This window comes from Dyadobacter sp. LHD-138 (assembly GCF_030929615.1).
In the GTDB taxonomy this organism is placed as follows: Bacteria; Bacteroidota; Bacteroidia; order Cytophagales; family Spirosomataceae; genus Dyadobacter.
Genome location: NZ_JAVFVU010000005.1, coordinates 57,672 through 115,342, shown reverse-complemented (window position 1 = coordinate 115,342; position 57,671 = coordinate 57,672). Strand labels below are relative to the sequence as shown.

Here is a 57,671-nt window from a genome sequence, read left to right as displayed (position 1 = left end):
TATTAAAACAGGATATCACCAATAAAAAGGGCAATATCGGCGTACCTCTTGGAACCATGGCGGCTGGGATGTACGTGGTTCGTTTGCAGGGAGAAAGTAAGGTGGTGAATCAAAAGGTGCTGATTTCGCAATAGGTATTACAAACATTGGAAAGGCTTCTCCCTAATTTTACCCATCGTTTAAAATTCTTTTCATTTCTAATTAATTAGATCTATACCACGAAACGTTCCTACGGAACGAAAATCAGATCGATCTACCCCTGCTACCAACGAAATGTCCCGATGGGACAAGGGCATAAGGAGGTTTCGGTGTTTTGTTCCGATAGGAACATTTCGTTGGCGGTCCGCCGCGCGGTAGCAATGATACGGAATTGAAAAATATCGTTCCTTCGGAACGGCTGGTGATTTTGGCTGCGGTTAGTCCTCGTATTCTCGCCTCCCGACCCGGTACTGCTTTGACAACTGGGTGAGTATAGCTTCTCTTTAAAATTGAAATATGCGTGTTGGTCAACGTTGCTTTTAAATAGCCGCAGCGTGGGAGCGCCAGTATACGATCGCCGCAAAATCAATGAATTGTCCTTCTCAGTCTATGAGTCAACGATTTTGGTCGATTAATCGTGATTTTTAGTAAATAACTACCTTGTTTTTAGTTGTTTACGTATTTTTATTGCTCTCTGACGTGATTCTTTGCCTCTCCGTCGATTTCGTTTTTACACCGGTCCGAAACGTCGTACTCTTGTATCAGAAGTCAGGAGCAAACTGCTGCTGCGAAACAAAAACAATCACATTAAAACAGCCAAAACCATGAAAACGCTTATCGCATCCGTAGTAGCCGCATTTTCGCTTGCCGTTTCTTCCGCAAGTTTTGCACAATCGACAACCACGCCCACCAGCACAGTTAACCAAACTGAAAACCCCGGATTTATAGTAGCAGAAACAAGTGCCGGAAAACTTGATATTGTTGTTATCAAGTCGGTGCCCCAAACGGCGCTACTCTCCCTGATTGATGAAAACGGACATACCCTGGTAACCAAGTCAATCCCGAAAAAGGATAGCGCGACCCGTACCCGTTTTGACCTGAACGCACTTCCCGATGGATCCTATAAACTGATTTTAACCGAAGGAGGCAGCAAGCAGATCAAAGACATAGAATTGAATACGCATGATGAAAAAACGTTCAGAACAATCTCTTTGGGGTAAATATTTAAATGGGATCGAATCGTTTTAACCTGATCATTGTCAGGGAAATTCTACCAGCAGAAAACCATCAAAACAAGCCTGCGTGCTTGATTTGGTGGTTTTTTTTTCAAAAAAGTAATTTAACTTACCATCTTATTAACGGCTTACCGAAAATTATTTCCTTAAAATACATTATAACTAATAATTTAGTTGTTAATTTGAGAGGCGTATTGAACCTCTGATTTGCCAAAAAGAAACCATATGATTGTTAAGCATATTTCATTTTTAGTGTTTTTACACTCCTGTTTTTTAACTTTTTTAGCGTTGAAAAATCGTGGGCAGATAAGTCCGTATGGCTCGATAAGTATCATGAACATCAGGCTTATAAAGATATTTATGTGGTTAAAAGCATAGAGAAATCCGGTGAAAAATATAGCAGTTATCTGGTGGACAAAAACGGGAAGAAACTCACACCGGCGTACAGGGATATTGGCAAATTTTCAAACGGACTTGCAGAATTTGTCCCTTTTGAAAATCACAGGGGCGCAATTGGGATGCATGGCTACCTCAATAAAGCGGGCAAGATTGTGATTCCGCCCGTTTACTATGGTGCAGGGGATTTTCGGGATGGAATTACGTACGTGATTTATCCGGTCGGCAAGCAATACGGATTATCCTACCTGGATACACTTGGAAAAGAAATTTACAAAGTGCCCGTGACGTTATTTACGAGGGATTTCCTGATTGCGAATGCAACGGAAGCTTATGTGGCCAATCATGATTGTCAGGAGGATTTTATCTGGTATGTCAACGGGAATCTGACGACACTCTGCTGGAATTTCGGGAAATATACCGAAGCGGATATTAAAAAAGCAAAGGAACCTTTTCGTTTTTATTACAAGGGGAAATTCGGTATTATCGATAAAAACCTGATCCTGCGCGTGCCCGTCGCACTGGATGACATTGACCTGATTTATAAACATTCGGGACGGGGCTTGGCGCGGGTAAAATACGGCGATAAGTTTGGTTATGTCAGTTCAAAAACCGGAGAGATTGTCATTCCTTTTCTTTATGATGACACACAAAAACCTTCCCTTGGGCGTTATTGGGTGAAAAAGGATGGGAAATGGGGCTGTATCAATAAAAAAGGCGAAACGGTTATTCCGTTTTTGTACGATTATGCCGGACGTTTTATGGATGAAAACCGGGCTTCTGTTTCCCTGAATGGCAAGTTTGGGCATATCGATACGACGGGTAAAATTACCACGCCGATTATCTACCAGTCCGCATCCTATTTCAAGCACGGTGTGGCGATGATACAGCTGGATAATAAGTATGGCTACATCGATACCAGCGGGAAAGTGATTACGAAAGAATGGTTCAGCGAAGCAGCACCTTTCCGGGAAGATATGGTTGAAACGGAAAGATTCGGACTTTTTTATGAAGTTTTACCAAACGGCAGTGTGAAGTTTAAACGAATTTCGGGGTATTGGAAAGGCGGATTGATATTGTTAGGGCTGGTTGTTTTGGCGATTGCGCCCTGGCGGTTTGTAAAAAGAGCAAGACAGAAAAATAAGGACTGACGGACGTTGTGAGGCTTATTTAAACGGGCCAAAATGTCTTGATATCTGCCTGTGACGATGCACGTTTGCGGTTAAATAAATGATCCTGATAATCGGCTGATTTTTAATGAATAAACCGATAATTATCCTATTTTTTCTCCTTTAAAATACATATATTAGAGAGTGGTATCCATTTAAACTTTATATGTTATGGGAACTAACCTCTATTCTTTCCTTGCTTCCCGATCCGCCTCCATTTTTCACAGGATATTTCTCCTGAGCCTCTTATTGATTACGTTGACAAGCAAAGCTGAAACGATTATTGCTTACCAGTCCGATTGGAAGTATCTGGATAATGGCACCGTTTTTAATACCAATAATTGGCGTTTAGCTGGATTTGATGACAGTGGCTGGCTTTACAGACCAGCTCCGTTTGCCTTTGGGAATTATTTCTATCGGACACTCCTGCAACGGGGACCGAATAACCGCACGCCTAATCATAAGGTTTTTTATTTTCGTAAAACAGTAAACATCACCAATGCGGCTGCGAAGAATAGTTACAGGTTAAGGGCTTATTTTGACGATGGTATCGTCATTTATGTAAACGGTGTGGAAGTGACCCGTAAAAACATGAATGCCAATCCCGATAGTCTTTACACGCGTTCAGCCGGAGATTCGCTTACCATTGATATGCAGCTGAGCCCTTCATTTTTTCAGGAAGGCAGCAATATTATTTCGGCTCAAGTACATCAGGTCGGAGAAACGAGCAGTGATATTCTTTTTGATCTTCAGTTGGAAGGAGACGTAACACCGGTTTCTCTTTTCAGGCATCCTTACCTTCAGCTCGCCTCTTACAATCAGATGACGGTGCGTTGGTACACGAATGTAACTTCCACGGCGACCGTTCGATATGGTACCAGTCCGGATTTGGCTTCCTACACCGAAGTTGCCGTTGCAACCCGAGATACGATGCATAGTGTTTTACTTAAAAATCTTTTTCCGGATACGAAATACTATTATAGCGTGGGTTATAACAGCGGCAACAGCTTTCAGTTATTGCAATACAATTCTGCGGTGAACTATTTTCGTACCCTGCCTGCTCCCACGGATACCAGCCACCCGCTGCGTTTCTGGTTGCTGGGAGATTCCGGAGCGGGCACTCATCTGAATACAAGACCCTTTAAAGTACGGAATGCTTATCTGGCTTACCTGAATTCCCGAAATAATCCAAATGTAGACGGCATTGTGTTTTTGGGTGACAATTCAAATACGCAGGGCTATGAGGGCTTTCAACTGGCACTGGACACCACCCTGTTCAGATTTTATAACCGACCGAATGACCAGCAGCTTCTTTCGCATATACCATCCTGGACTGTCATCGGAAATCATGATTACGACCCTGACCCTAGCTATTTGCATAGCGATGGCAACAGGTATTACGTCAGGAAAGCGTATCACAAACAATCAGCAGCCAGTTTTTCAACATTTTCCTATCCTGACAGTGCCCAAATCGGTGGAGAATCTACGTTGAATAAAAAAGGGTATTACTCTTTCAATCAGGGGGATGTACATTTTGTGGTTTTGAACCCGCCACTGATTGAAAAGGATAACATTGCGGATAACTGGCTTGAGCCATTTCTGACCATAAAAGAAATCCTCAGCAAAAACTCAATTGCACTGGATTACAATTTTAACACGCCTATCGATGACCTGCCACAGGTGAAGTGGCTAATCAAAGATTTAACTGCAAATACAAAAAAATGGACAATCGTTACTTTCCATTTGCCGCCCTTCTCTACGATCGGACATTTTCCTGACGAAAAAGATTTGAAAAGAGTTCGGGAAAAGTTGCTGCCTATTTTGGAAAGGCCTGAATATCATGTCGATGCTTTGCTGGTATCGCATACACACGCCTATTTACGGGCGGGGATGATCAGGAAAAAGGGGAATGCCGCCCGTACCACCGATTCTTATCAGCCGGGAAATAATCTGGGCCGATATCCCGCCTCTCCTCCCTATGTGAAGTCAAACAGTGAAACAGCCTATTCTTATATTCTGTCCGGATCGGCAGGCAGGGGATTTTTTGGTAATGTGAACAACAACGGCACCATTGTCTATGTCAATGACTCCGGTTACGATGACCCGGCCAAAGTCAAACACCCCAGTATTTCCACACCTCCTTTTGACACTTCGCCTCCTTTGGATAATCTGACAGGGGATAACACAACCGATTTTTATCATGATAAAGGCGGATCCATCGAACTTCTCTTTCAGGAAAACCGGCTCGACGTGAAGTTTATTAAGGAATCCGACGTGTCGCCAAACTATGTCATCGCGGATTCCTTTGTGGTGATGAAGGATGTGAATAAAAAAACAACCACTACTTTGCAGAACGGTGGCGATATTGTCAAGTTGAAGGCTTCCTGGATCGGCGATTATCGGTGGTATTCGTCGGCGCAGCCCAATCAGCTGATTGCCTCCGGGGTACGTGAGCTCAGTCTGGGGCCTAACAATAACAGTACTTTCTATGTCCGGGACCAGAACGGATTCCTGGCCGATACGTTTATCGTCAACGTCACCAACCCGAGGGGCACCGTGGTTGGTGATACCCTTATCCCTTTTCGGGCGGAATGGCTGTTTCCTTTGTCCGCCGGTTTTTCAACCAAAGGCGTCAAGCTGAATGAACAATGCGTGGTTTCCTGGACTTTTTCTCCCCCTGCATTTGAAATGCCGGGAAAGGGAATTATAGGCCTTGGGCATACGGACGAGGGATTCAAGCTCTCCAACGCATTGATCGAGCGGGTGTTTGTGCCGGCTGAAAGACTGTGGTTCAGGCGGAGTTTTATATTAAATGGCTCTACGGCCACCTATGCCGGTTTTAAACTGACCCTGCAACGGGACAAAAACCTGGCAACCAGAAGGTCCTACACCACCAGTTTGCAGACGATCCTGATCAACGGACAGGAAGCTGTTATACAACAAAGCACGTCTCCGAGGGATATTGCGGAGGGAAGGGAGGAAATAACCTATACGCTGAGTAATGCGGGATTTAATTATGGTGTAAATTACATACTGGTGAGTTATTATTTAACGCCAAAGATCGGAGGAGGATTTCCGGTTAATCCGACCCTGGATCCCTTTACTTTTGACGCACAATTAATCAGTATGCCGGCCACGCTGGCACCTCCGCCAGCCTCGAAGCAATTCAAACTGGCCAAAACCTCCGTAGAAGCGCCGCAGTTTTGCGCCGGTGATTCCGTGCGTGTACAGTTTACCGCGCTTGGCAACGAATCAGGTTTTCCTCTCGTTTATGAAGCCCGCCTGGTGACTGCCTCCGGGGACGTACCGCTGGCCGAAGGCGTCCGTTCGCCTATTTCGGCAAAACTTCCCGGTAATATGGCAGCTGGAAAATACAGAATCAAGATCGTGACAAAAAGCGCGTTCATGGATCAGCTTGAAAGCTCGGAAATTCAGATCAAGGCACTTCCGAAGGCGACGGTTGTTCCGGCTGAAATTGCTACCATCTGGAGAGGGCAGCCTTTTTTGATCGGTGTGAAGTTCGAAGGAGAGGGCCCGTGGAATTATGTGCTTTCGGATAACAGCAGTGGGAATTCTACCGTTGCGGAAAAGTCCGTTGAAGTCCGACCGGTTAATTCACAGACCTATTCAGTGAAAACAGTTTCCAACAGCTGCGGGACAGGGCAGGCAACGGGGAGTGTTCAGGTCATTGTTCAGGAACCTGTTTTGACAGTAACGCAGGTGTCGAGAATAACCGTTGCTTCGAGAACAGCGCTTTGCACAGGAGATTCCCTTGCTGTGGCTTACACGGTAGTAGGGCCTGATGATAAAAGGACTTACGCTGTTGAGCTTTCTGATCGGAATGGTAATTTTAATGCGCCCGTTGTTTTGGGAAATGGAAGTTCTAATCCTATTCTTACTGTGCTGCCCGGCGCTATTCCGGAAGGGGATCGTTACCGTGTTCGGGTGAAAGCGCTGGATTCACCATTGGTTTTTACGCAGAATAGCTCTGATGTAATTCCCATTCATAAAACCGCGACCGGAAGTTTTGTTCTGGATAAGGAAACCATTGTAAATACCGAAGAAGTAAAGGTACAGTTTAGCTTCACAGGAAGTCTGCCGGTGTATTATTACCTGAGCTATGGCGCCGATACACTCAGCGGAAATGTCAGTCAGACGAGTTTGGTTAGAATGCTGCTGATCGGGCAGGAACGGGTCTTCTCGCTGGATTCCGTCCGCAATGTATGTGGCTATGGAACAATTTTGGGAAAACGCACCGTGACGGTATCGTTGGTTGTAGGCAGTGAGCCGCCGTCTTTCGGAATAACTGTTTACCCGAATCCTGCTTCCGGACTGCTGCTGTTAAAAAATAAACGATCCTGGAAAGAGCCTTTTCAATGGAGTATTTATGGTGTGAATGGAAAGTTATTTCAAAGCGGAACCCAAAAAGCGTCGAAAACCATGTTCTCTGAAATTGATATTCAGCTATTATCGCCGGGACTGTACATTTTGCGGTTAAACGAGAAAGGGCGGAAGAGCTCGTGGAAGATTGTGAAGGAGTAGGGGAGAGTATTTTTTCTGACAGGATTTACCTATGGCATAAGCTGTCACAGGTGCTGTTTTCCTTTGTGGTGTAATAACAATCACCCAAAAAACGAAAACAGATATATTCAATGTATTTAGCAGACATTGCCTGGTAGCTAAAGGTACTAATCAAACGGTCTTCAAAATCTGGTTTATTTCTTGATTGAAATGATATTCATTGCTTCATTGGCATAATATTTCATTCTCCCAATCAACCGGGAAATCCATAGCTCCTGTATCGACGTTAGGATACTTTTTCAAAAGCGTTTTTAACTTTTCTGTAAATCGTGTATTTGGGTTGACAGTTTGCAATAAAAACCTCACCATGGACAGCATGAAATAAGTCCTGCTATTTCGGATATTTTTATTTGCAAGCCAGGTTTTCTTTGGAGATCGGGGCATTTCCGGGCGAATGCTCATGGATCTGTTCCATAGTCTGGTGTGGTGCGCGCATATATTTCTTAGGTAGACAATACTATGTAGCCAGGTCTCGAATACTGAATCCGGAAGTCCAAAATGATGGGCTATTTCACGCTTTTCTTTACTTGGATTCAAATTCTTGTATAGTATGGATAATGTCCCAAACGAGGTGATTTCCATGATCATCCATGCCGGAGGAAGTGGATCAGAATATTTGTTACGAAATGCTTTTATGAATTCTTCATCGCTGCGCTTATATTCCTCTCCGATTTTGGTAAGTGTTTTTCCATGTTGCACGGGGTCACGAAATAAAGCATTCTGCTGAAACCAGAAACAGTCATGCTTATGAGATAAAATATAGATCATTTTAGCTCGTATGCCTACTTCAATTTTTTCCAATTCTGAAATAATTAAAGAGCGTAGATCACGGTCGAAGCAGTATAATTGAAACGCAGTGGTGAAGCTGCTATTAGGTTTAAATGTATGTTTTTGCTTATCAGTTAGTAAGGGATACCAATATCCGCTCAGGCGATAATAACTTACAGTTTCTAATAGATGAAGAGCTTTTGGTTCATCCTCAAAAACCATCCCTCTGTCTTTTAGTTGTTGAAGTTGCTCTTGAAATGTTAGAGGAGGTTTTGAATATTGAACCTTATTCATACAGGCTGTAAAAATAAAAAGTTCACCCTAAGCGCCCTGTTCTTACGGGAAGGGGGGTGAACATGTTGATACAAATATAGTATATTTTGTGCGCTTTGTACAAGAGAGGACTATATTAGTCGGAATTTGATTAAAATAATGGAATCTGAGTATTCTCTATCCTTAGTTAAAGACCTATTGTATTGACTCAGCTGCTTTGTAGTTTGGTCAGAGACTGGAGACGCTCGGGCGTAGTCTGGAGACTACGCCTAACGGGGCGCGTATTTGGTGCAAATAACGCCTTCAACTAATCATTGTAGTTTTAAAAATTATACCCAAAATGAAGGCCCGGCTGCCAGAAGAAGACTCTTGGCCATCTATCGTCAACCTGTTTAAACGAATCAGGCATTTTTGATTGATAGGGACGATGAGTCATTGCTATGGAAGGTTGTACAAAAAACCTGTCCTTGAAAAGTTTAATGTGATAACCAATGGAATATGTGTTGAAGATTTGAAAGCCCTTGTCAATCTTGTTACCATCATTGACAAAAGTTTGAAAAGCAGGCATCACGTCCACCTGAGCAAAAAGACCTTTCCATAAAAACCTTTGATAATTAAGTGAAACTCCGTGTTCCCGAATATAACCTGGAAATCCTTCTCCTTCTGCTTCAAATGATTTTCCATAAGGAATGCCAATTGGCCAGGCATATTTCCAAGTTTTAAATTCAAGTGAAATTACATCCTTTCCTGTAATGCGATAACCTAAATTCACATAAACCATTGCAGGTGAATTATTATCAGGTATTAAATTCGCTAGCATAAATAAGGTGCTGCCTATAAAATACTTTTTATAAGTACTGTCTTGTTTGGCATATTGAGCTTTAACGTGTAGCGTGTTTGCCATCATTAAAATCAAGGCGCAGCATAAAATTTTCTTTTGCATATCTTTTCTTGTTAAATGATACTGCAAAATTAGATTGGCGGGTAGCTTAAATACGTTCACTTAAGTTAAGAAATGACGCTTAACCTTAACCTTTATCTTTCTCCAAAATCCTTGCCCTTAACCTGCTTAATGATTGTGGTTTTATACCCAGATAACTTGCTAACTGGTGTTGCGGAACACGTTGAATCAGGTCTGGTCTCTTTTGTAATAGATTCAGATACCGTTGTTCGGGTGAAGAAGTCTTAAACTCATCAAAATTAATTTGTTGTTTAGCCAAAAATTCTTCTGCCAATATTCTGCAAAGGCTTTCAAACTTCGGAAACTTACTAAACATTTCAGCTTCCATATCAGGGTTTGAAACGATCAGAATTGTATCTTCCACACAGGATATGTAATATTCGGAAGGGGCTTTGTTGATAACACAATGCGGTGTCAAGGCTTCCATTTCTGTGTAGAAAGCGGTTGTTTTTTCATCTCCGCCTATGATGTAATAGGTTCGGATACAACCTTTAAGAACAAAGTAGCCGTCATTAGACTTTTGTCCTTCTTTGAGTAAAGCTGCTCCTTTTTTAAAAGAACGGAATACGTCTAAAGAAACGATAGCGTTCTTTTCATCATCTGTCAGAGAAATGTATTTTGATATAAAGTCAAATAGTAAATCGTGCATTGTTCTATGTTGTTACTGTCGTCTGTTACACTCAACAAGTTACAATACTTTCAGATGAAATTGTACCAACAATGTGGCTCTTATCGGAAATAACCCATCAGCATCTTTACCATCCTTTGCTAAGTTTAGCCTACCAAGACAAAGTGGCGTTCAAAGGAAAAGGTCGTTAGTTGCTTTCAGCCCTCTGCGGTGCTGCCCGCGCTGGATTAGCGTGCTTATGCGTTTTTTGTGGTTCGGTCGGAGACCGGTGACGCTCGGACGTAGTCTGGAGACTACGTCCAACGGAGATAATTTTGATCTAATATAAATCTCTGTAAAATTCAGTCCCAAGATTCTCTTGTACATCTCCTTCTTCTACTTGACTTAGTGCGGCTATAATTTTCAATTTAAGATCCTCACTGTAATCCTCTTCATTAATAATAGAAGTGATAATTTCCTGAAGTAGATCTTTGTCAATAATATTGTCAGCTACTGTTACTGCAATATTTTCCATTTCGATGATAAACTTATTCACAAAAACATCCAGGCCATTTACTTCTAAAAAGAAGGCTCCTAAGGCAATTGATGTACGTTTGTTACAATCTGTAAAACCATGAAACTTATTAAAAGAAAAAACCAGATGGTTTAGCTTTTCTTCGAATGTGGGATAATAGTCATCGTTTAGGATATGTTGCAATGGACTGCTAATATTTCCAAGATCTTTAACACCTTCCAATCCTCCGGATATTTCAAGAATTTTATCATGGATTTTGATAGCATATGCTTCTGTGAAATAGATTAGCTCCATAATTATCGATCTTTAAGACGTTTGAATACGTCTTTATTATCTTCAAGCCGCTTTTCTAAATCCATACTTCGTTCGCCCAAAAACTTTTCAAAGTCTTCTGAGCTGACTTCGTTGACATATTCTTTGAGCTTTTCATGTAAAGCATCTCTGAATGCCAAATCTCTGCTAGCCATCAAACTCCTTGCTTTTTCTCTAAGCGGATTTACGAAAGCTTCCATCGTTTTTTCAAATTCAGCAAACAGTAAGTGAGCTTCCGATAATGAAAGTTTCCTTTCTAAACTTTCAGATTTGTTTTTGAGATAATTGGCATAGCCATTTTCATATCCCGCAATTAAATCAAGGACTTCCGAATACATCGTACTGCGTACACTTTCCTTTGCGTTGAGATTCAGAATTTGACGGTATTCTTTCGCATTCTCTTTAAAAATACATTTATAAATTTTGTCGGTAAGTTGACTGTATTTAAATCTGTTATCAGTAATGTAGTAATCCAATGCATTAGTAAATTCCTGGCGATAATTGTATTCGCGTACAAGACTTGGTAGAAATTCCTCTTCCCTTTGATTAATAAATTTAGTTTTACCGCCAAGTTTTTTATTCAAGACATCTATTACAATGTCAAGTATAGCTGTTCTTAGTCTTTGGGCGTTTTCTGAACCTGTCAGAAGCATTCCAATGTTCAGAAATGCTTTATAGGTGAAAATACCTAATTGAGGAGTTTTTGATAAACTATCAAGTTCATTATCAGTTAATTGAAGGATGTTCACGACATGAATGTCGTGAACATCCCCAGATTCTTTTGCAACTCGCACAAAATCAAATACTTGATCCTTGAATCGCCTAAGTGTAGACCCATTATACAACTCATATCCACTTTGTTCAAATTCTTCCTTATGGTTTTCTAGCAGACGATCAATCGTACGTGCATCAACTTCATAATAGTGAGCTACCTGTTGCTTGGTAAAACGGTACCTCCCATCAAATTTAATTCCATAAAACCCTACATGTTCGTAGACTTCCTGTACGGCGAAATTATTATTTAATATGTTCTTCCTGTCAAGGCTCGATTCTGTCAGGTTTTTGCTCATATATTTTATGTTGAATTATTTGTTATGCTTGCTAAGGGTAAGGAAAGAACATTTTGCAGCAATAATTACCATAGTAACAAAAGGGTTCTTACTATGAAAGATACAGATCATTTTTATTGAAAATTAATTTTATGACTACGAGTGAGCAAATAGAAAAATATCCAAAACTATTAGCTCTGATTTAATGACAGAATTGTTGCAATTTTTTCAGAATAGATAGACAGTTTTCGCAAGTCCATCTTATTTTTTGCTTCTGTATGTTCGACCAACCAATGATCTGCCGCATGCAAGTTTGACTCAAAAACTCTGGTGATGAAGAATGCAGAGACTTGAGTAAATCTTAAGCCAGTCGCATTTTTTAATATTCCATCCATTTCCGTCGAGATTGGCGCAGGGTCGAATATGTTAGAGTTCGAGAGTAGGCGGCGTTGACCGAATAGGGTGTTGTATATTTCATCTGTACGTGGATACCTAAGTCCCGGAAGATTAATGCAAACGATGTATGGTTTATCTAAATGCCCATACCTAGCTCCCTTTTCTTTGATTGCTCCAATTAAGGCTTCTTCACATCCGCCAGAATAGCTACCACCTAGGTATGATGCGATAGGATGGTCTTTTTCGATTGTGCTGGGAAACAGGCTCAGTGATATTGTTACACTATCATCATTGTAGGAGAAGCATTCACGACCGAAATCGTTGTAGTCATTATACATAGGTTGCTGTTTAGAATGACATTCGGCTAGCCAAGTTTGAATCTGAGTTTTCATTCTACTCAACTTCACCTGCTTGTTACTTTTAAAAGTTATTTCTTGAATGTCAATCCAATAATCTGGACTGGACAGGTTTTGGAGGTTATCGTAAATTGCACCGAGCTTGTTTTCGAGGGTACGTTCGTCATTAGTTTTGTCGGTAGCTACTTTGGCTTCTAAATAGATTTCTATGTTACCTTTTTTTGCTAGGAAATCTGGATTTTTAGACGAGTTAAGAACGGTCGGGTGAGGAGTTAATGTAAACCCTTGTCGAAAAAAGAGTTCATGGATGAAGAGCTCGAAAAATGCTGACTCAAATTGTGTGCGAAAATCACCTTTTAGTTGTCGTTTGTCAGTTTCTGGATATCTAGAAAACCAGTCATTTAACATTTCACGGACGGCCACAAACTCTGGCTTTGCAGTTGAGTCATAGAAATTATAAGATTTTTCAAGATGTCTTGCGTAGCGGTTCTCTGTCCGCTCTTTGTCATCAAACAGTTTCTCCATTGTTTTGTCCTGATTAAATTAGGCGTAGTCTCCTGACTACGCCATATTGTAAGGCGATCTTCGACCGAAGCACATACGGTGTAAGGTATTCTTATTTTCGAGAAAACGTATTGTTTTAATTAAACTGCTTTTGCGTTTTGGCCAAAGACCTACGTCGCTCGCACGTAGTTTAAAGACTACGTTTAACTGTTAAATTACCAAGAAGTTATAAAAAAACGACACTTACAAAATCATATGTAAGTGTCGTTTTTTTGTCGGGATGACAGGATTTGAACCTGCGACCTCTTGCACCCCATGCAAGCACGCTACCGAGCTGCGCCACATCCCGTGATGGTTTTTGTTCCAAGTAGGGAAAGAAAGAAGATATCTTTCCGCTGTATTTGGGGCTGCAAATCTAATAATCTTTTTATAAAAATTGTCAATGCTCCATGTAACTTTTTCATGGAACATTGACAATTTTTTACATTATATGGATTCGTTCTGCCAGTTTGGGTTAATTGGTTCCGGTTTGCTCTTCCTAAACCATTTGTCACGTATACGCTCGTTCGTATAATACATACAGGGCACGATTACCAGCGTAAGGATGGTTGAGAACGTAAGTCCGTAAATGATGGTCCAGGCGAGGATATTCCAGAATACCGCACTCGGTCCGCCGATGATCAGGTGGGGTTCAAGGTCCTGGAACAGTCCGACAAAGTCAACAGTAATACCCAGCGCCAGGGGCACAAGTCCCAGTACCGCGGCGGAGGCTGTCAGCAATACAGGCGTCAGACGGATGGCTCCGCCTTCGATGATGGCTTCCCGCATCGGATAACCGCGTCCGCGTAACTCTTCGATAAATTCGATGAGCAGAATCCCGTTTTTCACCACAATCCCGGCAAGGGCGATGATACCCACACCTGACATGATAATCGAGAAATCGCGGTCGAAAATGATGAAACCAAGTAATACCCCGATCAGCGACAATACGATCGTGAAGAAAATAATAAACGGTTTTACCACGGAGTTAAACTGTGTGGCCAGGATCAGATAAATAAGCAGGATGGCCGCTCCGAAAGCTGTCCCAAGGAAAGCCATGGATTCATTCTGCTCTTCCTGTTCTCCACCCATTTTAACGATATAACCGTTCGGTACTTCCATCTCCTGGATCTGTGTCTCAATCTGGGCTACAATTTCATTGGCATTATAGCCCGGTAAAACGTCCGATCCCAGGGTTACGATCCTGCGCTGATCCTGTCGGTTAATCTGACTGAAAGTCGTTGAATAATGGATGTTGGCAACCGACGTAATCGGTACCTGGCGCAGGGCGCCGCCCATGTTCATGTCACGATAGACAACATTCAGGCTTAACAACTTTTCAATCTGCTCGCGATCGTCCTTTTTTAAACGAACCATGATCGGATACTCGTCCTTGTCGTCACGGAACTTGGAAACTTCCAATCCGAAAAGGGCAGTTCTCACGGCCAGAGCGATCTGTTGTGAGCTGATGCCTTCGCGTTGCGCTTTTTCGCGGTCAATGTCAATGACGATCTCCGGTTTGTTGGTCACAAGGTCGGAACGAAGCTGGTCAATACCTTCAATTCCTGAATCCTGCACTTTTTTCAGTACCGTTTTTTCAAGTTTTTGAAGTTCGGTAAAGTCGTCTCCCGAAATCTCAATTGAGATCGGTTTTCCGGTTGGCGGTCCAACGGCTTCACGTTCTACGGAGATTTCTGCCCCCGGAATTCCTGAAACAGCATCCCTTATTTTCTGTAAAATAACCTGAGTCGAACGGCCACCACGCTCTGTTCCATACACAAAGGCAACGGTAACCTTGGACTTATGCGGTGTGGCGGAGCGGTCAGGGTTATAAGGGTCACCGGCATTTTTACCGACGTTGGCAATCACCGAGTTGACCATATCCATGGCTTTTTCTTTTTCGAGCACGGCAAAAACCTTTTGCTCAATCACCTTGGTGACCGAGTCCGTCACTTTAGCATCGGTACCAATCGGCAATTTGTTATAGACATACACGTAATCAGGGTCTCCGCTTGGGAAGAAAAGCACCTGCGGTTTCACAATACCCGTCAGGACAAAGGTAAACACCAGCAACACCAACATGGAAATAATGGCCACAACCGGACGCCAGCCACGAAGCAGCCAGTCGATCAGCTTACGGTAATTGTTTTTCAAAGCCGGTAGTAGCCCGTCCTGGAACGGTACCAGAATACGCGGTGTAAGAATATAATGATTGAAAATGTAAAGGATCAGGATGAAAACAAAGAAGTTTCCGACACCACGGTCGATCAGATAACCTACACCGGCCGCCACGGCCAGAATAATCAAGGGTCTGCGAATGGCTTTCAAGCTGGTGTCGTGCGCTTCTTTCTCATCTTCGTGGCGTCCCATAAATGACACGGCAAAAACCGGGTTCATGACATAAGCCACAAAAAGGGAGGCGCCGAGCGTGATGATGAGCGTGAGGGGCATAAACTTCATAAACTCCCCGACAATCCCGGTCCAGAAAAGAAGCGGGAAGAATGGTGCAATGGTCGTAAGCGTTCCTGAAAGCACGGGAATAAATACTTCGCCTGCCGCCGCTTTCACCGCCTGCTGAATCGTCCAGTCCCTGTGCATGTTGAAAAGCCTGTGGGTGTTTTCGATTACCACAATGGCATCATCCACCACGAGCCCGATTCCCAGAAGGAAAGCGAAAAGTACGATGGTATTCAATGTAAATTCAGTACCAACCATCGGACCGATGATCGGCATCATCACAAAGGCCACCAGGGCAGATAAGGGCACGGAAAGTCCAACAAAAATCGCATCACGGACACCCATGAAGAACATCAGTACCATCACCACGAAAATAAAACCAAGTACAACGGTATTGATCAAATCGTGCAGATCTGCGCGGGTTTGAATCGACTGATCCGCTGTGATTTTAATATCCAGTCCCTGCGGGAAACGGTTGGCCTTGTAGTCAGCAATCACATTTTCAATTTTATCGGAAGCCTCCACCAGGTTCTCACCGGAACGTTTGATCACGTTCAGTGTGATCACCGATTTGCTTGCCAAACGTGCGAAATCCTGCTGTTCTTCAAAGTTATCGAGTACATCAGCCACGTCGCCCAAACGCACCGTAGCACCGGTTCCGGTACGGATGCGGATGTTGGCCATTTCCGTAGCATCGGTATATTCTCCTTTGACACGTAGCGTCCGGCGAACACCCTGTACATTCAGTTCACCACCAGAAATATTGATGTTTTCGCCCTGGATGGCGGTTTGGATATCATAAAAAGTCAGACCCGTTGACTGCATACGCGGCAGGTCTACGTTGATCTGGATTTCCCGGTTGAGTGCGCCCAGAATATCCACACGTGTTATTTCGGGTAATGCTTCAATACCGTCCTGTAAATCTTCGGCATATTCTTTTAATTGTTTTAACGAATAATTACCGGCAATGTTTACGTTCATAATCGGGAACTCCGAAAAGTTCACATCCTGTGCCGTCGGGCCGGTATCAAGGTTTTGCGGTAGATCCGTTTTTGCCTTATCGATCGCATCACGAACGCGCTGCAATGCCACTTCAACCGCTACGTCCGGTGTAAATTCCACGAGAATTACCGATACATCCTGCAACGCATTGGATTTTATCTTTTTGACACCGCTCAACGATTTGAGCTGTTTTTCAATCGGTTTGTTAATTGTATTTTCAATATCAGCCGGGGCTGTACCAAAGTAAACGGTATTGATATAGATCTGGGGGATCTTGATATCGGGGAACTGTTCCTTGGGCAGGTTATTGTACACCATGAACCCCGCCAGCGTGATGATGAACGTGAAGATGTAAATCGTCGTCCGATTCTCCACGCACCAGTTGGTAAAGCCAAGGGTTTTATATTCTTCAAATTTCATGTCTAAGAAAGTTAAAAGTGAAAGGCGGCGAGGTAAAGGCGTGCGGCAGAGGGCGACCTTCACCCCATACGCTTACCTCAATGCCCACTGCTAATACGTGATAGGTTGTCCGTCCGATACTTCCTGATAGCCGAGTGTAATCAGCTGGTCGCCGGCGGTCAGGCCTTCCAGTATTTCTATTTTGCCGTTATAGCTCAGCCCGGTTTTCACTTCTTTGGCCTTGGCTATTTTTTTATTTCCCTCTGTAACAGCTACATAAACGATGTTTCCTTTTTCAGTGCTTTGCACAAAGTTCTGGTCGATGGCCAGGGCGTTTTTACTCGTGGCGTCATTGATCTGAACCTGGGCCATCATATTGGGTTTAATTTCCTTCGACGACGGCAGGTTGGCTTCAATGGTAAAAGTTCTGGAAAGCGGGTCAACCGTGGTGCTTACAAACGAAATCTTCGCTTTGTATTCCTTTTTCAGATCAGGAAATTTAACAATCACTTCGTCGCCCTTTTTCACGCTGGCTGCATACGTATCGGATACCTTTGCCATCACTTTCAGATTGCTCAGGTTGACAATGCGCACGACACCAGCACCAGGAGAAGCAAGTTCGCCTACCTTTACATGCACCTGGTCTACCACGCCCGACATCGGGGAAACGATCCGGGACTGCGCCAGCTGGGAATTTAAAGTAGCCAGCTTTCTTTCCAGGCCTTCCTTATTGTTTTTTGCCTGAAGAAATTGAATTTCAGTACCGATTTTCTGGTTCCAAAGATTTTTTTGCTTCTCAAACAAGGTGTTGGTCAGTGTCATCTGCGTTTTTATCTCTTCCAGTGATTCACGCAGAATACTGTCGTCGATCTTGCCGATCACCGTGCCGGTATTCACATAATCACCTTCCTTGACGTACATGGCGATAATCGCGCCGCCCGATTTTGGCGTAACCATCACATTGTTTTTAGCATCGACGGAACCCTGAAGTTCAACATAGTGGCGGAAAGTTTCGGCATTTAAAGGTGCCACACTTACCGCTTTTACTTTTGCTTCACCGGCTTTTTTCGGATCCAGTTTCGCAATTTCAATTTCAAGTGCTTTTATCTTTTTGTCGGTTTCGCCCTGTTGCGTTTTTAGTTGGGTCAGCTCTTCTTTTTTTGCCGCCAGTCCATCTTTTTTCTCTCCTGTGCATGAAGCCAGTAAAGCAGCAGCGATTGCTATGGTTAGGATATTTTTTTTCATGAGATATTTTAATTGTCAATGATTAATCGTGATAAAGTTCGCCTTTGGCCTTGCTGAGATCAACTTTGGAAATCAGGAAATCATATAAGGCAGAGTAGTAGTTCGTTTGTGCTTCCTTGAAAGAGGATTCGGCATTGATCACTTCAATGTTAGAGCCAACACCTTCCTTGTATTTAATTTTGGAAACACGTACAATCTCCTTCGCCAGGTCAACATTTCTGCGTTGGGTTTCCAGCGTTGCATACGCATTTTTGATGTTGGTGGCAGCCTGTCTGGATTCCAGATCGATGGATTGTTCCAGTAAAGTCTGGCTTAATTTCACCTTATCAAGCGCCACTTTTTTCTGCTGTACCTGGTATTTTTTCGTGAAACCGTCAAAAATCGGAATGTTCACGTTGAGCGCAAGAACCGAGTTGTTAAACCATTTTGTCCCAAACAGATCCGGAAGGCTGTTTCTACCATTATTATGTCCGTAACCAAAAGAGGCCGATACCGTCGGGAGATAACCACTGCGGATATTTTTCAAATCAAGTCCGGCGAGTTTGAACTGTGTATCGAGCAAAGAATATTCAATACGGCTATTGTAATTGACGGCCGTAACAGAAAATTCAGATTTTAACGCTTCAATGCTCAGGTCGTCGAATCTGTCTTCCAGTTTGATGGACTCTGTCATCGGCATGCCCATCTGATATTTCAAAAGCGTATAACTCAGCTCGATCAGATTTTGTACTTTCTGACGTTCCGTGATCAGATTGTTAATCTGTACTTCCAAACGGTTCACATCGAGAAGCTCCACAAAACCACCTTTGTTCATGATTTCGGTTTCACGTTTCAGAGAATCCACACGTGCGATATTCAAATCAAGCACTTTTGCCCGTTCTTCGGCTACCTGTGCAGAGTAGTAAGCTTTTGTAACAGCCTCCGCCACGGTAACTTTCGACTGTGTTACACTCTTACTGGCCAGTTCACGATAGGTAGCCGCCGCTCTCAGTCCGATAAAATAGGAGCCGCTGAAAATCAACTGGTTCAACGTAGCCGAAGCACTTCCGGAGTATTTTACCCCAAACTGAACCGCCACAGGTGGTGCGTCGGGGGAGGCATTGGGGTCGGCAAAGTTTGCCGGTAGGAATACGCGCTGTATGATCACGTTGTCGCTTAAATTCAGGTTGGCAGTTACCTGCGGAAGTCCCGAGCCACGGATCTCGCCAATGCGGGCTTCTGCTGAAACGGCATCCAGTTGCGCGCTTTTAATGTTGACGTTATGTTTAATGGCGTAGTCAACAGCTTCCTGTAAGGTATAACTGGCGTCCTGCGCGCTGACAGAAATAATGCTGAAAAACATCGCCAGCGATAAAATGCCACTGCGAATAAATTGTTCATTTTTCATGGGTGTTTGCTTGTGTTGCTGATTCGTCTGTATATTTAGTATAGTATTCAAACCCTGATTCCGTCAATATGCCACGTAAAAAATGGTGTACGAATTCCATCTGAACATGCATCATATTGAAACGGTCCGCGGGAAAAATGGTCGGGTCGAAGGCCATTTCCACCTGTTCAATCCGTAAAAGCGACAGTATTTCTACGTTAATATCTTTTCTGTATAGAAACAGCTGCTGTCCTTTGATCAGATTGTCCCGGATACCCTTGATAATGTACTGGTGCTTATACTTGTAAAACAGATCCCAGGCCTGAGGATGATATTTTTTTAAGTCGTTGAAAAGCACCGGATTCATGTGAGCAAGAGAAATGCGCATATAATCCGAGGCCCGGATCATCTCCGCAATCGGGTTCAGGTTCTCGGCATCCATCTTATCCATCTGACATTGCTGCACGTCCAGTTCCTGTTGTACGGCAAGCACCACAATAGCCTCCTTGTCGGGATAATGCTGGTAGATCGTCCGCTTGGATATACCAAGTTCCTTTGCGATGTCGTCCATCGTAACACTCTTGATGCCGTAGCGCCAAAAGAGATTAAATGCTTCTTTTATAATTCTTTCTTTCACAGAGTAAAGTTGAAATTTTCCAATGATAAAAACTATGAAAACTTTTATAATGTTTAAAGTTTTCAAGAATTACAAAAGTGACTTGGTTTAGCAGGGAGGCTACATTAAATTAAAGATTTGTTAATTTCTTGATTATTAAATTATTCAGTGTGTTTTTTACCTTTGATGTTTCGTTCTTTTAGGCAGGTTTTTAAGTGAATCCTGGCGTTAAAATCTGTTTGCGAAAATGCTTTAAGTTGTAATTTATTGAGATTTAATAAACAAAAAGAAATATGATTCCGTACAGAATAATTTAAAAGTGCTGGTGATCGCGGGTCTTGATCCGGAGTTTAAAGTAAGTTCAGGAAGAGAAAATAACCTATTGAAAAAGTACCAAGCATGGGATTTGCGGTATGAACATTAAAATATCCATGATAAAGTAATGTGGCGGAATGTTTTAAACGCAAATGATGTTTGGAAATAATACATATTCTGACCAAATTTCGGGTCTTTTCTTTTAACCGTTGTTAGCCGTTAAATAATTAAATGAGAGGAGACGGAAAGAGGCTGGGAGAATCAAAAGTAAAAAAGATAAAATTCAATTATTTATTCAAATCCACTAATAGCTACCGCGAAAAATAATAAATGAAAAGCTACATTGACCTGATTCAGCAAACGTTCGAGTTCCCTACGATGGAGTTTAACGTTGACAAAGATGAATTGCTGTTCAACAATGTACCACTGATGGACATCATCAAGGAACATGGTACGCCTTTGAAACTTAATTACCTGCCAAAAATCGGTGAACATATTAGTAATGCTAATATGTTTTTCAAAAATGCATTTAAACGGCATAATTATAAGGGAACTTATACTTATTGTTATTGTACCAAATCTTCGCATTTCAGTTTTGTGTTGGAAGAGGCGCTTAAGCATAATATACACCTTGAAACATCTTCGTCTTTCGATATTCCTATTATCAGGGAGTTGTATCGTCGTGGAAAAATAAGCAAATCGACCTTTATTCTTGCCAACGGATACAAGCGTCCGTTATACACACAGTATCTGAGCGAGCTGATCAATGAAGGTTTTAATGTGGTCCCAATTCTGGATAACCTCAAAGAAATTGAATTTTACGAGCAGCAGGTAACAGCCGATACGGTTAATTTCGGCATGCGTATCGCGACGGATGAAGAACCGAATTTTGCATTTTATACCTCGCGTTTGGGGATTCGTTATAATGATGTGCAGCAATTGTATAAGGATAAAATCGAGTCAAACCCTCGTTTTAAACTTAAAATGCTTCATTTCTTTATCAATACCGGTATCAAGGACAGCGCGTATTACTGGAGTGAATTGACCCGTTTCATGTTCAAATACTGTGAAATGCAGAAAATTTGTCCTGAACTGGATTCAATTGATATCGGTGGCGGGCTTCCGATCCAGACTTCATTGCAGTCGGGTTACGATTATCAGCAGATGATTGATGAAATCATTGAAAATATTCAGTGGATCTGTAATAAAAACAATGTTCCGGTTCCTCATATTTTTACGGAATTTGGAAGTTATACGGTAGGAGAGAGCGGTGCGGTGATTTACGAGATCATCGACAAGAAATTGCAGAATGATAAGGAGCTTTGGTACATGATCAACGGCTCGTTTATCACGCAGCTTCCCGATTCCTGGGGTATGAACCAGAAGTATATCATGCTTCCGATCAATAACTGGGATAATCCGTACCAAAAAGTGAACCTTGGCGGACTGACTTGCGACTCACAGGATTTCTACAATAGTGAAATGCACAGTGCCGATTTGTATATGCCGATTTTTGAGGAAGAAACAGAAAAGCAATACATCGGATTTTTCCATACAGGCGCTTATCAGGAGTCGCTGGGCGGTTATGGCGGTATTCAGCACTGTCTGATTCCGGCACCAAAACACGTTTTGGTCGACCGGGACGAAGAAGGGCGGATCACGACCCGTGTTTTCGCTGAGGAGCAGGATAGCGATTCGATGCTGCGTATTTTGGGATTCAAGGATGAGTCGTATGTGGCGCAGATCAATAAGGAAGAAACTGCCGTGGAACCGGAAGAAGAACTGGCTGAAACAAAAAATTGATAAAATATATAACGTTCTTGGAATGAATTCGTTAATCTTGCGAATTCATTCCAAAACTTTTAAGTTTAAAACTAACGTTCTTATACTACTCTGAAGAATTTATGAAAAAGGTATTCTTTCTCCTTGCGCTGTGCGGGACAATCGGCTTTGCATCTTCTTGCACAAAGCATCAGTGTCCGGCGTATGGATCCACGTTGAAAGTTGAGAAGCAAGCCGTGAAAGTACGCGCTTAGTTTTGCAGATCTAAAATTATTTTTGCCGCGTCAAATAAGCTTACAGCGGTAAAATCTCCTGCTGAAACTTCGCTTTCAGGAATAATATGTATTGTTTTAAGGCCGACTTTATGTCCGGCCTGCATATCGCGTGCGCGGTCGCCAATCATCCAGGATTGTGTCGCGTCGATGTTATATTTTGCTATCGCCTTTTCCAGTAACAAAGAATCCGGCTTGCGTGACAGCGATTTTCCTGTGAAATCAGGATGCGACGGCGCGAAATACAGATCGTCCAGAATACCTCCCGAAACTTCCTGCATTTGCTCATGAATGGCATAAACCGCATCGGGTCCATACAATCCTTTCGCAATGCCTGCCTGATTGGTAATGACGATCAATAAATAACCTGCCTCTTTCAGCGACTTAAGTGCTTCCGGAACGCCTGCGGGAATAACCAGTTCTTCCAGTTTGTGTAAATAATCACTAAGATCCTCATTTAACACGCCGTCACGGTCGAGAAAAATACATTTGGCTAAGGGCATAGGGTAGTAGGTCAGATGTTTTGGTCGGAAGAAAATTCTTTTACGGCTTCAATAAAACATCTTACTTTATCTGGCTGCATATCCGGATAAACGCCGTGCCCCAGGTTGGCAATGTAACGCTGCGTACCAAACTGGTTCACCATGTTTTTCACCTCTGCGCGGATCTGATCGTATGAAGAATAAAGCACACAAGGATCAAGATTACCCTGTAAAGTTTTATTCGGGATCAGTTTACGCGATTCGGCGATATCCATATTCCAGTCAAGTCCTACAACCGAGCAGTTCAATGCGCCGATTTCTTCTCTTGCAAAAAATGCGCCTTTGGCAAAAACCGTTACCGGAACCTCCGTGATGGCATCACAGATTTGTTTGATGTAAGGCAGCGAGAACGTTTTATATTGTTCAGGAGAAAGAATTCCTGCCCAGGAATCAAAAATCTGAAGGAGGTCAGCGCCCGCCGCAACCTGTGCTTTCAGGTATGCGATGGTACTGTCGGTGATCTTTTGTAACAATAAATGAGAAAATTCAGGATCGGCGTAGAGATGTTTCTTAGCCACTGAAAATGTTTTTGAACCTTTGCCTTCTGTCATGTAACAGAAAATCGTAAAAGGCGCGCCCGCAAAACCGATTAACGGAACACGGTTGGCAAGGCCTTGTTTGGTAAGACGAATGGCTTCCAGCACATATCCCAGATCATTTTCAGGATCGGCGATTCGGAGTTTGTCCAGGTCCGCAATCGTGTTGACGGTCGCAGGGAAAATCGGTCCTTTTAGTTCAGCCATTTCATAGGGTAATCCCATGCCTTCCGGGACGACAAGAATGTCTGAAAATATAATGGCGGCATCAACGCCTAATAAATCAACAGGTTGAATGGTAACTTCAGCGGCTAATTCCGGTGTCGTGGCAAGCTGGATAAAACTTCCGGCTTTTTCACGAACGGCACGGTATTCCGCCAGAATTCTACCGGCCTGACGCATCATCCAAACGGGTGTGCGTTCCACTTTTTCACCACGCGCTGCCCGAAGCAAAAGATCATTTTTCAATTTCATGCCGCAAAGGTAGGAATTATGTGCTTAAAGTGGACGCGCTTACGGGTGAAGAAAGGCAAGAAGTTCCAGGATTTTTGAAATTCAAGATTATAAATGAAAAATGGGGGAAATCAGTCTGGCTGGAACGGTTTTTAAAGCGGATAGTTTTAGATAAGAAACCCGACTATGAAATACTTTCCGATAATATTGTTGCTGGCCGCTGCGTTCACCTTGCCATCCTGCGGAGAAAAGGAAATGACAGCGGATGAGATCAAGGAGATTGGCATGTCGCCCTGCCGCAGTTCTGCTCCGTTTATCAAAGCGTTCGGTTTTGATCCCACCCGTTCGAGCCTTTCAACGGATGAGCCGGGCATGATGGGTGTCGTTTTGGTGGAACATCCCAGAAAAATTGCCGACTCGGCAAGTCAAAGGACTTATCAGGATGTGTCATGGAATAGAAACGGCTGGATGGGAAATACGACAACCGATATGGACGGGAATATTTACACGGCCCCACTACCCAAAGCGCATGAAGCAGGCATCCCGCTGACGCAGATGAACAAGGTTTTTAAGATTGATTCAGAAACGGGAAACATGGAAATTTTGGCGGAACTTCCTGAGCCTGACAGCGCTGCCGGTGTCGTGCCTTTTGCTGTTTTGGGTATTTATTACGACTGTCATGGTAAAAAGTTATACGTGAGCAGCGTAGCTGGAAGTACGAAGAATCATGAAAACGGTGTTATTTATGTGATAGATCCGGTAGACGGCGACATTGAGGACCGGCTGAAAGGGCACGATGCCGCGAGCGTTTTTGTTGGCGGCATTACCGGAGAGAAAAGGTTATACTTCGGAGGTCTTCGTTCCCCTGATATTTACTCGGTTGAATTAACAAGAAAAGGGAATTTTAAAGGCGATGTGCGCACTGAAGGATCATTGAAACACGCCGGAACTTCCAGCACCATAAGAGCCCGAAGCATTCGTTTTGATGAAAATGGCAATATGCTGGTTGCTGGTTCACCATTTAATTTTAGCATGACGGATGCACGGGTTAAATCAGAGACTTCGTTCCAGTTTTCCTATGATAAAGATAAGAAGAAATGGACTCTGGTTGACGGAGATTAAGTTTTCAGTCTGAATCAGATAACCCAAATTTGGGTTTAAAGGCTGTTCCGGTATGGGTTAGCCTTCTTTTTTAGGGGCAAACAGAAGAAAAAGATCAAAAAAATTTCGAAATCAGTGCCATTTTTTTCTGAGATACAATGATATTTGTAGTTACCTATTATTAAAGGATGTTTTATAATGCTGGAAGAATTAAGGAGAATTGCGTTTAGATTTCAGATTGACCCTCAACAAACTGCCGGGCATACGGCAAGATTATCTTCGGTTATCACGGTATTAAATAATCTCAATACTTCATTTTTGAATTTTATTGAAATTGAATTTTTGAAGAACGACAAGTTCCGGGCGGCTTATGAAAAATCACCCAGAGTCTTGGACGGTCTTAAAAAAGAGCTGGAACTGCTCGTTGTGGATCTTAAATTCAGCAGTTTTGAAGCGGCCGTTGCTTCCAATATTGTGGAGCCGCCAAGTCTTTTTACGACCGATATCGATGATTGGAAAAGGAACGCTTTTGCTGACTTCAAGAAAAACATTCTTTTTGGGAATTTTGAAGAGCCGCAGTACATGACCCGGATTATTGAGAAATATACGCCCGATGAAAGGAGCCGTATCTACAAACCGCTTTTCACCGCTTCGGCTTCGGACAGGCCGTTTAAACTTTTCCTGATTGATGCTAAAGGTAAAAAGCTCAATCTGCGACAGCCAGATAAAAGTTTTACGGACCGTTACTTCCCAAAAAAGGAAAAAACAAAAAAGGAGAAAACGGTTTATCGTTTTGCCAAAATATATGCAAAAATAGGCGGGAAGGATGCTTCGACCGATTTGAGCAAAAAGGATATTAAAAAAGTGCTTTTGATTGAGGAAATGGAGCACGGGACATATCCGTTCGGCCCGGATATCATCAAATACGATGAGAAATTATATGTCTTGCACGAAAAGCTGAATTGTGAAGTGAACTTCGAAAATCAGGCTTATGTAATCTCTTTCCAGCCGCTGGATCTGTGTGTTTGGGGAACGACGCGTGAGGAAGCTGAGGCCGCATTTAATTTCAGTTTTCATGCGCTGTATCAAAACTTCGCTCTGGAATCTGACAGCGCGCTTTCGGATGAGGCTATTGTGCTGAAAAATAAATTGTTGACCATTGTTAAGGCGATCAAATGAAAGCGAGAAAAAGTAAGGATATACAAAGAGCATTACAAAAGCAGGGATTCGAATCTTTTTCAGAAAAGGATCATCATCAGTTGCATTACCTTGTCGTGGATGGTAAAAAGCAGGCCGTTTTTACCTATGTGGGGAAAGCACCGTTAAGCCCTGAATTGATGGATACGATTTCAGGCCAGCTGAAACTGACCGAGGAAAAAATGGCGGAAAGCTTTTTTTCGGGCAGATTGAATCCTGAGAAATATGTCGGGATGTTGAAAGAGAAGGAGATTATTGGTTAAGGTATTATTTTATCATACATAATAGATTTCATAAAAAACGAGAGCGCCATCCGACGCTCTCGTTTTTTATGAAGGAAGTTTTTGAGGCTAAAAGTGGAAATTTAAACCTACCAGAAAATTACGTCCTGCTTGCGGGAAGTAAAAATTTTCCTGTGTCAGCGTCTTTCCTGCAATATAACCGTAGGTATAGCCATTGGATTCGTAACGCTCATTGAGTACGTTGTTCAGCAGGAAATTAAGCGTAATTTCTTTTGCCCAGCTCGGCTTGATTGTATAGGTCAGACGGATATCGTTGGTCACATAGGCATCCAGTCTGCGACTTTCGTTCGACGTATTATCAAGATATTGTTTTCCTACGTATTTGGTAAGCAACGCAAATTCCAGGTTTTTCTGCGGACTGTATGTAAACTGGCTTCCGGCAATCACATTCGGTGAAAATGAAATATCAGACTTTCCGTGGTTAACCAGATCGTAGTCGCCTGTATCATAGTTAACGATGTACTCCGTGAAATTGGCAATCTTATTCTGACTGAAAGTCGCGTTTGCATTCCATTTCAGGTGTGCATTGAAGGCAATGGCACCTTCCAGTTCAATACCGGTCCGGTAACTTTTTGGAACGTTCACCCGTATCGAATTCCCTACGTCATTGATCTGTCCGGTTAGCACCAGCTGATTTTTGTAATGCATCAGGTAATAATTCGCAGCAATTCCCCAGATCCCTTTTTGCATACGGAAACCTGCTTCCACGTTATTCAGCCTTTCACTCTTCGGGAAAAGCCGGGTTGTCGATGCCGTGAAATCATCACGGTTTGGCTCCTTGTTTCCTACACTATAAGAAGCGTAAACAGAGCTTTGCGGTGCGAGCTGATAGGTAATACCGGCCTTCGGATTGACAAAAGAAAAGGACTGATCAAAGTCAAACGAGACCAGATCATTATCCATTCCATCAATTTTATGACTTACCCGGCGGTATTGCAGATCACCAAAAGCATTCAGTTTTTCTGTGAATTGGTAGTAAAGTTTTCCATAGATGTTAAAATCTTTTTTAACGCCTTTGTTAAAATAATAACGTTGTCCGTTCTCTGTTGCGCCTGCATTTCTGGCCCAGATAATCTCTCCATAGTGATCTCCGTGATATTCGTTATATCCGCCACCGACGCTGGCCGTCAACTTTTTGAAGCTGTTATAGTCCAGAGAAAAAGTGGAGCCGTAGAAATAATTATCCAGCCATCTGCGACGGATCAGATCGGTACGTTTCAGCGTATCGCTTTCTGAAATGATATTGGGTAAATTGTAGTTGCTAAATTTATCGTTTTTGCGATACTGCTCGTAATAACCCAGACCGCGCACCAGAAATCCGTTGACGTTTAAAGTCAGATTATTCGTTAAAGTGTGGGAAGTAACAATCTGGTAGTGATCCTGACGATAATTATCAACCTCGTTTTTATACGTGTAGGCATTGTAAGTCCGGTTATCAGCATCAAGAAGATTTTTTGCGTCCTTTTCATCCAGACTGTTTCTGTCGATATACGAGAGAATTCCTTCACGATCACCGCGTAATTTTGCCTCGGGTACACCGTTCCACGATTGATACGTTTTCTCTTTTCCTGAAAATACATTCACCCGAACAAAACTTTTTCCGCCAAAATAGGCTCCGGATAAATAATAGGAATGCAACTCGGAAGAGGCCCGGTCAACATACCCATCTGAAGAAACGCGTGATAAACGGGCATCAAAAGTGAATTTGTCCTTCACCAGTCCGCTGCCTATTTTGATCGTGTTTTTAAACGTATTAAAAGATCCGTACGAATTATTGAGCTCGGCATATGCTTCTTTGCGGAAAGCATTGGTACTGATATTAATCGTAGCCCCGAAAGCACCGGCACCGTTTGTTGAGGTTCCAACCCCGCGCTGAATCTGAATGCTGTTAACGGAAGAAGCGAGATCAGGCATATTAACCCAGAACACACCCTGGCTTTCGGCATCGTTGTAAGGTATCCCGTTTACGGTGACATTGATCCGTGTTGCATCTGTTCCGCGGATCCGGATACCCGTATAACCAACCCCGCCGCCCGCATCACTGGTGCTGACAAGCGAAGGTGTGAAATTGAGCAATACCGGTAAATCCTGTCCCAGATTCTGCTTGTTAAGTGCTTCCGCGTTGACATTGGTATAAGCCATTCCTGTTTTGTCCGTCACACGGGTGGCGTTTACGATCACCTCATCCGCCTGGAAAGTGCTTTTTTGCAGTTTAATGTCAAGGGGTTTTTCCGTTTTGAAATCATCTGCACCGAGTTTGATGGTTTGATACCCGATGTAGGATACTTCCAGCGTGCTGGTGTTGTCTGAAATGTTACGGAGAACAAATTTTCCGTTGGCATCCGTGGTTGTACCACGAATTTCTCCGGCCCTGATGGTGGCGCCGGGCAATGGTTTTCCATCCTCCCGGTCGGTAATCTGGCCGGTTAATGTTTTCTGAGCAAAAACAGATATGCTCATCAATGTGCTGATAACGAGTGTTAAAAGACAGGTCGTAACTTTTCGCATTGCGATCATTAATTGTTACGAACAGGCAAGGGGCCGCCTATCCTTTGGTTCAATAAAAATGGTTATTCGATTCAGCTTTTCCGGTAAGCCTGAAAATCAGTTTATTGTTGCTATGATTTTCGCTAGTCCTGCTTGCAGCTTTCTCTTCCTACGCCGGCATTATCCGGATCAGGTAATATGGGTATGATCTCAGCCCGTCAGGTAGGGCACCCCTTTGAGATTATGGGACAAAGGTAAGGGGTTTGGGGTGGGGAAGCAAGGGGAAGGTTGTTTATTGGGTGTGGGGAATAGACTGACCTAAATAACCCAAGGCTTTAGCCTTGGGTAGGAAAGACGATTCATCTGAGGCTTTAGCCATGAGAGCAGTTCGTGTGGCTAAAGCCTGGTACTCTGTCTTAGGCCTGTGCTCCCAAGGCTGAAGCCTTGGGTTAATAGTCGTTCGCGGGTCGGAAACTGTCAGTTCATGTTATTTCTCCACCAATGTCAGCCACTTTTTTACGACATCTTCCAGTTGTCCTTTTCTGGTCTTCACATCATCCAAATCCTTAAAAATAACCGTTCTCCTGCCGTCTTGGTAGTCGCCTTCCAGAAAACCGGAGTTATCCAGGATCTTGGCACCACTCGGGAAAACCAGCATGATCCGTCCTTTGTGCAGGTTCATCACGACAATCTCTCTTTTGTATTCCTTCGGATCAAAGAGTTTTATTGCTCCGGTATAATAGAAAGTCGGATTATTCCATTTAATATGTTCTCCGATTTCTTTGTCGATACCGAGCATAATCTGCCTGATGGTTTCAACGATTTTGCCCAGTTCCGGTTCCAGTTTTTGAATATGCTCGGTAACCTGTTCCTCGTCAGAAAGCTTTTTGGGTTTGGGAGAGGCCGGTTTCTTTTTTGTCCTGGTTTCGGCTTTGGTCAGGTTTTCTTCCATTCTGAATTTCGTAATGCGTGTGATCAAATCCAGCGGTAATGGTTGATCGAGGGGAAACTGAACGGAGCCTTTTGCACCTTTATAACCCGAGAGTTCCTCTTTAAAAGCTTCGAGTCCGCGTGGAGCGGGGTAAAAGCCGATGTGGTTTTTATAACCGGCGAAATGCACCAGATTTCCGTTTAATGTCAGCGTAGGAATTCCATAGCCGATTTTTTCTTCCGCATCTGGCGCTGCTTGAGGAAGCGTCTCGCGCATTTCTTCCAGCAATTTCTGCGTGGCTTCGGGAAAACCTGCGATATAGTTGTCAACGTCTGGATTTTTCTTTGTCATAGCTTTTGTGAAAAAATATGCTTGAAAATGACCGAGGTTTGATCTTATTTAACCTTGTTTAAAGCTTTAAGGTGTTGTGATTCCGAAGCTTCCGTTTTTGCCAGTTTTTTATTCCTTTCCTTTAAAAAAGTATAGGTTTTATGTCCGGCCATGCTGCTGTTCAACTGTTCAAATACCCCTTTGCCCTGAAATGCATACCAGTTGATTTTTAACAAATAGAGGCTGACGTACGAGTCGAGATGGGTAGTAATAAATTCACCGCTTTTCTTCACGAGATCCTCTTTTTCCAATGCCTGCTTATCAACCCAATAGTTAAGGCTATCGGCATTTTTTTCTTTGCGTGCCCGTTTTTCTCCGGCCGTATATTGTTCAATTTTTTTGTCCGACGGCTGCTGGATGTCTTGCTCAAATTGCTTCCATTCCTGTGTACTTTTCGAATTGACTATTTTTGAGCGCGATAAATCCGTTGTATCCAGCGTAATTTTAATGCCTGGTTCAAGGAAAAACAGCAAGGATCCTTTGATTTGGGAAACGTGCAGCTGATAAAGATCCGGCACCAGATCACGGTTTATTTCCAGGTTGAATATATCCGAGTTAAGCTTGATGGAATGAACAAGCGCGGCAAAGCCTTTTTCACGGGTTAAAAGAATGGCTTTACGACCTTTGAGCTCGCGGGGACTAGCGATCTGGATCTGTACTTTTTGAGAAAAAGCGGATGTCAGCGGAAATAGGAAAATTAAAAGCAGAATTGAATATTTACTGGCTGACCTCATATAGCAAATCGTTATTTTTCTCTAATCCGAAAACGCAGAATGAACCGGAAATATATCACAATTCCAGCAGATAAAGCCAATACCTTTTGCCAAGCATTGCTTCCAGTTGTCTGGCTTGCTTAAAACCCATGTTTTCGTAAATATGCCGGGCGGCATCCATGAACTCGGATGTGTGTAGTGCGATGATTTTTTCACCCGTTTCTCTGGCTCGCTCAATGCATTTTTCCATCAGTCTCTTCCCGATTCCGTTCCCACCGAACGCCGTGTGAACACCAACCATTCTGACATAGGCCCAATCCGCCTGGAAAATATCTGTCGGATTACCATTTGAAATAAAAAACGCCATACCGATAATATCCTCACCCGTCTCGCAAACATAACAGACTGATTTTGCAAGCAGGTTGGGATACATGTTCTCATTTGTGAGAGAGGCGTGTAGTTTGATCCAGTTTTCATCCGTTAAAACTTCTTTGAACTGACCATAAGCATTTAAACCAAGTTTTTGAAGACCGTCCATATCTTCATGGGTGGCGATTCTGTATTTATATTCCATAGCATTGAACAGAGATATCCCGACAGTGTCAGATCTTTAATTTTTCCACCTTTTCATGACTTGGGAGGTACATTGGCAAGGCGGCAGAACCATACCAGATAAAGGTTTCGGCTTCGAGTAACTTTTCTTTGATAGCCGGATCAGTATCGAGCAGACCGTTGGCTTCCTCAATGGTTTTAACATTCAGGATGAAAATGCCGCGATAAGCCTTGTCGTTTTTCTTCATCGGCCCGGCAACGACGAGTTTTCCTGCCGTAGCAAGCCGGTTGATATTGGCCATATGGCCTCTGAAAAGACTATCAACTTTTTGTTTATCCGCAATTTTGTTGCTGCCCGTTTTTAAGATGACGAGCACATATTGTTTCATACCATACTCATCAGCGCCCAGTGAATCTGCCAGTGTTTTATTGTATGCAGGATTGGCGGTTTGGGCTTTGGCCTGGATGGCGAGGAGCAGCATGAAAGCAATCGTCCTCAGGAATCTGGTGTAAATTCTGTTCATGGATACGTCATTTTGGATGTAAACAAAGACAATTTACGGATTAAGATTCGTATACATAAGCTCCGCCCAGCTTAAATTATCAGCTAGCTGACTTCTGCTCAATTCGATATGGATGACACGTCTTTTCTGATTGTTCGTGGTTCGGCTCGATGCGTGTAAAAGCAATGGTTTCATAAACATGGTCCCGCCTTTTTGTACGTTACAAATCGTTTCAGTCTCAACGTTCCAATCAATTGTTTCTGCTTTGTAAATTCCTTTCAAATGTGATTGCGGAATAACTTTTAGGGCACCGTTATCCATGTTGGTGTCGTCCAGATGGATTCGGATCGTAAAAATATCCTGCAAAATGTCTATCGGGGGTTGAACCGAGAATTGATTTTGCTTTACCGTCCATGGCCCATAACCATTGGTGTCCAGTTTTTGATCAACGGAAATGGTCAGATCCTGGTGATATGGTACAAACCAGTTCGAGCTACCAGGTTTGTCAAAATAAATTGACTTTACAATAAAGAAATCGCCTCCGAAAAAATTTGTGATGATATGCTTTAAGTTATTGTTGAAAATCTTGTCAGTTAATGTCGGAATTTCTTTTAGGAATTGTCTGATAGCAAACAAATCACTGGATTTTCTGAAAGTCGATTTCGTTTGATCGGCCTTTGAAATCTCTTCAATCAAATCTTCAATTTCTTCATTTTCGAAAACATTGTTAACAACAGCAAAACCATCGGTGGTCATTTTGTCTGCGAGGTCAAAATTTATTGTCATAAAATCGGCTGAGATTTAGTATTGGGGACGGTTCATTTTAATGATTACAAGTATGAGGGATTGGTATGATAGGTCGGAACATACAAATATTCGTTTGTTTTTCTAATATTTTCTCATGTGAAATTTCCTGACGGATCGTATGGATTTTTGTTGAAAGTTACAGCTGCCTGCATTCCAGGGTAACAAATCGGGTTGTAAAGGTTTCCGTATAACATATTAGCTGATTAAGCGGGACTGTTTTCTTTTGTTACATTATTATCTGCGTTAAAAACACTCAATTTCTGTATTTTTACACTATTAAAATCGAATGGATTCGCTTAAACGTACATAATAATGACAAACTATACAGACACGATGGCTGCTCTTGAAGCTACACAGCATGCAATGGAATTGGAGGGAAAATACGGTGCGCACAACTATAAACCGATGCCCGTAGTGCTTTCCAAAGGTTCCGGCGTGTATGTATGGGATGTGGAAGGCAAACAATACCTTGATTTTTTATCTGCTTACAGTGCGGTAAGTCAGGGACATTGTCACCCGAAAATTATCGGTGCGATGATCGAACAGGCTCAAAAACTGACGTTAACTTCCCGTGCTTTTTACAGCGACAAACTCGGCGAATGCGAAAAGTTTTTGTGTGAATATTTTGGATATGATAAAGTGCTGATGATGAATTCGGGTGTTGAAGGCGGTGAAACAGCCTTGAAATTAACCCGGAAGTGGGCATATAAGGTGAAAGGTATAGCGCCGGGTAAGGCAAAAACCGTTTATGCGTCGGGGAATTTCTGGGGGCGTACGTTGGCTGCCATCTCATCGTCAACTGATCCGTCGAGTACGGACGATTATGGCCCGTTTTTGCCTGGTTATATCATTATTCCTTACGATGATCTCGAAGCGCTTGAAAATACGTTTAAAAATGACCCGGATATCGCTGGTTTTATGGTCGAGCCGATTCAGGGTGAGGCTGGTGTAGTGGTTCCTAAGGAAGGCTATCTGAAGGGCGTACGTGATTTATGTACGCAATACAACGTGTTATTTATTGCCGATGAAGTTCAGACGGGGATAGGCCGCACGGGAAAAAGATTGGCTTGCGACTGGGAAAATGTAAAACCGGATATTCTCGTGCTAGGCAAAGCCTTATCCGGTGGAACGATGCCGGTTTCCGCGGCTTTTGCGAATGACGAGGTTATGCTGACGATCGCACCCGGCGAACATGGGTCAACGTATGGTGGAAATCCGTTGGCGTGTGCCGTTACAATCGCCGCTTTGCAAGTTGTTAAGGACGAAAACCTCGCTGAAAATGCGGAAATCATGGGACAGCTGTTTCGAAAAAGAATTTCGGATTTGCAGCAGAAATGCAGCCTGATATCGTTAGTAAGAGGCAAAGGACTGTTGAATGCCATTGTGATCAACGATATGGAAGAAAGCCCGACGGCTATGAATTTGTGTTACAAAATGATGGATAAAGGGTTGTTATGTAAACCTACGCACGGAAACAAGATCCGCTTTGCGCCGCCGCTGGTCATTACAGAAGAACAAATGAATGCCGCCTGTGATATCATTGAAGAAGTGTTTTTGACAACAAATTAAATCGACGAATGAAAAAGGGGCTATGCTTGCTGTTTGTGATTACGGGATTTCTGACGGCATGTCGGGATAAAAATGTGGATCCGGCTACCGACCTGGAAACGAGTAAATGGATTGTTGATCAGATGAAAACCTGGTATTACTGGAACGATAAACTACCGGCCAATCCCGATCTGAACTTACAGCCTGAGGCACTTTTTAATTCGCTGCTTTATAAATACGATGCAGCCGCACGGCCGGATGGGGACCGATTTTCCTGGATCGAACGTGACGCAGATGCATTGAAAGCCGAGCTGAGCGGTGTTTCAAAAACCACAGGTATGGAATTCCGGCTGCTTTATTATCCAACCGGCGGCTCTAATATCATCGGACTGGTAACGTATGCGCTGCCAGGGTCTCCGGCTCAAAAAGCAGGTTTCAAAAGAGGCGATATTATTACCCGAATTGATGAAAAGCAGCTAACAGCGTCCAATTATTATGAGCTGATTTTTTCCGGCAATGCCAAAAAATATACTTTGGGCGCGTTTAATGACAAGGATTCCATCGTTGAAACAACGACGAAACGGGATGTAACGCCGATCGAATTTCAGGAAGACCCCGTTTTTTATGATACTACCTTTCAATATGGCAGTCATATGATTGGATACGTAGTGTACCACCAGTTTTTTTCCAGCAAAAACAACAGCGATGGCAAGGAATATGATCAGAAACTGGATAAGGTTTTTGCCTCATTTAAGGCTAAAAATGTAAATGCGCTCGTACTGGATTTGCGCTATAATCCGGGCGGGTATGTAAGCTCAGCCACCAATCTGGCGAGTTTGATAGGAAAAGGCATCACGACGAACGATATTTTTTATTCGAAAGAATATAACAAGACCGTGACACCTGTCCTGGAAAAAGAATACGGAAAGGACTATTTCTACGAAATGTTTACGTCAAAAAGTCAAAATATTGGTGCTAACCTTAATAACCTCGTTATTCTCACATCTGCACGAACCGCTTCTGCCAGTGAACTACTTGTGAACGGCCTGAAACCCTACATGACGGTCACGCTGATCGGGGATAAGACTGTTGGTAAAAATGTCGGTTCTATCACGTTGAGTGATAAATCGGGCAAGGTGAAGTGGGGTTTACAACCCATTGTAACCCGGTCTTACAACAGTCTCAAACAGTCGGAATATTACAAGGGTTTTGCGCCGGATATGGAAGTTCGGGAGGGGTTACGGCTTTATCCTTACGGCAATACAAAAGATCCCTTACTTGCGTCGGCACTGGAAACCATTACCGGAACGAAACTCCTGCGACAAAAGGCGGAGCAATTGCGGACGGCCGGATTTGTTGACGACGTCATGTCTACAATCGAGCGAAAGGCAGGGGGAAGTAATATGTTTTTTGATAAATAATTTACAGTTGTTTTGTTTAAGAAGTAGCTTGGTTTCCGCTTTTGGAGTTCGGCGCGTGACTGGCAGAGACATCTTTTTACAATTATTCTGGTAAAATTTCCGGATGCGGTATACTTTTTATAATATTAGAGAAGTATCTCATTTTCTAACACTATAAACAGAGTACACTATGGGGATTTTGACTTGGATTATTGTCGGATTAATAGCCGGTGCCATTGCTAAAGCGCTACATCCGGGGAAAGATCCCGGAGGCTTTATTATAACTGTATTGATCGGGATAGCCGGGGCCGTTGTCGGAGGCTGGATATCTTCTTTTTTAGGTTTTGGAACCGTTGACGGCTTTAATATGGGGAGCCTTTTTATAGCCATTGTAGGCGCCGTGTTACTGCTGTTTTTATATAGAAAGTTTGGTACGAAGGCCTAGTCTGTTTTACTGAAATGGAGAGGGAATAAGGTTGCAATCTTATTCCCTCTCCATTTATTTTGTTATTTTTGACAAATTCCTGAAACGAATTTTTATCAACAACCCGATTAATATGAAGCTGGTAAATAATATGACTGTCTGGTTTTTGAGGCGACGCTTTGAAAGAATCGAGCAGTTTATGAACAACCCGATTGAAACCCAGCAACGTATATTTTCCGAATTGATCGAAACGGCCCGATATACCGAGTGGGGAACGAAATATAACTATGGCCAGATAAAGTCCATTAAAGAATTTCAGGATCAGGTCCCGGTCTCTTCTTATGAGGAATTATATCCCTACATCGAGCGCGTATTGAAAGGGGAACCCAACGTGTTATGGCCGTCGCAGATTGAATGGTTTTCAAAATCGTCGGGAACCACCAATGCACGCAGCAAATTTTTACCCGTTTCGCCTGAGGCTTTGGAAGAATGCCATTATGAAGGGGGCAAGGATATGATGACGCTTTTGATCCAGAACAGGCCGGAAACAATGGTTTTTGATGGTAAAGGCTTATCAATCGGTGGCACTTTACATGCCAATCCTTTTGACGATTATACACAGGTGGGCGATGTGTCGGCTGTGATCATGCAAAATCTTCCCGCCTGGGGTGAATTTATGCGAACACCGCCGCTGGAAGTTGCGCTGATGGACCACTGGGAAACCAAGCTTGAAAAAATGGCTTCTATCTGTTCGCAGGAAAATGTGACCAGTATCCTGGGCGTGCCAACCTGGACCATTGTTTTACTGGATCAGATTCTCGAACTGACCGGTAAAACCAATATGCTGGAAGTATGGCCTGATTTTGAAGTGTTTATACATGGCGCCGTTTCTTTTGAACCGTACCGAGAGTTATTTAAGAAGAAATATTTTCCATCCGATCAGGTAACTTATCTGGAAACTTACAGCGCATCCGAAGGCTTTTTTGCGATTCAGGATGATCTTTCCAAAGTCGGAGAAATGCTGCTGATGCTGGATTATGGGATATTCTATGAGTTTTTGCCCATAGAAGAAGTGGGTAAACCACATCCGAAAGCACTTTTGCTGGACGAAATAGAAGTAGGTAAAAATTATGCCCTTGTGATTTCTACCAATGCCGGCTTGTGGCGGTACCTTATTGGTGACACGGTGAAATTTACCTCGAAATACCCTTTTCGACTGAAAGTGAGTGGAAGAACAAAGCATTTTATCAATGCCTTTGGCGAGGAAGTTATTGTTGAAAATGCCGACCATGCCATAAAAGTTGCCGCAGAAAGCACCGGCGCGCGGGTAGCCAATTATACAGCAGGCCCTGTTTACATGGGCGACGGTTCACGCGGTTGCCATGAATGGGTGATCGAATTTACAATTGAACCGGAAAATCGTGACGAATTTTGTCGTATGCTGGATGCCGCATTACGGGAGGCGAATTCAGATTATGACGCCAAACGATACAAAGATATGGCCCTGCTTCCTCCCGTCGTGCATTTTGCTCCTGCCAATACCTTCTACAACTGGATGGGGAAACGGAATAAACTAGGCGGGCAAAACAAAGTACCAAGACTGAGTAATGACAGAGTGTATCTCGATGATTTGTTAGCGCTGTTGGCTCTTAGCGATTAGCCAAATCTGCACGAACTAAATCTATATTATATTCTCCTTTTACATTATTTATACCGGGTGTCAGCAGCTAAAAGCTAACGCCTAAAAGCCAATAGCTCTCCAAATGATTCCCAGGTACCTCAAAATAAAAGGTTTATATTCTTATCAGTCGGAGCAGGAAATACATTTCAATGCGTTGACGGATGCCTCGCTGTTCGGTATCTTCGGGTCGGTAGGAAGCGGCAAATCGTCAATTCTTGAAGCGATCACTTTTGCACTCTATGGAGATACCGAGAGGTTGAACCGTTCGGGGGACGATCGTACCTACAATATGATGAATCTGAGGTCGGATGAGCTATTGATTGATTTTGAGTGTGTTGCCGGGAAAAGTGCGGCGTTGTACCGTTTCACAGTGAAGGGCAAAAGAAACAGCAAAAATTTCAAGGAAGTTAAAACTTTTGAGCGGAAAGCGTACAAATGGGCAGACGAAGCCTGGGTGCCGCTTCCTGATGAAGAGAATGCCGAGCAAATTATAGGATTAAGTTATGATAACTTCCGCCGGACCATCATCATTCCGCAGGGACGTTTTCAGGAATTTATCGAATTAAAGGACGCCGAACGGACGCGGATGATGAAAGAACTTTTCCAGTTGGAAAAGTATGACCTAAGCCGGAAAGTAGGCACTTTAAGTAAGCAAAACGACCTGGAATTATCCAATCTCGATGGGCAGCTGATGAGCCTGGGTGAAGTAACGCCCGAAATGGTGACCGCTGAGGAACTCAAAAGAGAAGAAATAAGTCAGCAGATCAAGGCAGTGAGCGTGGAGCTGAACGAACAGACTGAACTTGAAAATCAATTTCAGAAACTGAAACAGGTTACAGAAAAGTTACAGCTTTTCCGTGCCCAGATCGCTTCCCTGGAATCACATAAACCGGAAATGGAATTGCGGGAAGAAACGCTGCGGGTTTTTGAGCTATGTTCGCTGCATTTTAAATCATTACTGGACAGGAAAAAAAGCCATAAGGCTGCGATTGAAAGAGATGAGGTGACGTATGCGAAAAATGCCGGGCGAAGTGATGAACTTAAAACTTTGCTGCTGCAACAAAAAGAAATTTTAACCAGGATTCTGCCACAATACGAAAAACGGGAAGAACTTTTGGGCACAGCCGAAGAGCTGGAAAAAGTGATTCAGATTGTGGAGAACCGGACTGTGCTGGAAAAAAATCGTGGTGCGCTTACGAGAGGGGAATTGAAGCTGGAAGAAAAAGAATCCGTTATTACGTTATTAAAAAAACAGAAGGAGGATAAGGAGGAGGAAAACGAGAAAAAGAAGGCCGTTCAGTCGGATGTACAGGAATTGAGTCTCATTAAGGTTTGGTTTACCACCTGGGACAGCCTTGTTGAAAGCAGAGCTGCCATCAAGAAAGAAGCGGATGATTTACAAGCAGATATAGCAAAACAAAAAGCGTTAGTTCAAACAAAATCGGAAGAAGCGAATGAACAATTTTCGTTAAAGATCGTACCGGAAGCGAGTCTGGAAATGATTCAGCATAGCATTTCGGATTATTTGGCGAGCAATGAGAAAGCCGGCGAAAATCTGAGCAAGGCATTGGTTCAGGCCAATACCAGGCTGGCGTTGCAGCAATATGCTGATAGCCTTGACGATGGTAAACCTTGTCCGTTATGTGGTTCGGAACATCACCCTGCCGTACTCCATGCGGACGATTCTGTTTTGGATGAAATTAAAAGTATTGAAAATCAGCGCCGTGATCTGACCAGATTGGAGCAGTCGATCCGGCAGTTTCAATCGCCTGTTGAACGTATTTTTAACCAGATCGAGAACCTGGAAAAACAAAAAAGTACGATTAAACAACGTTGGCAGGACGTTAAGATCCGTATTGATGCGCATGACCAGGCTTTTGTCTGGGCGAAATTCGATAAAAATAACCGGGAATCCTTTGACAAACATTTCGAAGATGTAGCCAGAAATCAGGCTGAAATCAAGGAAAACGAAGCGGCTATTAAAGCAATGGCCGCAAAAATTGAGGCCGAGCTGCTGGAAAAAGTTGAGAAAATAGAAAAACCGCTCCAAAATCTCCGAAACGAAATTCTAAAAGTTGAGAATACAATCAGCACTTTAACGGATCAGTTGGAGAAAGTGCAGCTGTCTGATTTTGACGAACTGGAAAAAACTTCGATCATCGATAAGATCGAAACCCTGAAAAGTCAGTATAAAGAACTGAACCGCTTGTATGAGGAAACGGAAAAGCAGCAGGACATTCTGGAAAAAGAAAAAAACACGATAACGGGAAGCCAGGAAACACTTTTCGTGGCTTTGGAAGCGAATCGTAGTGAACTGTCCAGCACACAGGCGACATTGCAAAACCAGTTGACGACCTATGGGTTCGAATCGGAAGAATGGGTGAATAGTATGCTGGAAAAACAGATTGTCATCGACGCGGAACGTAAAACGATAGAGCATTTTAAAACGGAGCTGAATAATACCCGGAGAGATCTTGACGCATTGCAGCAGGAACATGCAGGGGAGGTATATGATGCCGAAAAACATACCGTGATCCTGGAAAAAAAGGACACACTTACGGCCAGTTTGAACAGCAAACGAAAAGAAGAGGGCCGTTTGGATGGTTTGCTTCTGAAAATGGCTGAGGATCTTACTAAAAAGGCATTACTGCTAAAAGAAAAAGGCAGACTGGAACTTCGGAAAGAACATCTGGACGACCTTGCCCGGTTATTCCGTTCGAGCGGGTTTGTGGATTATGCATCGAGTATTTATCTGCAAAATCTGATACATGCTGCCAATGACCGTTTCCATCAGATGACACACCAGCAGCTGCATCTGGAATTGGGAGAGGGGAATAGTTTCTGGGTGCGCGATTTGCTTAACGGCGGACATATGCGGTTGCTCAAAACGCTTTCCGGCGGACAGAAATTTCAGGCTGCGTTATCGCTCGCTTTGGCCCTGGCAGACCATATTCACATCCGAAACGAGTCGAAACATAATTTCTTCTTTTTGGACGAAGGGTTTGGTTCGCTGGATAAAAATGCCCTGCAAACTGTCTTTGAAACGTTAAAATCGCTTCGGAAGGAAAACAGGATTGTGGGTATCATCAGCCACGTGGAAGATTTGCAGCAGGAAATACAGACCTATCTCAGAATTATTGAAAGTGATGAGGGGAGTAAAATTGTAACCAGCTGGGGCTAGGAATTGTCAAAAGTTAACTGGTATCTTTATAGCGGACTTGTTCATATTACATCCCTGACAAACATGCTATTTGAGAATTTTACCATGCGCTGGAAGGATGGCTAGAATCCTATCTATCGTCGGAATACTGGTTACGTTATTTTTGCAACCTTTGTTTCTGTTTTTCTTGCTTTTCCACCTTATTCCTTACTGACGGGTCATCTGAGTGAGCATGGGATGAAAAAGAAATGGATTTTGACGTGCGACGGGAAAATATGATCTTCCGGTGGGTGCTTCCGCTTCTTTCTTTCGTCAGAGGTCATAACATTGTTTTAACTGCTTTATTGTATGGGTTGGAGCAGAATTTTATGAATGGAACCATTTCCGGTGAAGTTATTTATGCTTGCTGACTATTGGATGAAATGGAGTTTATTCAATAAAAACAGTTAAGCAAAAAAATAAATTGGTAACCGTTTGCTAAAATAAATACCAATTAAAGATAAAATAAGATTAATTTAGGAAGTTGACACATACTAATCCCTCAGAAAGGACAACTCTTGATTTATATGTCGAAATATAATTTAACCCACCTATGCCTAAATTATTACAACTGGACACTTTCAATTCCGATTCGGGAAACCTGACTGTTTTTGAGCATGTTATTCCGGGAACTATCAAGAGAGTTTTTTACATTTATGGAGCCACGGATCTGAAACGCGGAGGCCACAGACATCATAAATCCTGGAATGCGTTGATATGCATCCACGGAAGCTGCCATGTTTACAGTAATGACGGCGAGCAGGAAGAGGATTTTATACTCAATGATCCAAAGAGCTGCCTTATTCTTGAACCCAAAGACTGGCATGTAATGGATTCATTTTCAAATGATTCTATTCTGCTGGTTTTGTCTAATGAATATTACGACCGGGCAGATTATATTGATGAACCCTATTTACACTACTCGCAACAGGTTTCTTTATGATCCCATTTTTGGATTTAAATCAAATCAATAAGCCTTATTTGGAAGCTATTGAGGAGGTTTCATTACGCGTTTTACGATCTGGCTGGTATATTTTAGGACGGGAATTACAAGATTTTGAAAGTGCTTTTGCTGAATACTGCGGTGCTCCTTATTGTATTGGTGTTGCCAATGGCCTTGATGCCATCGGCCTTATTCTGCGTGCCTACGATTTTCCGGCCCATAGCGAAATCATTGTTCCGGGCAATACGTATATAGCCTCACTATTACCGGTTAGTTACTTAGGTTTGGTGCCTGTTTTAATCGAGCCGGATCCCTATACGATGCTGATCGATCCCCAAAAAATTGAGCGGTCTATCACTTCGGAAACCCGTGCCATTCTTTGCGTTGACCTGTACGGCAGGAGTTGCGAAATGGAAGCGGTGAATGAAATCGCCTTGCGGTATAACCTCAAAGTGATTACCGATGCGGCCCAGGCCCACGGAGCTGTGTACAACGGTCGGAAGGTTGGGAGCATTGCGGATGCAACGGCTTTTAGTTTTTATCCTACGAAAAATCTGGGGGCTCTGGGTGATGCAGGTGCCATAACGACGTCTGACGGGGCGCTTGCGGAGAAAATAATGTACTTGCGAAATTATGGATCAAAGGAACGGTACAAGAATGATTACCTGGGGGTTAATAGCCGTCTCGATGAAATTCAGGCTGCAATTCTGGGGGTGAAATTGCCCTTTCTTGACACGGAAAATAAAAGGCGCAGGGAAATTGCAAGATGTTATTTGAGCGGGATTACATTGGAGAACCTTATTTTACCACCTGACGATCGTATTGATGAGGATGCCTGGCATTTGTTTGTTGTCAGGCACCCGGATAGAAACGCATTGATAAAGCACCTGGGAGCGTCGGGCGTACAGACGAACGTGCATTATCCGCTGCCCGTACATAAGCAAAAGGCTTACGCAGATATAAATCATTTGTCGCTGCCTCTGACGGAAAGCATTCACCAGCAGGTGATCAGTCTGCCGCTCAATCCCGTCCTTACCGATGAGGAAATATCGTATATTGTTGGTGCAGTTAACCAGTTCGGGAATCAGAAATGAAATTATCCGTCATCATACCGGTATACAACAGTGAGTCCACGATCGCATTATTAGTGGATAAATTGCAGCAGGCATTACAGGGGATTTTGTTTGAAATTGTCATGATCAACGATGGCAGCCAGGACAACTCAGAAAGGATATGCAAACAATTAGCCAAACAATTTCCCAACGTACGGTTTCTATCATTACGACGTAATTATGGTGAATTTAATGCCGTCATGTGCGGTTTGAATTGGGTGCAGGGCGAATTTTGTGTCATGATCGATGATGATTTTCAAAACCCGCCTGAAGAGATTTTAAAGCTGCTGGAAACGGCTGAAAAGGGGGATTACGACGTTGTGTATACCCATTATTCAAAAAAACAGCATGCAGCGTACAGAAACCTGGGGAGCCGTCTTGTGAACTGGTTTACCGGTTATTCACTGAATAAACCGAAGGGCTTGTATCTGTCCAGCTTTAAACTGATCCGAAAGGAAGTGGTTCTGGAAATTATTAAATACCAGGGACCTTATCCTTACATTGACGGTTTGATTTTCCGAATTACGCGTAATATTGGTTCCGTTCAGGTCATGCACGAAAAGCGTGAAGCAGGTGTCTCCAATTACACGTGGCGCAAGCTGATCTCCCTCGTCCTGAATATTTTGTTTTGCTATTCATCCCTACCCATTCGTCTTTTTATGCCAATCGGTGTCGGGTTATTCGGGTTTGGTTTTGTACTCCTGCTGTTTTTATTTGGCCAATGGGTTATTGGCCCCGACCCCAAGGGCTGGCAGGTTGTGACGGCTTCTCTGATATTTATTGGTGGGATACAATGTACCTTGTTAAGTGTTTTGGGCGAATACATTGGTAAGAGTTTTATGGCCCAGAGTGGTCAGCCGCAATATGTTGTGAAATTTAACAGCGGTGCAGATCGATGATTGACAGTCCGCAGGAATATCAAAATATGTTTGACGTGGAGCAAAAACTCTGGTGGTACCAGATCCTCCACGGAAAGGTTTTGTATGAGATTAAAAAGCATTTTAAAAGCGACAAACAAGTAAGGATTTTGGATGCAGCCTGTGGAACGGGCGGTCTTTTGTCTTTTTTGCGTGCGGATGGTTATCAGTCTTTAACGGGCTTTGATTACTCGGTGCATGCGATTGAATTTTCAACAGCGAGAAATCTGGATGTAAGTTTTGGTGATTTGAAGGATGTCAATACTTTCCGTGATGGGGAAACATTTGATGTAATTTGCTGTAACGATGTGCTATATTTCCTGACTGATCATGAGATTGTACAGGCATTACAGGCGTTCCGTAAAAAACTTCGCCCGAATGGTCTGGTAATCATTAACATTCATGCCTTTGAAGCTTTTTCGGGAATACACGATATGGCCGTAGGCAGTTCAAGAAGGTTTGTACGCAGCGATTTCGTTCGTTATGCAAAAGCGGCAGGTTTGCATATGGCTGATCATACGTACTGGCCTTTTTTTCTTTCGCTGCCTATCTGGCTGGTCAGGACATGGCAGCGCTATCAGATACGTTCGGGGAAGATCAATACTGCCGACGTAAAATCGGATGTAAGTTATCCCGGCGATTTTATTAATGGAATGCTAAAAACCGTCACCGATATGGAAGGTGTTTTTTTGCCAAAGCCACCTTTCGGGAGTTCGTTGTTTTTAGTATTAAAATAATCTCCGGAATCAAACGGCAACTTCCTTATTTTCGGTACGCATGACAATGCCTAATCCCATACCGCCAAAACTGGCCACCAAGCCATAAATCATAGGAGGATATTCTGTATCAATCCAAACCGAACCAAGCCAGACAATAAGTCCGGCGATCATTGAAAGCATACAGCCTAGCTGATTGGCGTTTTTCCAGTATAAACCCGCCGCGAGCGGAACAAAAAGTGACACGAGGCTAAATGCGGAAGATTCCGCTACGAGCTCAAAAATACTTTCCCGCGTGGCCGCCATGAAAATGCAGATGCCCGTGATGACGATTATGCCAATCCGGATTATTCTTAACAATTGCTTGTCGCTTAATTCCGGGTGGAAAAATTTGATCACATTTTCGCCAAGAACCGCCGCGGGCGCCATAATAGCACTGCTGGTTGTACTCAGGATGGCAGAGACCAGGGCTCCAAAAAACAGTATTTGCAATGGCAGCCCGGAGTGGAGCAGGACCATATTGGGAATGATCATTTGTGGGTCGCCTTTTCCAAGTTCAGGATATAAATGGTGGCCGCAAAGTCCGATAAATAGTGGGAGTAGGGCGATGGTCAGGTACATCAGCGATGACAGTAATGTAGCTTTAACCGATACATCGGCTGATTTTGCCGACATCACGCGCTGAAAAACATCCTGTTGGGGGATGGAGCCCAGACCGATGGTTATCCAGGCTGCAAAATATTCCACCGAATCTTTAAAAGTAAACTGTGGATAAGCCCGGAAAAAATCTTTTGGTGCAGCGTTTATCAGCGGAGAAAACCCGCCTACTTTGAAATACAACACGATGGCGACCACAAGCAAACCAACAATGATCATGATGGTCTGGATAAAATCCGTGATCGAAATAGACCACATCCCGCCCCATATGGTATAAAGAATGACCACGAAGGAGCTTAACAAAATGCATTCGGTTAAGGACCAGCCTAAAATTATTTTCAAAACGATGCCCATGGCCAGTAGTTGGGCCGCGATCCAGCTGAAATAGGAGGGAATGATCAGTAGGGCTGACAAAAGTTCTGCCGGACGACCGTAACGTATCCTGAAAAAATCACAAAAGGTGATGATATTCATTTTATAAAAACGTCTTGCGAAAAATATTCCAACAAGAAACAGGCACAACGCAGCACCGAAAGGGTCCTCAATTACACCTAAAACGCCTTTTTTTATAAATTCGGTGGGTGCGCCCATGATGGTTTCCGAGCCGAACCAGGTTGCAAAAGTTGCGGAAGCGGCAAGAAAAAGCGGCAACTGTCTACCGGCCAGTACGAAATCGGTCGTGGTTGTAATTTTGCGTGATGCCCACAAGCCAATGCCCAGATTTAGCAATAAGTACGCAACGATAGAAAAAGCCAGCATGTTGAGAATATCGGAAAGATCGGATTGCAATTTTACGAACAAAAAACAGGTAGACAGTCATTGGGACAGGTGTTTATTCAGAAAAAGAGCCGGACGATTGATTTCGCCCGGCTCTTTGTTATTTATCGGTTTAGTTGCGGCCATACCTATTATTTCTTTCCCTGTTTTGATACCGGTGGCTATGCCTTTCGTGATGCCGTTTTTGTTTGTAATGATCACGATAAACCACGCGGGGAGGCGGCGAAGGCCTGACAATGATCGTACGCGGCGGGTGACGATAGCCATAGCCGTTATCGTAATATGGCTGGCGCGAATGATATACACAGGATGAAACGCTCATCGCTGCGATAAGTATTCCAATGTATAAACCCGCAATTCTGATCCTTCTCATGGTTAGTTTGTTTTTGTTGTTATTTGTATAACGACAGTAATACAAATTATTACCTTTCTTATGAGGACAAGCGGACGAACGTGAGAAATAGTTTTAAGTTATCCACACATGTTAATAACCATAAAAGTGCATTTTTAGTTATTTCAACGCGGTTTTAAAGACGATATCCACAAGTTATCCACATGAATGATGTGGATAACTTGTGGATATCTTTTTTGTGAATATTTGTTAAGCTTCTACGTCGTAGATTACAACCTTCTCCCAAAGGTGTGCACAATCTTCGATGAATTTTTTGTGAAGCGGGTGAACCTGATAAACATCGTGGCCGGCTTCATCGTCAAAAATCATCACTTCCGCGAAGTCATAACTCGCGTCAATGACGGGTCTGCGTGTCGAAGCGGGTGTTCCGATGTAAACCGATTTAATGGATTCAATAGCTTCAAGTTTTTTCAATCCGTCAAAAAGTGCTTTTTGCGCTTCTTCGTTTTCTTTTTCTTTAAGCCAAAAAAATACGTTATGTACAAACATGAGTTATTATTTATGTATTGGTAAATGAATTATGAATTCGTCTGTGATGTAAATGATTCTTCATTTTCGGCGTCGGTTCCCTGAAACAACTTTTCCAGTTTAAAAGTGAAAGTCGAGCCTTTGTCTGGTTTGGACATCACGGCAATCTTGGTTCCGTGCGCATTGATGATATGTTTTACAATGGCCAGTCCCAAACCTGTTCCGCCCCGCTCTTTCGACCTGCTTTTGTCGACACGATAAAATCTTTCAAAAATACGTGTTAAATGTTCAGGAGGAATACCCGGGCCGTTATCCCGTACCGAAATCTCGATATATTTTTTGCCTGTATTGAAATGAACAATAACTTTTCCGCCTTCGTTGCCATATTTTATCGCGTTTTCAATAAGGTTGAGCATAACCTGCTGCATCCGGTCCTGATCGGCTTTTACCCATACTTCTGTTAAATCGTCAGGTTTTACTTTCAGGGAAATATTACGGTCTGCGGCGATGTTTTCAAGTCGTCCGAAAATGTTAAGGCTTAATTGAAGCATGTCTACTGCTTCGATGTTCATTTTAATGTCGCCTGTTTCCATTTGCGAAAGTACCAGCAGGTCTTTCACCAGGACATCCAGACTGTCCAGATTTCTGGCGGCTTTTCTTAGAAAACGCTCGCGTACATTTTCATCGTCCATGGCGCCATCCAGCAAGGTGTGGATAAAGCCCTGTGCTGCAAAAATGGGTGTTTTGAATTCGTGGGAAACGTCTGCAAGAAATTCTCTTCTGAATAATTCGAGTTTTTTGAGCTCGTCAATTTCCTTTTGTTTTTTAGAAACGTAAACAAAAATCTCGTCATTCAGGGTTTTAAGCGGGTTTGACTCGCGGATAAGCCTTTTACGGGGCACCATATTAAAATCCTTCATTTTCAGTTTGTGAATGGTGCGGTACATTTTATTCACTTCCCGGAAAACGATAATATCGATCGTATACAGCACGAGGAAAAAGCTGGAAATAAAACATGCAATGGCGACGACAAAGAGCATGCTGGTGTTAACACCTTCTACAAAAGCTAAAAAGGTTGTCGTGATCAGGGAAATAATAAATGCCAGTATCAGGGCAATGAAACGAGGACTCAGCGACATATGGGTAAAATGGTGTTCTTAACTGCAAACATTTGATACGTTTTACAGTAATTCGATATGATTTATATATAAAGTTAACATTATGAAAGCAATGAATCTTAATTTCTCTGCAAGATGAAACTTTATTAACATTTAGTTAATGTTCGGATGCTTTATAACAACGAAAAACGGAGAAAAGCGGGTTGCTTTTCTCCGTTCAGGGCGTGTTTTAAGGTAATTTTAAAATCCGCCGCGATATTTATACGTACTCGATACCTTGTCGATGGCGACAATGTAAGCCGCAATTCGGAGCGAAACCTTATATTTTAGGGAGGTTTCATAGACCTTGTCAAAAGCATCTTTCATGATCCTGTCCGTGCGGCGATTGACGCGTTCCAATGTCCATTTGTATCCAATGCGGTTCTGCACCCATTCGAAATAGGAGACCGTCACACCACCAGCGTTGGCCAGAATATCGGGTACTACCATAATACCTTTATCATTGATGATATCATCGGCTTTGAAAGAAGTCGGGCCATTGGCGCCTTCCACGATCATCTTTACCTGAATACTTTCCACGTTTTTCCGGGTGATTACATCTTCTTTGGCGGCTGGCACCAAAACATCGACAGGAATGGTAAATAAGTCGTCACCTGGAATCGCTTCTGCACCTGTGAAACCTTCCAGTGATCCGTTGTTGCTATCGCGGTAGGCGATCGCCGCGGTAATATCGATCCCTTTATCGTTAAAATAAGCTCCGGAAATATCACTGATGCCGTGAATGCTCACCCCGCGTTCGCGTAAAAGAGCCGCGGCGTGTGAACCCACGTTACCAAATCCTTGTACGACAGCTGTGGCGCGGTATGGGTTAATCCGTAGTTTCTCCATACCGGTCAGTGCAGAAACCATCACACCGCGCCCGGTTGCTTCGGTCCGGCCAAGTGACCCACCCAAAACCAATGGCTTTCCGGTAACCACGGCCGGAATTGTCATACCTTTTGCTTTGGAATACTCGTCCATCAGCCAGGCCATTTCGCGCTGTCCGGTTCCCATGTCCGGCGCTGGTATATCCTGATCCGGGCCGAATACGTCCAAAAGCGCCATGGTATACCCGCGCATCAGACGTTCCATTTCACCGGCAGACATTTCGCGCGGGTTGCAGGCCACGCCACCTTTGGCACCACCATAGGGAATATCCACTACGGCACATTTCCACGTCATCCATGCCGCAAGCGCACGCACTTCGTCCAGGTTGACATCCGGATCGAAGCGAATTCCGCCTTTACTAGGCCCCAGAATGGTAGAATGTATGACGCGATAACCTTCAAAGACTTTTATTTTGCCGGAATCCATTGTGACGGGAATTCCTACGGTGACCTGTTTGCGGGGAACTTTGAGAATATGATACATTTCGTCGGATATTCCCAAAAGCGCTACGGCCTTGTCAAATCGCTGCATCATGGACTCCAATGGATTTTCTTTGTCCTTAATTGGAGCAGGTTCTATATAAGTCATTTTAATTTACTATTAAATGTCTGATAATAAGTTTGTTAATAAATTGCTTATTGATGACAATACAAACATACGCCTTTTCAACATATTTAATTGTAAACCTGTTCTGTCTTGAAATTATATAAAAAATTGATAAAAAAATATTATTTCAAAGTTATTGCGAATGAAGAAAGGATACGGTTGTTTTAGCAATTACCTCCAAATTTTTCATATGATTTTTGAGAAAATTAAGAATGAAAAAAATACAAAAAAAGGGAGCACAATTTGTGCTCCCTTTTTACTCAAAAATCGTGATCTGAAATTAAACCATTTCGATTTTAGCACCGAAACGTTTACGATCGTTTTCTTCAAGATATATTTTCCGCATACGCATGCTTAGCGGAGTCACTTCAAGATATTCGTCTTTCTGGATATATTCCATAGATTCCTCCAAAGAGAAATTAATTTTAGGAACGATACGAAGTCCGTCATCCGTACCAGAAGCACGCATGTTGGTCAATTTTTTCGCTTCCTGCAAGTTCACCACGATATCGTTTGGACGCGTGTGCTCTCCAATAACCTGACCACCGTAGATTTCTTCACCTGGTTCAACGAAGAAACGTCCGCGATCCTGCAATTTATCGATTGTGTAACCGGTTGCAATCCCTGTTCCTTTTGAGATGATAGAACCGCTCAAACGGCCAGGAATTGGCCCGCGGAATGGCTCAAAGCTTTTGAAACGGTGTGTCATTACAGCTTCTCCCTGTGTTGCAGTCAATACGTTAGAACGCAGACCGATCAAACCACGGGATGGAATTTCGAATTCCAAATGCTGCAAATCTCCTTTTGGTTCCATAATCAAAAGCTCACCCTTACGCTGTGTAGCCAATTCAATTACTTTACCAGCAGACGATTCAGGAACGTCAACCACCAATGTTTCAACTGGTTCAAGACGCTGTCCGTTTTCATCTGTTTTGAAAAGAACCTGAGGCTGACCAACCTGTAGTTCATAACCTTCACGACGCATCGTTTCGATCAAAACGGACAAGTGAAGAATACCACGGCCAAATACTAAGAACTTATCTTCAGTATCCGTTGCCTCTACGCGAAGTGCAAGGTTTTTCTCTGTTTCTTTCAACAAACGATCACGCAAGTGGCGTGATGTTACGAATTTGCCTTCCTTACCGTAGAATGGCGAGTTATTGATTGTGAACAACATGTTCAAAGTAGGCTCATCCACCGCAATACGTGGAAGTGCTTCAGGATTTTCAGCATCTGCCAAAGTATCTCCGATTTCGAAATCTTCGATACCCGTTACAGCGCAAATATCACCTGCTTCAACTTCGGCTACTTTCACTCTTCCAAGACCTTCAAAAACCTGAAGCTCTTTAATTTTTACTTTTTTGATAACACCGTCTGCTTTACAAAGAGACATAACGGCACCTTCTTTCAAAGTTCCGCGCAATACACGACCGATCGCGATACGACCCACGAATGCATTGTAGTCAAGAGACGTAATCTGCATCTGAGGTGTACCCGGGTGGATAATAGCCGCAGGAATTTGTGAAATGATGGTATCCAACAAATACGTGATGTTATCTGTAGGCGTTTTCCAGTCAGGCCCCATCCAACCTTGTTTAGAAGAACCGTAAACGGTTGTAAAGTCAAGCTGGTCTTCAGTTGCACCTAAGTTGAACATCAAATCGAACACGTTTTCCTGAACTTCTTCAGGGCGACAGTTTTCTTTGTCAACTTTGTTAACAACAACGATTGGTTTCAAACCAAGCTGAATCGCCTTTGTTAAAACGAAACGCGTTTGAGGCATAGGACCTTCAAATGCATCCACGAGTAACAAAACGCCATCAGCCATTTTAAGTACGCGTTCCACTTCACCACCAAAATCGGCGTGACCTGGAGTATCAATAACATTGATTTTGTAATCTTTGTAACGTACCGAAACGTTTTTGGAAACGATAGTAATTCCACGTTCGCGCTCAAGATCATTGTTATCAAGAATCAGATCGCCGAATTCCTGGTTTTCACGAAAAAGCTTCGAAGCATGAATGATTTTGTCGACCAATGTTGTTTTGCCGTGGTCAACGTGCGCAATAATTGCGATGTTACGAATGGATTGCATTGTTTTATAAGTCAATTGTTTACGGTTAACAGCAGGCACAGTAATAGGTGCCCCCTGGCTCGCCGCTATGCTGTGTTCTTGCTGAACTTTCTCAAATAAGGTGCAAAGATACTGACTTTTTTCGCTGAATAACAGTAATTTACAATTTTTTTATTGTTAACAATTCAAAAAAGCCATTTAGGCTAAGAGAAGTACAAAAAGTATAGGAAAATATTAGATGGTTTCTATTTGCGGGGAAGACATATTGTAAAGGTTGTCGGGATCGAAATCCACTCCATTTGCCCAGGTCAGTGTACCGTAGGAGTCAAGTTTTACTGATTTGAAATACGCCTTGTCGGCAAGATTGCTTATCAGCCCGTCATTAATTTTTTTATACTTTGCTATTAGCTCACTCAGCTCGACCACTCTAACCTCTCCGGTGTTAAACAGACAGGAAATGTTATAGTCTTGAACAGACACTATTTCTTTGATGTAGTAAAGCATAATTTATTGTAACGGATCGATTTTATTCCAGGATTTTAGCTCTTTTCCCAGATTTTTAAAGTTCTCCAATAGTTCTTTTTCATGAATAATTGCCCAGGCCTGAACCAGTTTTAGCTGTTTGGGCGGTAGATCTTCTTCAAGCAGTTCTGCCGTTTTTATGTCGATAATCGCTTTGAAATCCTGAAACTCCGCATGAAAGCGCGGTGGATTATGATCGTCAAAAAACATCCTGATTATGATACCAAGGAAACGGCTGATCTCTGGCATTACCTAATTTTTTAGCGTGTGTGATAAGAGTTAACCAATTTAAAGTTAAGAACTTGGGAGCCGAAAAACAACAAGATTAGTCTGCATTTTTAACACCACACCGTAATTAAAAATTCATAAGCATAACAAGAATTTTGCTTTCGTGGCTGTCTTTGTTTTCTTTGCAGGAATTCTATTTTCATTTTTTTTCCTACCATGAATAAAAACATAATCGCAGGAATGCTCCTGACGCTCACGACGTTGAGTTATGCGCAGGATGATGCGACAAAATACGCAGCCAGCATCACGCCGGAAGATCTAAAAAAACATTTGGTCATTATCGCTTCGGATAGCCTTGAAGGACGGGATACCGGTTCGCCGGGACAAAAAAAAGCTGCGGAATATGTTTCAAAATATTTTAAGGCGTATGGATTGCAGCCCATCGCGGATAATGGCGATGGCACGAAATCTTATCTTCAGAAATACAAGTTGTACAAACGCAGCTTTGGCGATGTATACGTGAAGATTGATGGCAAGAAATATGAATTCAATAAGGATTTCTATCTCAACGGCTTATTGAGCGTACCGGATGAAATGGAAACGCCTGTGGTTTTGGCCGGATATGGTATCGAAGAAGGAACTTACAATGACTATGCCAATCTGGATGTAAAAGACAAATCGGTGCTGATTTTTGAAGGAGAGCCTAAATCAGCGGATGGTAAATATCTTTTAAGCGGGACCGGCGAAAAAACAAAATGGAGCGGACCGATTTCATGGCAGCAAAAAGCAAAACTGGCTTTGGCAAAAGGCGCCAAGTATATCTTTATCGTTACGGATAAAAGCGGTGAGGATCTGGATAAAGAAATTCGTCAGCGCTCCGTCATGGCAAGACGTTTCAGTTCACCAACCTTAAAACCGGTTCAGGAATCGCCCAACGGCATTGCTTCTTTCGTGTTGACGCCCGATATTGCAGCATCATTGTTGAAAACGTCTGCTCAGAAATTAAACAGGATCAAAGCGGATATTAATAAAACAGGAAAGCCATTGACGAAATTGTCGACGGGCTCGATCGCTTTCAGGGTTGAACGTGTAAGTGAAACGATCGATACTGAGAATGTGGCCGCCTTCATGGAAGGTTCGGACAAGAAGGGTGAAGTTGTGGTAATATCGGCGCATTTGGATCATATCGGGATTTCACCAAACGGAGAAATCAACAATGGTGCCGATGATGACGGTTCCGGAACTGTTTCTTTGCTTGAAATCGCCGAGGCGTTCAGCAAAGCGAAAGCGGAAGGAAAAGGTCCGAGAAGGAGCATACTTTTCCTGAATGTGACGGGGGAAGAAAAAGGCCTTTTTGGCTCGGAATACTATTCGGAAAATCCTTTACTTCCTTTGGCAAACACCATTGCCAATTTGAATATCGATATGATCGGCCGTGTTGATGATGCGCATAAAACTGAGCCGAAATATGTGTACGTGATCGGCGCGGATAAGCTGTCTTCAGAATTACATGCGATCAGTGAAGAGGCCAATAAGAAATATGTAAACTATAAGCTGGATTACACGTTTAACGATCCGAAAGATCCGAACCGTTTCTACTACCGTTCAGATCACTACAATTTCGCCAAGAAAAACATACCGGTGATTTTCTATTTTACGGGTGTTCATGAGGATTATCACCGTCCGGGCGACGACGTGGAGAAAATTATGTTTGACAAACAGGCGCCGATTGTAAAACTCGTTTTCCATACCGCGTGGGAACTGGTTAACCGTGAGGACCGGATCAAAGTGGATAGCCACAAGGAATAGAAAAATTAAATTATAATGCAAAGAGACGCAAAGAATAACCAAAACTTTGCGTCTCTTTGTTTTTTAGCTGAAATGTAAATGCGTTAACAAAAATCACATATGAAAATTCTTTCATTAGTCCTTGGCCTTCTTTCATTAACCGGAGCTGTTTTTGCACAAAATGCGCCTGTTGAAAAATCGTTGTTGTGGGAGATTTCGGGAAAAGGGCTTACAAAACCTTCCTATCTTTTTGGCACCATTCATCTCATTTGCCCGGCTGATTTCTCTTTGAGTGATTCACTAAAAGAAGCGGTGACTAAAACCGAGCAGATTGCACTGGAAATTGATATGGACGATCCGGGACTTATGGCAGCGATGACCAAAACAATGTTTATGGCCGGTGATAAAAAGCTGATGGAAATCTTGTCGGAAAAGGATTATGCACATTTGAACCAGTTTTATAAAGATTCGCTTAAAATGGATATTGCGGCGTTTGGTCGGGCAAAACCGTTTATGATGATGGGGCCATTGTTTGGCCGGATTCTTGGGTGCGAGCCGCAATCGTATGAAATTTCTTTGATGGGACTTGCCGGGAAACAAAAATCGGAAGTAATCGGGCTGGAAAGTATTGAGGAACAGATGGCTATTTTTGACACCATTCCCTATGCGCGTCAGGCGGGTATGCTGGTTACGATGATCGACAAATTACCCGAAACAAAGAAGGAATTTAAGGGCCTGGTGGAATTATACAAAAATCAGGATTTACAGGGACTCTATAATCTGACGGTCCAGAGTGAATTTGGAATGGATGGACAGGATGAAGTGATGCTTTTTAAGCGTAACCAAAACTGGATCAGCCGTATTGATAAAATTGTGCACGAAAAGCCAACTTTTATAGCGGTCGGGGCGGCGCATTTGGGCGGCGAAAGAGGTGTTATTGCACTTTTGAGAAAGGAAGGGTATAAGGTTCGGGCGATTTTGAGGTAATTGCGAATTTACTCGTGTTTATCAGATTGGGATTTCCTTATTTTTACAGGAAATAACTGATTCGTACAAAATAATGGGTTACGTAGATATGAAGTGGGAGTTATTTACCGCAGGAGTAAACTATGAAGCTTTCTTATTATCAAATAAATAGCTAAATTTAATGACTTAAACGAATTGATTATGAAGGCTATAACCAAAAAAGAAAGTGTTGTCTTACCCGAGATCCAGGTTAGTAATACAATCCCGGATGTATCGAATGATCCCGTTTTTCTACAAAAAAAACAAAAAGCGGTTGCGTTTTTAAAACGGCATCCGGCTCCCAAAAATATGCTGCCGTTACAGAAATAGTTTTCGAGTGGCTAAACTAAGTCGCTGCTTGTATCAAAAAGCCGAAATCCACTTCATAATCCATTCTGGGTTAAAGAACAATAAGATGATTGCTGCAAGAAACAATCCGGCAATAACTTTTCCACTGAAGCCATCATGGGATCGCAGCGTAGTCTGGTTTGTGCTTTTGAAAAACAGGAGATAGGGTAGTCTTAAATAATAAGCCAGGGCGACTGCGGCATTTAAAATTCCGCCAATTAACAACCAGAGCATCCACGGAAATCCCTGGTCGTGGTAACTATCCCAGAGTGCCGAGAAAATCAGCCATTTTGAAGTGAAACCAACCGTTGGCGGAAGTCCGGCCAATGCGACCATAATGGCGGTAAGCACGCCGGAAATCCAGCTATTGTTTTTGCCCAAACCTTCGAAAGCGGATAATTCGGTGGTTGCACGGGGCTGCAAAAGATCAATCAAAAAGAAAGCACCCATATTGATTACCAGATATGCAGCGGTATAGAATACGGCCGTTTCAAAACCGAAACGACTGTAAGCCGCGACACCGACCACAAGATAACCGGCCTGTGCAATCGATGAATAAGCCAATAGCCTGCGGGCATTGGATTGCCACAACGCGCCAACATTGCCGATGGTAATGCTGATCAGTGCAACACCGCCGAGTACCGGGAAATATTGTGATGGTAAGACCGAAGCAAGCCGCATGAGCACAAGAATAACCGCCGCCTTGGGTGCAACAGATAAAAAAGATACCAAGGGCGTAGGCGCCGCTTCATACACATCAGGTGTCCATACGTGGAATGGAACAAGCGATAATTTGAAAAGCAACCCGGCCAAAGTAAGCAAAATCGTAACCGTGATGACGAGGTTTGAATTGTTCAGCAAACCTGCGGTCATCGCTTCGTTGGTAATGTCCAGTGTGCCGGTTAGGCCATAAATAAACGATATGCCATAAAGCATCACCGCGGAGCTAGCAGCACCGAAAAGCAAATATTTCAAGCCTCCTTCCGCTGCTTTTTTATAAGGCGATATGGCAACCAGCAGATAACTGCTGATGGAGATAAGTTCCAGACACAAATATATGGTCAGCAAATGCGTTGACATCGTCAGCAGGCTGAGTCCGGTGACCGTTGCGATCAGGATGGCATTAAATTCGGGCGGAAAATCGTATTTTAGAACCCTGACGTGAATCAGCGTAAAAATCCAGGCAACAATGATCATCACCTTGAAAAACACGGCCTGATGATCCAGAAACAATAACGGATAAAAACGAAACGAAGGTTTATCATGCCACTGACCTAAAACCAGAATCAATGCGATGACACTACCGGTCAGTGCGATGTTGTGGAGTAGGGAGGAAGCCTTCTTTTTTTCGAATTGTTTAAACAGAACCAATTCTGAAAAAAGAAAAAAACAGAAAAACACTGCCAGGAAAATCTCAGGAGCAATTCCTCCCAAGCTTTGGCGTATATGGATGAGTTGTTCGTTTAAGTTCAAAAGCGCGGGTACAATTTTTTTGGCAAAAGTACACAAAGATGGTAGGGAATCTATAAGATCAAAAGGAATGTTTGATATTCCAATTAGATTTTTTCTAAATAACCACCTTTCGGATACCCGAATTTACTTTATAAACTAAATCAAATCATGAAAAATTTTCAAAAGATTCTGCTTGTCGCCATTTTACTTTTTGGCGTGAA

General features: G+C 42.9%; 48 protein-coding genes, 1 tRNA gene, 1 pseudogene and 1 riboswitch (2 of these 51 cut by a window edge). Of the genes and pseudogenes, 22 read left to right on the top strand and 28 right to left on the bottom strand.

Features of this window, described 5'->3' with window-relative positions; genetic code table 11:
- From RB622_RS04695 to RB622_RS04680, 4 genes are all read left to right on the top strand, one after another.
- A protein-coding gene (locus tag RB622_RS04695) for a PQQ-dependent sugar dehydrogenase (RefSeq protein ID WP_308045363.1) crosses the window boundary here: on the top strand, positions 1-134 show its final stretch. Its footprint begins 1,573 nt before the window's first position; 134 of the gene's 1,707 nt are visible here — the last part of the coding sequence; its start codon lies beyond the left edge, outside the window; the stop codon is at positions 132-134.
- Between the two features lie 669 nt (positions 135-803).
- Positions 804-1,199, top strand: coding sequence for a hypothetical protein (locus RB622_RS04690; RefSeq protein WP_308045362.1), 396 nt, complete (start codon positions 804-806; stop codon positions 1,197-1,199).
- A 377-nt stretch (positions 1,200-1,576) separates the two neighbouring features.
- A complete protein-coding gene (locus tag RB622_RS04685; protein ID WP_308045361.1) occupies positions 1,577-2,761 on the top strand; it encodes a WG repeat-containing protein in 1,185 nt (394 codons plus the stop codon).
- Between the two features lie 189 nt (positions 2,762-2,950).
- Positions 2,951-7,321 (top strand): fibronectin type III domain-containing protein, encoded by a 4,371-nt coding sequence (locus RB622_RS04680; RefSeq protein ID WP_308045360.1) that lies wholly within the window; start codon positions 2,951-2,953, stop codon positions 7,319-7,321.
- 204 nt (positions 7,322-7,525) lie between these two features.
- On the opposite strand, the gene RB622_RS04675 is transcribed toward RB622_RS04680, so the two are convergent.
- The 11 genes from RB622_RS04675 to RB622_RS04625 all read right to left on the bottom strand — a co-directional run bounded on the left by RB622_RS04675 (position 7,526) and on the right by RB622_RS04625 (position 20,266).
- Positions 7,526-8,422: an Abi family protein gene (locus tag RB622_RS04675; protein WP_308045359.1), complete on the bottom strand. Its 897-nt coding sequence runs from the start codon at positions 8,420-8,422 to the stop codon at positions 7,526-7,528.
- A 301-nt stretch (positions 8,423-8,723) separates the two neighbouring features.
- Positions 8,724-9,344, bottom strand: coding sequence for a hypothetical protein (locus RB622_RS04670; RefSeq protein ID WP_308045358.1), 621 nt, complete (start codon positions 9,342-9,344; stop codon positions 8,724-8,726).
- 85 nt (positions 9,345-9,429) lie between these two features.
- Positions 9,430-10,011, bottom strand: a complete 582-nt coding sequence (locus RB622_RS04665) for a Crp/Fnr family transcriptional regulator (protein ID WP_308045357.1) — start codon at positions 10,009-10,011, stop codon at positions 9,430-9,432.
- 298 nt (positions 10,012-10,309) lie between these two features.
- Complete coding sequence (locus RB622_RS04660; RefSeq protein ID WP_308045356.1) at positions 10,310-10,798, bottom strand: type II toxin-antitoxin system death-on-curing family toxin; 489 nt, start codon at positions 10,796-10,798, stop codon at positions 10,310-10,312.
- Between the two features lie 2 nt (positions 10,799-10,800).
- Positions 10,801-11,886: a DNA-binding protein gene (locus RB622_RS04655; RefSeq protein WP_308045355.1), complete on the bottom strand. Its 1,086-nt coding sequence runs from the start codon at positions 11,884-11,886 to the stop codon at positions 10,801-10,803.
- Positions 11,887-12,056: 170 nt separating this feature from the next.
- Positions 12,057-13,142, bottom strand: coding sequence for a hypothetical protein (locus tag RB622_RS04650; protein ID WP_308045354.1), 1,086 nt, complete (start codon positions 13,140-13,142; stop codon positions 12,057-12,059).
- A gap of 254 nt (positions 13,143-13,396) precedes the next feature.
- Positions 13,397-13,470: transfer RNA gene (locus tag RB622_RS04645), tRNA-Pro, on the bottom strand.
- 137 nt (positions 13,471-13,607) lie between these two features.
- Positions 13,608-17,039: an efflux RND transporter permease subunit gene (locus RB622_RS04640; RefSeq protein WP_308045353.1), complete on the bottom strand. Its 3,432-nt coding sequence runs from the start codon at positions 17,037-17,039 to the stop codon at positions 13,608-13,610.
- A gap of 90 nt (positions 17,040-17,129) precedes the next feature.
- Complete coding sequence (locus RB622_RS04635) at positions 17,130-18,263, bottom strand: efflux RND transporter periplasmic adaptor subunit (RefSeq protein WP_308045352.1); 1,134 nt, start codon at positions 18,261-18,263, stop codon at positions 17,130-17,132.
- A 22-nt stretch (positions 18,264-18,285) separates the two neighbouring features.
- Positions 18,286-19,650: a TolC family protein gene (locus RB622_RS04630; protein WP_308045351.1), complete on the bottom strand. Its 1,365-nt coding sequence runs from the start codon at positions 19,648-19,650 to the stop codon at positions 18,286-18,288.
- Positions 19,640-20,266 (bottom strand): TetR/AcrR family transcriptional regulator, encoded by a 627-nt coding sequence (locus RB622_RS04625; RefSeq protein WP_308045350.1) that lies wholly within the window; start codon positions 20,264-20,266, stop codon positions 19,640-19,642. The genes RB622_RS04630 and RB622_RS04625 overlap by 11 nt, the downstream gene beginning before the upstream one ends.
- 624 nt (positions 20,267-20,890) lie before the next feature.
- Here RB622_RS04625 and RB622_RS04620 point away from each other — a divergent pair.
- Entirely contained in the window at positions 20,891-22,363 is a 1,473-nt protein-coding gene (locus RB622_RS04620) for an arginine decarboxylase (RefSeq protein WP_308045349.1), read from the top strand.
- Between the two features lie 229 nt (positions 22,364-22,592).
- Here the strand turns inward: RB622_RS04620 and RB622_RS04615 are convergent, their stop codons facing one another.
- Together RB622_RS04615 and hemE are read right to left on the bottom strand one after the other, a co-directional pair.
- A complete protein-coding gene (locus tag RB622_RS04615; protein ID WP_308045348.1) occupies positions 22,593-23,117 on the bottom strand; it encodes an HAD family hydrolase in 525 nt (174 codons plus the stop codon).
- Positions 23,118-23,128: 11 nt separating this feature from the next.
- Complete coding sequence (hemE, locus tag RB622_RS04610) at positions 23,129-24,166, bottom strand: uroporphyrinogen decarboxylase (RefSeq protein ID WP_308045347.1); 1,038 nt, start codon at positions 24,164-24,166, stop codon at positions 23,129-23,131.
- 165 nt (positions 24,167-24,331) lie between these two features.
- Here hemE and RB622_RS04605 point away from each other — a divergent pair, with 165 nt between their 5' ends.
- The 3 genes from RB622_RS04605 to RB622_RS04595 all read left to right on the top strand — a co-directional run bounded on the left by RB622_RS04605 (position 24,332) and on the right by RB622_RS04595 (position 26,706).
- Complete coding sequence (locus RB622_RS04605; protein WP_308045346.1) at positions 24,332-25,267, top strand: hypothetical protein; 936 nt, start codon at positions 24,332-24,334, stop codon at positions 25,265-25,267.
- A 177-nt stretch (positions 25,268-25,444) separates the two neighbouring features.
- Positions 25,445-26,425, top strand: coding sequence for a hypothetical protein (locus RB622_RS04600; RefSeq protein WP_308045345.1), 981 nt, complete (start codon positions 25,445-25,447; stop codon positions 26,423-26,425).
- Positions 26,422-26,706 (top strand): hypothetical protein, encoded by a 285-nt coding sequence (locus tag RB622_RS04595; RefSeq protein ID WP_308045344.1) that lies wholly within the window; start codon positions 26,422-26,424, stop codon positions 26,704-26,706. The genes RB622_RS04600 and RB622_RS04595 overlap by 4 nt, the downstream gene beginning before the upstream one ends.
- A gap of 87 nt (positions 26,707-26,793) precedes the next feature.
- Here RB622_RS04595 and RB622_RS04590 read toward each other — a convergent pair whose 3' ends face one another.
- The 6 genes from RB622_RS04590 to RB622_RS04565 all read right to left on the bottom strand — a co-directional run bounded on the left by RB622_RS04590 (position 26,794) and on the right by RB622_RS04565 (position 33,107).
- Positions 26,794-29,253: a TonB-dependent receptor gene (locus RB622_RS04590; protein WP_308045343.1), complete on the bottom strand. Its 2,460-nt coding sequence runs from the start codon at positions 29,251-29,253 to the stop codon at positions 26,794-26,796.
- Positions 29,254-29,381: 128 nt separating this feature from the next.
- Positions 29,382-29,477: riboswitch (TPP riboswitch) on the bottom strand.
- Between the two features lie 242 nt (positions 29,478-29,719).
- The gene (locus RB622_RS04585) at positions 29,720-30,514 is read right to left on the bottom strand and encodes a DUF1801 domain-containing protein (protein WP_308045342.1); all 795 of its coding nucleotides are present in this window, start codon (positions 30,512-30,514) and stop codon (positions 29,720-29,722) included.
- 44 nt (positions 30,515-30,558) lie between these two features.
- Positions 30,559-31,287: a hypothetical protein gene (locus RB622_RS04580; protein ID WP_308045341.1), complete on the bottom strand. Its 729-nt coding sequence runs from the start codon at positions 31,285-31,287 to the stop codon at positions 30,559-30,561.
- Between the two features lie 55 nt (positions 31,288-31,342).
- Entirely contained in the window at positions 31,343-31,840 is a 498-nt protein-coding gene (locus RB622_RS04575; protein ID WP_308045340.1) for a GNAT family N-acetyltransferase, read from the bottom strand.
- A 28-nt stretch (positions 31,841-31,868) separates the two neighbouring features.
- Positions 31,869-32,342: a YciI family protein gene (locus RB622_RS04570; protein ID WP_308045339.1), complete on the bottom strand. Its 474-nt coding sequence runs from the start codon at positions 32,340-32,342 to the stop codon at positions 31,869-31,871.
- A 33-nt stretch (positions 32,343-32,375) separates the two neighbouring features.
- A complete protein-coding gene (locus tag RB622_RS04565) occupies positions 32,376-33,107 on the bottom strand; it encodes a phytanoyl-CoA dioxygenase family protein (RefSeq protein WP_308045338.1) in 732 nt (243 codons plus the stop codon).
- 333 nt (positions 33,108-33,440) lie between these two features.
- Here RB622_RS04565 and rocD point away from each other — a divergent pair, with 333 nt between their 5' ends.
- The 9 genes from rocD to RB622_RS04520 all read left to right on the top strand — a co-directional run bounded on the left by rocD (position 33,441) and on the right by RB622_RS04520 (position 45,089).
- Complete coding sequence (rocD, locus tag RB622_RS04560) at positions 33,441-34,697, top strand: ornithine--oxo-acid transaminase (RefSeq protein WP_308045337.1); 1,257 nt, start codon at positions 33,441-33,443, stop codon at positions 34,695-34,697.
- Between the two features lie 8 nt (positions 34,698-34,705).
- The gene (locus RB622_RS04555) at positions 34,706-36,097 is read left to right on the top strand and encodes a S41 family peptidase (RefSeq protein ID WP_308045336.1); all 1,392 of its coding nucleotides are present in this window, start codon (positions 34,706-34,708) and stop codon (positions 36,095-36,097) included.
- Positions 36,098-36,266: 169 nt separating this feature from the next.
- Positions 36,267-36,521, top strand: coding sequence for a GlsB/YeaQ/YmgE family stress response membrane protein (locus tag RB622_RS04550; RefSeq protein WP_308045335.1), 255 nt, complete (start codon positions 36,267-36,269; stop codon positions 36,519-36,521).
- Between the two features lie 112 nt (positions 36,522-36,633).
- Positions 36,634-38,160, top strand: coding sequence for a GH3 auxin-responsive promoter family protein (locus RB622_RS04545; RefSeq protein WP_308045334.1), 1,527 nt, complete (start codon positions 36,634-36,636; stop codon positions 38,158-38,160).
- A 103-nt stretch (positions 38,161-38,263) separates the two neighbouring features.
- On the top strand, positions 38,264-41,362 hold the full coding sequence (locus RB622_RS04540) for an AAA family ATPase (RefSeq protein WP_308045333.1): 3,099 nt from the start codon (positions 38,264-38,266) through the stop codon (positions 41,360-41,362).
- A 571-nt stretch (positions 41,363-41,933) separates the two neighbouring features.
- Positions 41,934-42,323 (top strand): FdtA/QdtA family cupin domain-containing protein, encoded by a 390-nt coding sequence (locus RB622_RS04535; protein WP_308045332.1) that lies wholly within the window; start codon positions 41,934-41,936, stop codon positions 42,321-42,323.
- Positions 42,320-43,417 carry a DegT/DnrJ/EryC1/StrS family aminotransferase gene (locus RB622_RS04530; protein WP_308045331.1) on the top strand — a complete coding sequence of 366 codons (1,098 nt, stop codon included), beginning with the start codon at positions 42,320-42,322 and terminating at the stop codon, positions 43,415-43,417. Before RB622_RS04535 ends, RB622_RS04530 begins: the two co-directional genes overlap by 4 nt.
- Positions 43,414-44,334 (top strand): glycosyltransferase family 2 protein, encoded by a 921-nt coding sequence (locus tag RB622_RS04525; protein WP_308045330.1) that lies wholly within the window; start codon positions 43,414-43,416, stop codon positions 44,332-44,334. Before RB622_RS04530 ends, RB622_RS04525 begins: the two co-directional genes overlap by 4 nt.
- Entirely contained in the window at positions 44,331-45,089 is a 759-nt protein-coding gene (locus tag RB622_RS04520; RefSeq protein WP_308045329.1) for a class I SAM-dependent methyltransferase, read from the top strand. The genes RB622_RS04525 and RB622_RS04520 overlap by 4 nt, the downstream gene beginning before the upstream one ends.
- Positions 45,090-45,098: 9 nt before the next feature.
- On the opposite strand, the gene RB622_RS04515 is transcribed toward RB622_RS04520, so the two are convergent.
- The 8 genes from RB622_RS04515 to RB622_RS04480 form a co-directional block, all read right to left on the bottom strand.
- Entirely contained in the window at positions 45,099-46,484 is a 1,386-nt protein-coding gene (locus RB622_RS04515) for a sodium:solute symporter family protein (RefSeq protein ID WP_308045519.1), read from the bottom strand.
- Positions 46,485-46,614: 130 nt separating this feature from the next.
- On the bottom strand, positions 46,615-46,875 hold the full coding sequence (locus RB622_RS04510; protein ID WP_308045328.1) for a hypothetical protein: 261 nt from the start codon (positions 46,873-46,875) through the stop codon (positions 46,615-46,617).
- A gap of 228 nt (positions 46,876-47,103) precedes the next feature.
- Positions 47,104-47,403, bottom strand: coding sequence for a Dabb family protein (locus RB622_RS04505; protein ID WP_308045327.1), 300 nt, complete (start codon positions 47,401-47,403; stop codon positions 47,104-47,106).
- Positions 47,404-47,432: 29 nt separating this feature from the next.
- Entirely contained in the window at positions 47,433-48,521 is a 1,089-nt protein-coding gene (locus RB622_RS04500) for an ATP-binding protein (protein WP_308045326.1), read from the bottom strand.
- 219 nt (positions 48,522-48,740) lie between these two features.
- A complete protein-coding gene (locus tag RB622_RS04495) occupies positions 48,741-50,015 on the bottom strand; it encodes a Glu/Leu/Phe/Val dehydrogenase (RefSeq protein ID WP_308045325.1) in 1,275 nt (424 codons plus the stop codon).
- Between the two features lie 298 nt (positions 50,016-50,313).
- The gene (gene typA, locus RB622_RS04490) at positions 50,314-52,128 is read right to left on the bottom strand and encodes a translational GTPase TypA (RefSeq protein ID WP_308045518.1); all 1,815 of its coding nucleotides are present in this window, start codon (positions 52,126-52,128) and stop codon (positions 50,314-50,316) included.
- 213 nt (positions 52,129-52,341) lie between these two features.
- The gene (locus tag RB622_RS04485) at positions 52,342-52,611 is read right to left on the bottom strand and encodes a DUF2442 domain-containing protein (RefSeq protein ID WP_308045324.1); all 270 of its coding nucleotides are present in this window, start codon (positions 52,609-52,611) and stop codon (positions 52,342-52,344) included.
- Positions 52,612-52,614: 3 nt separating this feature from the next.
- Complete coding sequence (locus tag RB622_RS04480) at positions 52,615-52,878, bottom strand: DUF4160 domain-containing protein (protein WP_308045323.1); 264 nt, start codon at positions 52,876-52,878, stop codon at positions 52,615-52,617.
- A gap of 195 nt (positions 52,879-53,073) precedes the next feature.
- Between RB622_RS04480 and RB622_RS04475 the strand changes: the two genes are divergently transcribed.
- The 4 genes and pseudogenes from RB622_RS04475 (at position 53,074) to RB622_RS04465 (ending at position 55,980) form a co-directional block, all read left to right on the top strand.
- A complete protein-coding gene (locus tag RB622_RS04475; protein WP_308045322.1) occupies positions 53,074-54,666 on the top strand; it encodes a M28 family peptidase in 1,593 nt (530 codons plus the stop codon).
- A gap of 99 nt (positions 54,667-54,765) precedes the next feature.
- Positions 54,766-55,632 carry a TraB/GumN family protein gene (locus RB622_RS04470; RefSeq protein WP_308045321.1) on the top strand — a complete coding sequence of 289 codons (867 nt, stop codon included), beginning with the start codon at positions 54,766-54,768 and terminating at the stop codon, positions 55,630-55,632.
- 22 nt (positions 55,633-55,654) lie between these two features.
- Positions 55,655-55,783 (top strand): annotated as a pseudogene (locus tag RB622_RS30300) (DUF6934 family protein); the annotation flags it as partial.
- A gap of 29 nt (positions 55,784-55,812) precedes the next feature.
- Positions 55,813-55,980 (top strand): hypothetical protein, encoded by a 168-nt coding sequence (locus RB622_RS04465; protein ID WP_308045320.1) that lies wholly within the window; start codon positions 55,813-55,815, stop codon positions 55,978-55,980.
- Between the two features lie 33 nt (positions 55,981-56,013).
- Here the strand turns inward: RB622_RS04465 and RB622_RS04460 are convergent, their stop codons facing one another.
- Positions 56,014-57,471 (bottom strand): NADH-quinone oxidoreductase subunit N, encoded by a 1,458-nt coding sequence (locus RB622_RS04460; protein ID WP_308045319.1) that lies wholly within the window; start codon positions 57,469-57,471, stop codon positions 56,014-56,016.
- A 147-nt stretch (positions 57,472-57,618) separates the two neighbouring features.
- Here RB622_RS04460 and RB622_RS04455 point away from each other — a divergent pair, with 147 nt between their 5' ends.
- On the top strand, positions 57,619-57,671 hold the start of the coding sequence (locus RB622_RS04455) for a hypothetical protein (protein ID WP_308045318.1). 586 nt of this gene lie beyond the right edge of the window; the window shows 53 of its 639 coding nt (coding positions 1-53); it begins with the start codon at positions 57,619-57,621; its stop codon lies off the right edge, out of view.

What these genes read in the sequence shown, in the direction of transcription:
- RB622_RS04465 (WP_308045320.1), top strand. Translation starts at nt 55,813, where the DNA reads ATGAAGGCTATAACCAAAAAAGAAAGTGTTGTCTTACCCGAGATCCAG.
- RB622_RS04470 (WP_308045321.1), top strand. Translation starts at nt 54,766, where the DNA reads ATGAAAATTCTTTCATTAGTCCTTGGCCTTCTTTCATTAACCGGAGCT.
- RB622_RS04635 (WP_308045352.1), bottom strand. Translation starts at nt 18,263, where the DNA reads ATGAAAAAAAATATCCTAACCATAGCAATCGCTGCTGCTTTACTGGCT.
- RB622_RS04475 (WP_308045322.1), top strand. Translation starts at nt 53,074, where the DNA reads ATGAATAAAAACATAATCGCAGGAATGCTCCTGACGCTCACGACGTTG.
- RB622_RS04600 (WP_308045345.1), top strand. Translation starts at nt 25,445, where the DNA reads ATGCTGGAAGAATTAAGGAGAATTGCGTTTAGATTTCAGATTGACCCT.
- RB622_RS04670 (WP_308045358.1), bottom strand. Translation starts at nt 9,344, where the DNA reads ATGCAAAAGAAAATTTTATGCTGCGCCTTGATTTTAATGATGGCAAAC.
- RB622_RS04615 (WP_308045348.1), bottom strand. Translation starts at nt 23,117, where the DNA reads ATGCCCTTAGCCAAATGTATTTTTCTCGACCGTGACGGCGTGTTAAAT.
- RB622_RS04550 (WP_308045335.1), top strand. Translation starts at nt 36,267, where the DNA reads ATGGGGATTTTGACTTGGATTATTGTCGGATTAATAGCCGGTGCCATT.
- RB622_RS04555 (WP_308045336.1), top strand. Translation starts at nt 34,706, where the DNA reads ATGAAAAAGGGGCTATGCTTGCTGTTTGTGATTACGGGATTTCTGACG.
- RB622_RS04565 (WP_308045338.1), bottom strand. Translation starts at nt 33,107, where the DNA reads ATGACAATAAATTTTGACCTCGCAGACAAAATGACCACCGATGGTTTT.
- RB622_RS04525 (WP_308045330.1), top strand. Translation starts at nt 43,414, where the DNA reads ATGAAATTATCCGTCATCATACCGGTATACAACAGTGAGTCCACGATC.
- RB622_RS04620 (WP_308045349.1), top strand. Translation starts at nt 20,891, where the DNA reads ATGAAAAGCTACATTGACCTGATTCAGCAAACGTTCGAGTTCCCTACG.
- RB622_RS04500 (WP_308045326.1), bottom strand. Translation starts at nt 48,521, where the DNA reads ATGTCGCTGAGTCCTCGTTTCATTGCCCTGATACTGGCATTTATTATT.
- RB622_RS04505 (WP_308045327.1), bottom strand. Translation starts at nt 47,403, where the DNA reads ATGTTTGTACATAACGTATTTTTTTGGCTTAAAGAAAAAGAAAACGAA.
- RB622_RS04535 (WP_308045332.1), top strand. Translation starts at nt 41,934, where the DNA reads ATGCCTAAATTATTACAACTGGACACTTTCAATTCCGATTCGGGAAAC.
- RB622_RS04545 (WP_308045334.1), top strand. Translation starts at nt 36,634, where the DNA reads ATGAAGCTGGTAAATAATATGACTGTCTGGTTTTTGAGGCGACGCTTT.
- RB622_RS04680 (WP_308045360.1), top strand. Translation starts at nt 2,951, where the DNA reads ATGGGAACTAACCTCTATTCTTTCCTTGCTTCCCGATCCGCCTCCATT.
- typA (WP_308045518.1), bottom strand. Translation starts at nt 52,128, where the DNA reads ATGCAATCCATTCGTAACATCGCAATTATTGCGCACGTTGACCACGGC.
- RB622_RS04660 (WP_308045356.1), bottom strand. Translation starts at nt 10,798, where the DNA reads ATGGAGCTAATCTATTTCACAGAAGCATATGCTATCAAAATCCATGAT.
- RB622_RS04540 (WP_308045333.1), top strand. Translation starts at nt 38,264, where the DNA reads ATGATTCCCAGGTACCTCAAAATAAAAGGTTTATATTCTTATCAGTCG.
- RB622_RS04590 (WP_308045343.1), bottom strand. Translation starts at nt 29,253, where the DNA reads ATGCGAAAAGTTACGACCTGTCTTTTAACACTCGTTATCAGCACATTG.
- RB622_RS04665 (WP_308045357.1), bottom strand. Translation starts at nt 10,011, where the DNA reads ATGCACGATTTACTATTTGACTTTATATCAAAATACATTTCTCTGACA.
- RB622_RS04580 (WP_308045341.1), bottom strand. Translation starts at nt 31,287, where the DNA reads ATGAGGTCAGCCAGTAAATATTCAATTCTGCTTTTAATTTTCCTATTT.
- RB622_RS04640 (WP_308045353.1), bottom strand. Translation starts at nt 17,039, where the DNA reads ATGAAATTTGAAGAATATAAAACCCTTGGCTTTACCAACTGGTGCGTG.
- RB622_RS04605 (WP_308045346.1), top strand. Translation starts at nt 24,332, where the DNA reads ATGAAATACTTTCCGATAATATTGTTGCTGGCCGCTGCGTTCACCTTG.
- RB622_RS04650 (WP_308045354.1), bottom strand. Translation starts at nt 13,142, where the DNA reads ATGGAGAAACTGTTTGATGACAAAGAGCGGACAGAGAACCGCTACGCA.
- RB622_RS04675 (WP_308045359.1), bottom strand. Translation starts at nt 8,422, where the DNA reads ATGAATAAGGTTCAATATTCAAAACCTCCTCTAACATTTCAAGAGCAA.
- RB622_RS04515 (WP_308045519.1), bottom strand. Translation starts at nt 46,484, where the DNA reads ATGCTGGCTTTTTCTATCGTTGCGTACTTATTGCTAAATCTGGGCATT.
- RB622_RS04485 (WP_308045324.1), bottom strand. Translation starts at nt 52,611, where the DNA reads ATGCTTTACTACATCAAAGAAATAGTGTCTGTTCAAGACTATAACATT.
- rocD (WP_308045337.1), top strand. Translation starts at nt 33,441, where the DNA reads ATGACAAACTATACAGACACGATGGCTGCTCTTGAAGCTACACAGCAT.
- RB622_RS04530 (WP_308045331.1), top strand. Translation starts at nt 42,320, where the DNA reads ATGATCCCATTTTTGGATTTAAATCAAATCAATAAGCCTTATTTGGAA.
- RB622_RS04570 (WP_308045339.1), bottom strand. Translation starts at nt 32,342, where the DNA reads ATGAACAGAATTTACACCAGATTCCTGAGGACGATTGCTTTCATGCTG.
- RB622_RS04480 (WP_308045323.1), bottom strand. Translation starts at nt 52,878, where the DNA reads ATGCCAGAGATCAGCCGTTTCCTTGGTATCATAATCAGGATGTTTTTT.
- RB622_RS04495 (WP_308045325.1), bottom strand. Translation starts at nt 50,015, where the DNA reads ATGACTTATATAGAACCTGCTCCAATTAAGGACAAAGAAAATCCATTG.
- RB622_RS04575 (WP_308045340.1), bottom strand. Translation starts at nt 31,840, where the DNA reads ATGGAATATAAATACAGAATCGCCACCCATGAAGATATGGACGGTCTT.
- RB622_RS04510 (WP_308045328.1), bottom strand. Translation starts at nt 46,875, where the DNA reads ATGAGAAGGATCAGAATTGCGGGTTTATACATTGGAATACTTATCGCA.
- RB622_RS04630 (WP_308045351.1), bottom strand. Translation starts at nt 19,650, where the DNA reads ATGAAAAATGAACAATTTATTCGCAGTGGCATTTTATCGCTGGCGATG.
- hemE (WP_308045347.1), bottom strand. Translation starts at nt 24,166, where the DNA reads ATGAAATTGAAAAATGATCTTTTGCTTCGGGCAGCGCGTGGTGAAAAA.
- RB622_RS04520 (WP_308045329.1), top strand. Translation starts at nt 44,331, where the DNA reads ATGATTGACAGTCCGCAGGAATATCAAAATATGTTTGACGTGGAGCAA.
- RB622_RS04690 (WP_308045362.1), top strand. Translation starts at nt 804, where the DNA reads ATGAAAACGCTTATCGCATCCGTAGTAGCCGCATTTTCGCTTGCCGTT.
- RB622_RS04655 (WP_308045355.1), bottom strand. Translation starts at nt 11,886, where the DNA reads ATGAGCAAAAACCTGACAGAATCGAGCCTTGACAGGAAGAACATATTA.
- RB622_RS04595 (WP_308045344.1), top strand. Translation starts at nt 26,422, where the DNA reads ATGAAAGCGAGAAAAAGTAAGGATATACAAAGAGCATTACAAAAGCAG.
- RB622_RS04585 (WP_308045342.1), bottom strand. Translation starts at nt 30,514, where the DNA reads ATGACAAAGAAAAATCCAGACGTTGACAACTATATCGCAGGTTTTCCC.